The following is a 55,458-nucleotide window of genomic DNA, read 5'->3' as shown; positions in this document are numbered from 1 at the left end:
GCCAACTGGATGATCCCGCTGATGATCGGCGCGCCGGACATGGCCCTGCCGCGGATGAACAACTTCAGCTTCTGGCTGTTGCCGGCAGCGTTCCTGCTGCTGGTATCGACCCTGTTCACCGCCGGCGGCGGGCCGAACTTCGGTTGGACCTTCTATGCACCGCTGTCGACGACCTACGCGCCGGAAAGCGTGACCTTCTTCATTTTCGCCATTCACTTGATGGGGATCAGTTCGATCATGGGGGCGATCAACGTGATCGCGACCATCCTAAACCTGCGCGCCCCCGGCATGACGTTGATGAAAATGCCGCTGTTCGTCTGGACCTGGCTGATCACCGCGTTCCTGTTGATTGCGGTGATGCCGGTACTGGCGGGCTGCGTGACCATGATGCTGATGGACATCCATTTCGGCACCAGCTTCTTCAGCGCCGCCGGTGGCGGTGACCCGGTGCTGTTCCAGCATGTGTTCTGGTTTTTCGGTCACCCCGAGGTGTACATCATGATCCTGCCGGCCTTCGGTGCCGTCAGCTCGATCATTCCGGCTTTTTCGCGCAAGCCATTGTTCGGCTACACCTCGATGGTCTACGCCACGGCGAGTATCGCGTTCCTGTCGTTCATCGTCTGGGCGCACCACATGTTCGTGGTCGGCATTCCGCTGGTGGGCGAGCTGTTCTTCATGTACGCCACACTGCTGATTGCGGTGCCAACGGGCGTGAAGGTGTTCAACTGGGCCAGCACCATGTGGCAAGGCTCGCTGACGTTCGAGACGCCGATGCTGTTTGCCGTGGCGTTCGTGATCCTGTTCTCCATCGGCGGGTTCTCCGGGTTGATGCTGGCCATCGCCCCGGCGGACTTCCAGTACCAGGACACCTACTTCGTGGTTGCGCACTTCCACTACGTACTGGTGCCGGGGGCGATCTTCGGGATCTTCGCCTCGGCCTACTACTGGATGCCGAAATGGACCGGCCACATGTACGACGAAACCCTCGGCAAGCTGCATTTCTGGCTGTCGTTCATTGGCATGAACATGGCCTTCTTCCCGATGCACTTCGTGGGGCTGGCGGGGATGCCGCGACGGATTCCGGACTACAACCTGCAATTCGCCGACTTCAACATGGTGTCGTCGATCGGTGCATTCATGTTCGGCGCCACGCAGATCTTCTTCCTGTTCATCGTGATCAAGACCATTCGCGGCGGTCCGCCAGCACCGGCCAAACCGTGGGACGGGGCTGAAGGCCTGGAGTGGAGCATCCCGTCACCGGCGCCGTATCACACCTTCACCACGCCGCCGGAAGTGAAATGAATACCTTGGCCCCTGTAGGAGCGAGCTCGCTCGCGATGAATGTGAAAGCGACGCGTTTTTCCAGACAGCATGCGTTTTCGTTTACGCCCATCGCGAGCAAGCTCGCTCCTACAAGGGGCACGGTGGAGGCTGGAAACCATGGCTGACTCGATTTCGTTGAGGAAACTGGTCACGCGCCTGCTGACCGTGGTGATTGCGATGTTTGTGTTCGGGTTTGCACTGGTGCCGATCTACGACGTGATGTGCAAGGCCTTTGGCATTAATGGCAAGACCGGCGGGCAGTACGAGGGTGAGCAGACGGTCGACACCTCGCGGCAGGTGCGTGTGCAGTTTCTGTCGACCAACACTGCCGATATGCCCTGGGACTTCTATCCCAAGCACGATGAACTGACAGCCAACCCCGGGGCGGTGAACGAAATGATCTTCATCGCCCACAACCCCACCGATAAGCCGATGAGTGCCCAGGCCGTGCCGAGCATTGCGCCGAGCACCGCGGCAGCGTACTTCCACAAGACCGAATGTTTCTGCTTTACCCAGCAAGTGCTGCAGCCCGGTCAACGGATCGAGATGCCGGTGCGTTTCATCGTTGACCGTGACATGCCCAAGGATGTGAAGCACCTGACGCTGTCTTACACGCTGTTCGATATCACCGCCCGACATCCACCGGTAGCTGTAAACACTGGCGGCTGAGCGTGCCCGATAAGGAGAACAATAAATGGCAACTCATGAACATTATTACGTTCCCGCCCAGAGCAAATGGCCGATCATCGCCACGCTCGGCATGGTCACCACCGTGTACGGCCTGGCCACCTGGTTCAACGATCTGAAAGCGGCGCGCCCGGAATCCCACGGGCCACTGATCTTTTTCGTCGGCGGGTTGCTGCTGGCCTACATGCTGTTCGGCTGGTTCGGCACGGTCATCAAAGAAAGCCGCGGCGGCTTGTACAGCGCGCAGATGGATCGCTCATTCCGTTGGGGCATGAGCTGGTTCATTTTCTCGGAGGTGATGTTCTTCATCGCCTTTTTCGGCGCGCTGTTTTATGTGCGTCACATCTCCGGGCCGGCGCTCGGCGGTGAAGGCGCCAAAGGCATCGCGCATATGCTGTGGCCGAACTTCGAGTTCGTCTGGCCGTTGCTGAACAACCCCGACTCGAAATTGTTTCCGCCGCCCAAGGAAGTCATCAGCCCCTGGGGCCTGCCACTGCTCAACACCGTGTTGCTGGTGAGCTCCAGCGTGACCGTGACCATCGCCCACCATGCCTTGAAAAAGGGCCATCGCGGCGCACTGAAGCTATGGTTGGCGTTCACCGTGTTGCTGGGCTGTGGGTTCCTCACGTTCCAGGCCGAAGAGTACATGCACGCCTACCGCGAGCTGGGCCTGACCCTGGGCTCGGGCATCTACGGTGCGACATTCTTCATGCTCACCGGGTTCCACGGCGCCCACGTGACCATTGGCACCATCATCCTGTTCGTGATGCTGATGCGGATCATGCGCGGGCACTTCGACAGCGAGCACCAGTTCGGCTTCGAAGCGGCGAGCTGGTACTGGCACTTCGTGGATGTGGTGTGGATCGGGCTGTTCGTTTTCGTCTATGTGCTCTAAAGCAGCTTGTAGGAGCGAGCTTGCTCGCGAAGGTGTATCAGTCGAAATCAAAGTGTCTGACACACCTTCGCGAGCAAGCTCGCTCCTACAGCTACCAGGGGACATGGGAGACCAGTTGGCCGCTGAAAAACCCCCAGGCGATCAGACCGAGGGTAAGGGCGGCCAGCGTCACTCGCACACTCAAGGCAATGACGAGGCGGTTTGAGCGGCTGTCGTCCTTGACCAGAAAAAACAGGCCGCTGAACAGGCTGACAACCGTGGCAATCAGCATCAGGACGATGGCTGCTTTGAGCATGGTGAGACTCCGGGGGGACAAGCGATGCATTTGAGTATAGCTATCGCGATGACCAGACTTTCTGGCTATGCCATGAAGTGCTTTCGGCCGGGTATCGTGCCAACGCTTGTGGTGGCGCTGTTGCTGCCGCTGCTGGTGTCCCTGGGGTTCTGGCAGTTGAGCCGGGGCGCGGAGAAAAGCGCGCTGCTGCAAACCTACGCCGAGCGCCGTGTCGCCGAGCCGATGGCCAGCACCGAACTGCAACACACTACAGACCCGGCCTTCCGCCGGGTTCGCCTGCACGGCCAGTTCGATGTCGAACACAGCCTGCTGCTGGACAACAGTCAACGCAACGGCAGGGTTGGTGTCGAGCTGTTGCAACCGTTTCACGATCAGGCCAGCGGGCTCTGGCTGCTGGTCAATCGCGGCTGGCTGCCGTGGCCGGAGCGCCGCACGCCACCCCAATTCAAGACACCCACCGAAGCGGTCAGCCTCGACGCGTGGGTCTACGTCTCCCCCGGTGCGACGTTCCAATTGCACGCAGATCCCACAACGTCGACATGGCCGAAGCTGATTACGGCTGTTGAGCCAAACAAACTCTGGACAGTACTGAACCGCGAAGGCTTTGCCTTTGAGCTACGCGCCGAAACCGGCCCCGCCACCTATCAGGCCGACTGGCCGGTGGTAGCCATGGGCCCGGAAAAACACATCGCTTATGCCGTGCAGTGGTTCGCCATGGCGATCGCCCTGTTCGGTCTTTATCTCTATCTCGGCTGGCACAATGCAAAGGAGAAACACCATGGGAGCGGCCATGAATCCACCCAGCATGTCTGAGGCGAAACCTTCGGTGAACCGGCGCAAGGGCCGCATGCAACTGCTGTTGATTTTGCTCGGGGTGATCGGTCCTATGATCCTCGCCACCGGCATGTACAAGCTGAATTTCTGGGTGCCCGAGGGCCGCAGTTATCACGGCGAACTGATCGGCAACGGCCAGACCCGCGCCGATATCGGCGTGCAGGCCCAGGAAGATCGCTGGCAGATGCTGGTGACGGCGCCCAAGGATTGCGCGGTGGACTGCCAGCAACTGGTGTATCTGGCGCGGCAGATCCAGATCGGCCTCGGCCGCGATGCGTCCCGCGCCAGCCATGCATTGGCCGCCACGCAGACGCTGAACAGCGATTACGAGACTAAACTTCAACGCGAGTACCCGCAGTTGCAACGCTATTCACTGGACTTGCCTGCCTATACAAAAGGCGCTCAGAGCAGTGATGCGCCGAACCTGTGGATCATCGACCCCCACGGCAATCTGGTGCTGCGCTACGACCCGTCGGTGAAGGGCAAGGACCTGCTCAACGACCTGCGTCACCTGCTGAAACTGTCGAATATCGGATAAGGGCATCGTCATGGCCAAACCTGGATTTCGCCTCGCGTTGTTTGCCACCTTGCTGGCACTGATTGTGGTGTTGCTCGGCGCCTACACCCGCCTGACCCACGCCGGCCTCGGCTGCCCGGACTGGCCCGGCTGCTACGGCTTCATCAGCGTGCCGAAAAGCGAAGCCCAGCTGGCCCATGCCGAATTGCATTTTCCGGACACTCCAGTCGAGGCCCACAAGGGCTGGAACGAGATGATCCACCGCTACTTCGCCGGCACGCTGGGGATATTGATCACGGTGTTGGCCGGTCGTGCGTGGTTGCATCGCCGCCATCCGGGGCAACCGGTGAAGTTGCCGTTGTTTCTGTTGGCGGTGGTTTTTGGCCAGGCCGCGTTCGGCATGTGGACGGTAACGCTCAAACTTTGGCCGCAGGTGGTCACCGGGCATTTGCTTGGCGGTTTCGCGACCTTGAGCCTGTTGTTTCTGTTGACCTTGCGCCTGTCCGGCGTATTGCCGGCGCTGACCGTGCCGCGACGTCTGCAGCACTGGGCGACTGCCGGACTGCTGCTGGTGATCGGGCAAATCGCCCTCGGTGGTTGGGTCAGTTCCAATTACGCCGCCGTGGCCTGTATCGACTTTCCTACTTGCCACGGCCAATGGCTGCCACCTGCCGACTTCGCCAATGGCTTTCACCTGACCCAACACATCGGTCCGAACTATCTCGGCGGGCAACTGGACAGCGATGCCCGTACGGCCATTCACCTGACCCATCGCATCGGTGCATTGCTGGTCACCCTGGTGTTGCTCGGTCTGGCCTGGCAATTGAAGGTTGTCGGCATGACGCGCCTGGCAGGTCTGGTGCTGATTGCCCTTGGTGCACAAATCACACTGGGCATCAGCAACGTGCTGTTCCATCTGCCGCTGCCAGTGGCCGTCGCGCATAACGCGGGCGGCGCGGCGCTGTTGCTAACCATGGTGCTGGTCAATTACCACGCCAGAACCAGTCTGGTCCGGGTCAAACAGCCAATGCGCTGGCACTTCAGCCCACGTAAACACTCAGCCGGGCCCATAACAATAAAAGGAGAGATGCCATGGCGATTCTGATCGGCGAACGTCCCAGTCAGGCGATCTGGCGTGACTACCTGGAGCTGACCAAACCCAAAGTCGTGGTGCTGATGCTCATCACTTCACTGGTGGGGATGTTCCTCGCGACCCGTGCCGGCGTGCCGTGGACGGTGCTGATTTTCGGCAACCTGGGCATCGCTTTGTGTGCCGGTGGCGCGGCGGCGGTCAATCATGTGGTGGACCGGCGCATCGATGCGATCATGGCGCGCACCCACAAACGGCCGCTCGCCGAAGGCCGGGTTTCGCCGGCCGCCGCGCTGACGTTCGCGCTGGTATTGGCGCTCCTCGGACAAGCCCTGCTGCTGGCGTTTACCAACCCGCTGACTGCGTGGCTGACCCTCGCCTCGTTGCTCGGCTACGCGGTGATCTACACCGGATTCCTCAAGCGCGCGACCCCGCAGAACATCGTCATCGGTGGTCTGGCCGGCGCCGCCCCGCCGTTGCTCGGCTGGACCGCCGCCACCGGCCACGTCAGCGCCGAACCGCTGCTGCTGGTGCTGATCATCTTCGCCTGGACCCCGCCGCACTTCTGGGCACTGGCGATCCATCGCAAGGAGGAATACGCCAAGGCCGACATCCCGATGCTGCCGGTCACCCATGGCGTGCACTACACCAAGATTCATATCCTGCTGTATACCTTCGCGTTGCTCGCTGTCAGCCTGATGCCTTACGTGATCCACATGAGCGGTATTCTGTACCTGGCGTGTGCGCTCGGGCTGGGTGCGCGATTTCTGCAATGGGCCGTGGTGTTGTACCGTGGCACTCGGCCGCACGCGGCGATCAACACGTTCAAGTACTCTATTTACTACTTGTTCTTGCTGTTTATCGCCCTGCTCGTAGACCACTACTTACTGTTGAACCTATGACTCGAACCCAGAAAACCGTCTTCATTCTCGTTGCCCTGGTCGCACTGATCCTGGGCCTGACCGTCAACAAGGTGCTATCCGGGAAGAATCAGGGCGATCCTACAGCGCTGATCGACGCCGGCATCATTTTGCTGCCGCAGAGCCGTAATCTGCCGGACGTGACGATGACCAATCAGGACGGCCAGCCGGTCGCGATCAATGAATTGAAAGGCAAGTGGAGCCTGCTGTTCTTCGGCTACACCTTCTGCCCGGACATCTGCCCGACCACCCTCGCCCAGCTGCGACAGATCAAGAGCGAGTTGCCGCCAGAAGCGGTGGATAAACTGCAAATCGTGCTGGTCAGCATCGACCCCAATCGCGATACGCCCAAGCAGCTCAAGCAGTACCTGGGTTACTTTGACCCACAGTTCATCGGCCTGACCCCAGTGTCGACCGAAGAGCTGCAAAAGATCGCCAACGCGGTGAGCATTCCGTTCATTCCGGCGGACACCAGCAAGCCGAACTACACCGTTGACCACAGCGGCAACCTCGCGGTGATCGGGCCGGACGGCACCCAGCGCGGGTTTATTCGGGCGCCGTTGAACAATGCGAAGCTGGTGGCGCAGTTGCCGGTGATGCTCAAACGCAACTGAAAACACCACCAAACCCTGTGGGAGCGAGCTTGCTCGCGATGGCGGACTGACATTCAACATCTATGTTGGATGTGACGGCCCCATCGCGAGCAAGCTCGCTCCCACAGGAGGGCTGTGTTTCGGCACAAAAAAGGGGCGCATTCGATGCGCCCCCTTTTCGTTGCAAGCAGTCGGTCAGAACGCCGGCACCACCGCGCCTTTGTACTTCTCGAGAATGAAAGCCTTCACTTCCGGGCTGTGCAGGGCAGCCACCAGTTTCTTCATCGCTTCGCTGTCCTTGTCGTCCGGACGAGCCACCAGAATGTTCACGTAAGGCGAGTCGCTGCCTTCGATGAACAGCGCGTCCTTGGACGGATCGAGCTTGGCTTCCAGCGCGTAGTTGGTGTTGATCAGCGCCAGGTCGACCTGGGTCAGCACGCGCGGGATAGTCGCGGCTTCCAGTTCGCGGATTTTCAGGTCCTTGGTGTTCTCGGTGATGTCCTTGACGGTCGACAGGATGTTGTTCGAATCCTTCAACTTGATCAGGCCGGCCTTGGCCATCAGCAACAGCGCACGGCCGCCGTTGGTCGCATCGTTCGGGATCACCACGTTGGCGCCGCCAGGCAGTTCAGCAATGGTCTTGTACTTGCTGGAGTAAGCACCCAGAGGCTCCAGGTGCACGCCCGCCACCGACACCAGGTGGGTGCCCTTGGCCTTGTTGAACTCATCCAGGTACGGCTGGTGCTGGAAGAAGTTGGCGTCCAGGCGCTTTTCCGCGACCTGCACGTTCGGCTGGATGTAGTCGGTGAATACCTTGACCTTCAGGTCCACGCCCTCTTTGGCCAGGGCCGGCTTCACGAATTCGAGGATCTCGGCGTGCGGAACCGGAGTAGCCGCGACGGTCAGGGTGTCGGCCGCGTGGGCCGAGAATGCGGCAACAGCAGCGAAGGCGACGAGTAGTTTTTTCATTCAGCTAACTCCTTGTGGGTGCCCGCTTGCGGCGCCGGTTTCCGGCGCCTGCCAGCGAATGGCCGGCTCATGTCTTATTTACGGGAGAAATGCACAACCAGTTTGTCGCCGACGGTTTGCAGCACCTGGACCAGTACCAGCAGCAACACCACCGTCACGACCATCACATCGGTCTGGAAACGCTGGTATCCGAAGCGAATCGCCAGGTCACCCAGACCACCGGCACCCACGACACCGGCCATAGCCGTGTAGGACACCAGTGTAATTGCTGTCACCGTAATCGCCGCGAAGATGCCCGGACGAGCCTCCGGCAGCAACGCGTTGGTGATGATCTGTCGGGTGGTCGCGCCCATGGCCTGGGTCGCTTCGATGATGCCGCGATCCACTTCACGCAGGGCGGTTTCCACCAGGCGGGCGAAGAACGGCGTGGCACCCACCACCAGCGGCGGAATCGCACCGGCGACACCCAGGGACGTGCCGGTGATCAACACGGTGAACGGGATCATCACAATCAACAGGATGATGAACGGCAGCGAACGCAGGATGTTCACCACCAGCGACAACAACGCGTAGACGCCTTTGGCTTCCAGCAACTGGCGCGGGCTGCACAGGAACAGCAGCACTCCCAGGGGCAAGCCGAGCAGCACGGTGAACAGCAGCGAACCGCCGAGCATCAGCAGGGTGTCGCCGGTGGCCAGCCAGATTTCGAACCAGTCGATATTGGCGAAGAAACTTGTCAGGGCTTCCATTAGCGCAGCACCTCCATGTGGACGTCGGCTGCGGTGAAGCGGGCAAAGGCCGCTTCCATGTCACCGCCGGTCACGGCCAGGGTCAGTTGCCCGTAAGGGATGTCTTTGATGCGGTCGATACGACCGGCCAGGATGCTGTAGTCCACACCGGTTTCCCGGGCGACAGTGCCCAGCAGAGGCGCGTAGGTCGCTTCGCCCTGGAAGGTTAGGCGCAGGATGCGCCCCGGTACGTGAGCGAAGTCGTCACGCTGCTCGCTTTCGTCGATCTGCTCGTCTTCCTGCACGAAACGCTTGGTGGTCGGGTGCTTCGGATGCAGGAATACCTCGGCCACCGAGCCTTGCTCGACGATCACGCCGGCGTCCATCACGGCTACCTGGTCGCAAACCCGACGGATCACGTCCATCTCGTGGGTGATCAACACAATGGTCAGTTTCAGCTCGCGATTGATCTCGGCCAGCAACTGCAACACCGATGCGGTGGTTTGCGGGTCAAGGGCGCTGGTGGCTTCATCGCACAGCAGGATTTTTGGCTTGGTCGCCAGGGCGCGGGCAATGCCGACACGCTGCTTTTGTCCGCCGGACAATTGCGCCGGGTACTTTTTCGCGTGGTCGGACAAACCGACCCGCGCCAGCAGCTCGGCCACGCGCGAGTCGATCTCGCTGCGCGACAGCTCGCCGGCCAGGGTCAGTGGCAGCGCGACGTTGTCGGCGACAGTCTTGGAGGCCAGCAGGTTGAAGTGCTGGAAAATCATCCCGACCTGCTGACGGAAGCGGCGCAGGCCATTGGCGTCGAGCGCGGTGACTTCTTCACCGTCGACGGTGATCTTGCCGCCACTGGCGTTTTCCAGGCGATTGATCAGACGCAGCAGGGTACTTTTTCCTGCACCGGAATGACCGATCAAGCCGAAAACCTGCCCGTTCTCAATCGTCAGACTGGTCGGATGCAGAGCGGGGATTTCCTTACCGGCGATGCGGTAGGTTTTATGGACGTTTTGAAACTCGATCACGTAGCGAACCTTGTGGGGCGCGTTAGAAAAGGATCAGCGGTTAGCCGGGCGCGCATTTTAGCCTGTCCGTATAGAGGTTCTTAGCATTTATTTCGCATTTGTCCTGTCATTTGGAAATAACGCGATCAAAGGTCAGAAAAAAGGAACGGCTGAAGAGGCTCACTCCAGCGATTGGTCGGCATCGGGTTTGGGAGAGGTATGCGAAGGCCAAGGCGATTTCGGCCTGAGCATTTTTATTGCCAGAAAGGATGCCTTCGCGGGCTTGCCCGCGAAGCTTTTCAGGGTTTCCGAGGGCTAAGAACCATCTGCGCCGGAACACTGCGCAAAATCTGCCGCTCAAGCTTCAGATCAAACTCAGGATCGAGCTTCTTCACCCGTTTGGTCAGCAAGTTAGCCAGCCAAGGGTAATCATTGGTGCGTGGAGCCTGAATGCTCACGTCGCACTGAAAATTCACCACATCAGCGGCAATGGCATCCAGTTGGCGACGCAGTTTGCCCATATCGTTGATATTCAGCACGATCGTGGTGCTTTCAGCCGTCAGGTCGATAACCTTGGCTTTTGGCTTGGCTTCGGCAGCCTTGAGGGCGGCTTCGGCTTTTTCCAGCTCGGCCTTGCGCGCCTGGGCAATCGAGCCGTTGACTCCGCCGGTCAGTGCCGGAGCCTTGGGCATCAACGCGCGGGCACGGCTCAGGGCGGTCGCGGCGGCATCCACATCACCCTTTTGCAGCACGATCTGGCTGCGGCGCAGGTAGGCTTCGGCCAGTTGCCGCTGGTATTGCTCAAGGGAAGCATCGTTGGGCGATTCGGCCTGCAAGGCTGCCAATTGGTCCTCGGCGGTGGCCAGTTCATCGCTGGCGATGTTTTGCTCCAGCTGCACGATGGCCGTGGCCCGTGCATCGGCGGCCTTGGTGGCTTCCGATGGCGTGCTTTGGCAGGCGCCCAGCAGCAAAGAAAATGCGACAAGGAGCAGATAACGGGAGGCGAACGACTTCATTCCTGCGACTCTCTATTTGCGCAAAAAACGAGCAAGTCTACACCCCTCGACGGGGCAGAACAAAACTCAGCAGAAACAGTGCGGCGGCTGCCACCACAATCGATGGGCCAGCGGGGGTGTCCTTGAACCAGGACAGTGCCAGCCCGCCACACACGGCGAGTATGCCCAGCAGGCTCGCGCCCAGTGCCATCTGCTCTGGCGAGCGGGCGTGACGTTGTGCCGCAGCCGCCGGGATGATCAGCAATGAAGTGATCAGCAACACGCCGACGATTTTCATCGCCACGGCAATTACTACGGCGATCAACAGCATCAGGGCCAGGCGCAATCCAGCCACCGGCAGGCCTTCGACCCGGGCCAGTTCTTCATGCACCGTGATCGCCAGCAATGGGCGCCACAACGCAACCAGCAAGACCAGTACCGCAGCACTACCGCCAAGAATCCAGGCCAGATCGGTCGGACTGATCGCCAGCAGGTCGCCGAACAGATAGGCCATCAGGTCGATCCGCACTTCGTGCATGAAGCTTAGTACCACCAGGCCCAGAGAGAGCGTGCTGGGTGCGAGAATTCCCAAAAGTGTGTCGGATGCCAGCGGCTGGCGTTGTTGCAATGTCACCAGCAACACTGCCAACAGCAAGCAGCCGACGGTGACGGCAACGGTCGGGCTGACATCCAGCAGGAAGCCCAGGGCCACACCGAGCAATGCCGCGTGGGACAGGGTGTCGCCAAAATAGGCCATGCGCCGCCAGACCACGAAAGACCCCAGCGGGCCTGCAACGACGGCCAGGGCCAGGCCTGCAAGCAGGGCGTAGAGCAGAAAATCAGCCATGCTTGCAGCTATCTCCGTGAACATGGGGTTTACCCGACGCGGGCGCCTTGACCACCGAGCCATGCAAGTCGTGGGCGTGGTCGTGGTGGTGGTGATAAATCGCCAGGCTTTGTGCGTTTTTTCCGAACAGCTCGACGAAAGCCGGATCGCCGCTGACCTGCTCGGGATGGCCGGAACAGCAGACGTGGCGATTAAGGCAAACCACCTGGTCCGTGGTGCTCATCACCAGATGCAAATCGTGGGAGACCATCAGCACGCCGCAACCGTGACGGTCGCGCAGGCGGGTGATCAGGCTGTACAACTCAGCCTGGCCGGCCACATCGACACCCTGCACCGGCTCGTCGAGCACCAGCAGTTCCGGCTCGCGCAACAAGGCCCGGGCCAGCAACACGCGCTGCATTTCGCCACCGGAAACGCTTTGCACCGGGCTGTCGATCACCTGTTCGGCACCGACTTCCTTGAGTGCCGCCAAGGCCATCGCACGGTCCACGCCCGGCACCAGGCGCAAGAATCGCAGGACCGATAGCGGGAGGGTTGGATCGACGTGAAGTTTTTGCGGCATGTAACCGACCCGCAGTTTCGGCTTGCGCCATACGCTGCCGCTGTCCGGTTTCAACAGGCCGAGCACGGCACGCACCAGTGTGGTCTTGCCGGCGCCGTTGGGGCCGATCAGGGTAACGATCTGCCCCGGTTCGACGCTCAGCTCGATGTTGTCCAGCACCGGTTGCCCGGCGAACGTGACGGCAACCTGCTCAAGACGGATCAGCGCGTTGCTCATCAAGCCCCCTGGCAACCCGAGCAGAGACCGACCACTTCAACGGTCTGGCTTTCGACGATAAACCCGACATCCCTGGCGCTGGCGATGATCGCGTCGCTGATGGATTTTTGTTCGAGCTCGATGGCGGCGTGGCACCCACGGCAGATCAGGAACTGACCCTGGTGAGCATGTTCCGGGTGATTGCAGCCGATGAAGGCGTTGAGCGAGGAGATCCGATGGACCAGGCCGTTTTCCAGCAGGAAATCCAGCGCGCGGTACACCGTCGGCGGCGCAGCACGGCGACCGTCCTGCTCGCTGAGGACCGCGAGAATGTCGTAGGCACCCAGCGGCTTGTGGCTTTGCCACACCAGTTCCAGCACTCGCCGGCGCAACGCGGTCAGGCGCAGGCCTTGACGTGCGCACAGGGCATCGGCCTCGGACAAAGCGCTGTGAACGCAATGTGAGTGGTCGTGGGGACGGCTGGCGATCGGTGTTTTTAGCATGGGCGGCGACGAGTTTTGTGAGAGACGTTATTATGTTACCCGTTCTCGCCTCTTCGAGTGGTCATCGTGTCCCGACTTTTTTCTATCTTTGTCGCATTTACCGCAAGTTTTCTGCTGATCGGTTCGGCGCAGGCCGAGGTCAAGGTCCTTACCAGCATCAAGCCTCTGCAATTGATCGCCGCGGCGGTGCAGGACGGTGTGGCGATTCCCGAGGTCTTGCTGCCACCTGGAGCATCGCCGCATAACTATGCGTTGCGCCCTTCCGACGTGCGCAAGGTGCAATCGGTGGACCTGCTGTACTGGATCGGCCCGGACATGGAAGGTTTCCTGCCACGCGTGCTCAATGGTCGTACGCTGCCCAGCGTCGCCGTGCAAGATTTGGCAGGCATGAAACTGCGCCGCTTCGCCGAAGATAGCCACTCCCACGCCGAAGAAGTCGACGAACACGACCACGATCACCGCCCGGGCAGCCTGGATGCGCACCTGTGGCTGTCGCCGGTTAACGCCCGGGTCATCGCTACGAAAATGGCGGCCGACCTGAGTGCCACCGATCCTGACAATGCTGCGCGCTATCAGAGCAATCTGAAAGCCTTCGACGAGCGCCTTGATGCACTGGATGCGCGCCTGAAGAAACGCCTGGCCGATGTTCAGGGCAAACCTTACTTCGTGTTCCACGAAGCTTTCGACTACTTCGAGGACGCCTACGGCCTCAAGCACGTGGGTGTGTTCAGCGTCGCGGCCGAAGTGCAACCCGGTGCCCAGCATGTCGCGGCGATGCGCGCGCGATTGCAGGAAGTCGGCAAGACCTGCGTGTTCAGCGAACCGCCTCTGCGGCCGCGCCTGGCGGAAACCCTGGTGGCGGGTTTGCCGGTGAAACTGGCTGAACTGGATGCGCTGGGCGGGTATACGCCGGCGACTGCCCTAGGCTATGAGCAGGTGTTGGAGAAGCTGGGGAATGATTTGGCAGGGTGTCTGGAGTCGTTATAAACCCATAAAAAGATCGCAGCCTTCGGCAGCTCCTACCGCGGTCCGTAGGAGCTGTCGAAGGCTGCGATCTTTTGCTTTAAAGGGCGAAAGGCAACGGCGTATTGACCGTCTGCCGCTGCGCCAGGCGCAACTGGAACTCCATCGGATCGTGAATCAACACATCCTGTCCGGCGAACGACTCCGCGGCGATCAAGCGTGACAACCAGAACCGTACGCAAGCCACCCGCAGCATGGTCGGCCACAACTCGGCTTCGGCAGCGGTGAACGGTCGCAAGGCTGCGTAAGCGCCCAGCAAGGCCCGCGCTCGCGGTCCATCGATCACGCCATCGTCGTCCGAGCACCAGTCGTTCAAGGCAATCGCCACGTCGTAGAGCATCGGCCCGGAGCAGGCGTTGTAGAAATCGATCAGCCCGGTCAGGTGCGTGCCTTCGAACATCGCGTTATCGCGGAACAGGTCGGCGTGAATGTTCGCCCGCGGCAGTGCCAGGATTTTTTCTTTCTGCCGGGTGATTTCTTCCAGCGCCCGTTGCAGCAGGTCTTTCTGCTCGGCACCGAGATGCGACAGGAACTGCGTGCCCTCTTCCAGCATCCAGTCCAGGCCGCGATCGGTTTTGCGCTTGATCATATTGGCCTGGGTCGCCAGGTGCAGATGGCCGAGCAACTCACCGACCTGTGTGCAATGTTGCGCGTTGGCTTGCTTGATGTGCTTGCCGGCCAGGCGCGGTTGCAGCAACGCAGGCTTGCCCGCCAGTTCGCGCAAGGCCACGCCGTCTGTGGTGCGCAGGGCGTAAGGTACCGGCAGGTTGGCGCCGTGCAGCACGTCGAGCAGTTCGATGAAGAACGGCATTTCCTGAACCGGACCGCGCTCGATCAGGGTCAGGACAAATTCGCCCTGCTCCAGGCTGATAAAGAAATTGGTGTTTTCGCTACCGGCGGCAATCCCCTGGAAATCAAGCAGGCGGCCGAGGCCATAAGGGGCGAGAAAAGCTTCCAGCTCGGGCCGAGCCAGGGGGGTGAACACAGACATGTTTAAGCTGCCAGTACGGGCGCTGCTCGTGGGCCAGCGCCAATTGAAATTAAGAAACTACTTCCACTCAAAGATCTTCCATGACGGAATCAGCATATCGGGCTGATCCGAGCGAATGAAGTTTGCATCTGTTCCGTCGGCGCGCACCAGAAAATACGGCGGTGCGCCCTTCGGCGTGACCTTGATTGCGTACAGGAAACCGTTCTGACGGTATTCCTGAATGACTTTGTCCCCTTCCGTGCGGATCGTGACTTCCGGATCCGGTGTCGGCGCATCGCCCGCCGCCATGACGGCCAATGGTGCGATTGCAAACAAGCCAGCCAGCAACAGGCGATTTAGTGTGCGCATGATAACCTTGTCCCTTTGTCGTCAACGGTCCCGCTATTCTAGCGCCGGACCCGCCGAAAAGGTTGATCCTGCTCATGAGCCAAGCCCCCCTCGTCCTGGTGGACGGTTCTTCTTACCTGTACCGCGCCTTTCACGCGTTGCCGCCGCTGACCACGTCCAAAGGCCTGCCGACCGGCGCGGTCAAGGGCGTCTTGAACATGCTCAAGAGCCTGCGCAAGCAATATCCGAATAGTCCGTTCGCTGTGGTGTTCGACGCCAAAGGTGGGACTTTTCGCGATGACATGTACGCCGAATACAAGGCCAACCGTCCGAGCATGCCTGACGACATGCGCGTGCAGATCGAGCCGCTGCACCAGAGCGTGATCGCCCTGGGCTTCCCGCTGCTGTGCGTCGAAGGCGTCGAGGCCGATGACGTGATCGGCACCCTGGCCCGCAGTAGCGCGGCGGCGGATCGTCCGGTGATCATCTCCACCGGTGACAAGGACATGGCGCAATTGGTCGACGGTCACATTACCTTGGTCAACACCATGACCGGTAGCAGCATGGATGTGGAGGGCGTGAAGGAGAAATTCGGCGTCGCTCCCGAGCAGATCATCGATTATCTGGCGCTCATGGGCGATTCGTCCGACAACATTCCGGGCGTTCCGGGCATCGGTCCCAAGACCGCGTCTGGCCTGTTGGTGGGTGTGAACGGCGGCCTGACCGAACTCTATGCGCAACTCGACATCGTGCCGACCCTGCCGATTCGCGGCGCCAAGACCCTGCCAGCCAAGCTCGAAGAGCACAAGGAGATGGCCTTCCTCTCCTATCAACTGGCGACCATCAAGGTCGACGTGCCGCTGGACGTTGGGCTCGACGACTTGCAAATGGGTCCTGAAGATCCGGCGAAACTCTACGAGTTGTACACCCTGCTGGAGTTCAAGAGCTGGCTGAACGACCTTGATCGCGACGCCAAACGCCTGGAACTGAGCGCTGCCGCCGAGCCAGCACCGGCCGCCGATCTGTTCAGTGAACCAGAGGCCGAAGCACCGGCCGCCGTTGCTGAAGCCGCCTATGAAACCATCCTCGATCAAACGCGTTTCGATGCCTGGCTGGAAAAACTGAAAAACGCCAAACTGTTTGCCTTCGACACCGAAACCACCGGCATCGATGCGCAGCAGGCACGACTGGTGGGCCTGTCATTCGCGGTTCAGGCCAACGAAGCGGCCTACATCCCGTTGACCCATTCCTACATCGGCGTGCCGCAACAGCTGGACCGCGACACGGTCCTGCGTGCGCTCAAGCCGATTCTGGAGGACCCGAACAAACTCAAGGTCGGCCAGCACGCCAAGTTCGACATGAACATCCTGGCCAACTGCGCCATCGGCGGCGATCAGGACAACGGCATTACCGTGCGCGGCATCGCCTTCGATACCATGCTCGAGTCCTACGTGCTCAACTCCACGGCCACGCGCCATGACATGGACAGCCTGGCGCAGAAGTACCTGGACCACACCACGGTGAGTTTCCAGGACATCGCCGGTAAAGGCGTGAAGCAGCTGACGTTCGATCAGATCGCCCTGGAGCAGGCCGGGCCTTACGCCGCCGAAGATGCGGATATCACCTTGCGTCTGCACCAGACCCTGTTCGAAAAGCTCTCGGCCATTCCGAGCCTGGCCAGCGTGCTGACCGACATCGAAATCCCGTTGGTGCCGGTGCTGGCGCGAATCGAGCGTCAGGGCGCATTCGTCGATGCCGCCTTGCTGGGCGTGCAAAGCATCGAACTGGGCGACAAGATGGTGGCGCTGGAGCGTGAAGCCTTCGAGATTGCCGGCGAGGAGTTCAACCTCGGTTCGCCCAAGCAACTGGGCGTGATCCTTTACGAGAAGCTCGGCCTGCCGGTATTGAAGAAAACCGCCAAGGGCCAGCCCTCCACCGCCGAAGAAGTGCTGGCCAAACTGGCAGAAGACGACTATCGATTGCCGAAAGTGCTCATGGAATACCGCTCCATGAGCAAGCTGAAAAGCACCTACACCGACCGTCTGCCGGAGCAGATCAACCCACGTACCGGGCGGATCCATACCTCGTATCATCAGGCGGTGGCGTCCACCGGGCGGCTGTCCTCCAGCGACCCGAACCTGCAGAACATCCCGGTGCGCACCGCCGAAGGGCGTCGCATTCGCCAGGCCTTCGTGGCCCCGGCAGGTTACAAGCTGCTGGCGGCGGACTATTCGCAGATCGAACTGCGGATCATGGCGCACCTTTCCCGGGACGAAGGGCTGATGAACGCCTTCCGCCACAATCTGGACGTGCACACCGCGACCGCCGCCGAAGTGTTCAAGGTCGAACTGGCCGACGTGACCTCCAACCAGCGCCGCAGCGCCAAGGCGATCAACTTCGGCCTGATCTACGGCATGGGCGCGCAGAAGCTCGGCAAGGACATCGGCGTCGACACCAAGACCGCCAAGGCCTACATCGATACCTATTTCGCCCGATACCCCGGCGTTCGCCAGTACATGGACCGCACGCGTGCCCAGGCCGCCGAGCAAGGTTATGTCGAGACGTTCTTCGGCCGACGCCTGTACCTGCCGGACATCAACTCCAACAAGCCGCAAGAGCGCGCCGCCGCCGAACGCACGGCGATCAACGCGCCGATGCAAGGCACTGCGGCGGACATCATCAAGAAAGCCATGGTCGCGGTAGATAACTGGCTGACCGCGTCTGGCCTCGACGCCAAAGTCATTTTGCAGGTGCACGATGAACTGGTGCTTGAGGTGCGTGAAGACCTGATCGACCAGGTTCGCGATGAAATTCGCGTGCACATGAGCGAGGCCGCGAAACTGGATGTCCCGTTGCTGGTCGAAGTGGGTGTCGGAAATAACTGGGATGAGGCTCACTGAGCCTTCTTGTAGGAGCGAGCTTGCTCCGGGCGGCGTTCCGACGATGGAGTGTCAGGCACATCGATTTCGACTGAAATTCCATCGCGAGCAGGCTCGCTCCTACAGAAAATTGTCGTGTTCTGCTGCGGCATAGTGCCGCGGCAGAAGGGCGTGAACCACTTAGTCCGGAAAATTATCAGAGTTATTCCAAAGCTATTTGAAAAAAATCTGAACTAATCTTGCGAACCACCACTCAGAGTTACTGAATGGCTGGTGAAGCCCTTCGATGCTCCTATGTTGTGTTAAGTGTTGGCAGATATCTGGACCCCGCCCTAGCGGTCTAGAGCTTGAACCCCGGAACTTCTCCCTCCCCATATGAAGCCCGGGGTTTTTTTTGCCTGTAGAAAACTGCCTGGGGCGCCCCAGGCAACCTTCGCTGCTTACTGGGCTTCTACTTCGGCACCCTTGTCCGCCAGTTCCATCCATCCAGCCAGTACGGTGTAGGCATCTTCCAGGCCCATGCGTTTCGGGGCCGAAAACAGCTGAATCGTCACGAGATCACCCCAGCCCTTGCGGATTTCCGCCTGAACCTTGAGCAGCGTGTTCTTGGCCGCGCCATAGGTCAGCTTGTCTGCTTTGGTCAGCAGAATGTGCATCGGCATGCCGGCAGCCACGGCCCAGTCGAGCATCAGCAGGTCGAAATCGGTCATCGGATGGCGGATGTCCATCATCAGGATCAGACCTTTCAAACTCTCGCGACCACCCAGATATGCCTCCAGGTGACGCTGCCAGTGTTGCTTGAGCGGGATCGGTACTTTTGCATAACCGTAGCCCGGCAGGTCGACCAGACGGCGTTCATCGTCTAGCTTGAAGAAGTTCAACAGCTGTGTGCGCCCCGGGGTTTTCGAGGTGCGCGCCAGGCTGGCATGGGTCAGGGTGTTCAAGGCACTCGACTTGCCGGCGTTGGAACGCCCGGCGAAGGCGACTTCGAAGCCCTCGTCATCCGGACATTGGTCGACTTTGGCGGCGCTGAGCATGAAGGTGGACTGTTGGCACAGACCGAGGATGGGATTCTTGAGTTGCATGGGATTTCCGATGTGGGCGGCGCCAGGAATGGGTGCGGCAAGCAGTGTCGCTTCCGTTTCAGTGACGCCAGTATATAATGCCGCAGATTTTGTGTGCGCTTTGTCCCAGCGTAGGATGAAGTTCACGAGAGCGACAAACCTTGATTGCGCACTAGAACGCAGCTCGCTCTCAACCCTGAAAAGGTCGTTTTATGACGAAATGGCTGCTAGCTGCCGGTGTCTTGATGCCGCTTTACAGCGCTCAGGCTACACAGGATCCGGAAGCTGTGTACAACCGTGTTTGTGGTGCCTGTCATTCCGGCCAACTCCCCATGGCGCCGAAAAAAGGCGATCAGGAAGCTTGGACGCCGAGGTTGGCGAAAGGTATGGAGACGCTGGTGCAACACGTGACCCAGGGTTTCAAGGCGATGCCGCCGCGTGGTTTGTGCATGGACTGCAGTGCCGAGGATTACCAAGCCACCATCCTTTGGATGAGCGAGTAAGCCCGGTCCATAACTCTTAACCCTTAGCCGTAGTTGGATTAGCTGATGAAGAAATTGATCGTGAGTCTGCTGTTGACCGTGGGCATCTCCGGCATGGCCCATGCTGCAGGTGAGGCAGTACAACCGGGTGATGCAAAAGCCGGCCAGGCCAAAGCCGCCGTATGTGGCGCCTGCCACGGCCCGGATGGCAACAGCATGGCGCCAAATTTTCCAAAACTGGCGGGTCAGGGTGAACGCTACCTGACCAAGCAATTGCACGACATCAAGTCGGGCAAGCGCACCGTTCTGGAAATGACCGGTCTGCTGACCAACCTGAGCGATCAGGACCTGGCGGACATCGCCGCCTACTTCGCCAGCCAGAAAGGCAGCGTCGGCGCCGCCGATCCGAAAGTCGTCGCTCGCGGTGAAGCCCTGTTCCGTGGTGGTGACCTGGCCAAGGGGATGCCAGCCTGCACCGGGTGCCATTCGCCAAATGGCGCAGGTAACGCGGCTGCCGGTTTCCCGCACCTCGGCGGCCAGCACGCTCAATACATCGGCAAGCAGCTGACCGACTTCCGCAAGGAAGAAGGCGGCCGCAACAACGACGGCGATGCCAAAACCATGCAGACCATTGCCAAGAAGCTGAGCGACGAAGACATCGCTGCGGTGTCCAGCTACATTCAAGGCCTGCACTGAGGCCGGCGGATCGGGTGTTGAACAGGGTGCTTATCGCCTGCAACGTTAACGCTCGATTAATCCGTGACAGCAAGTATAAAAAGGGTGGCCTTGGCCGCCCTTTTTTGTGGCCGCTGCCGTTACACTACAGAACTCAAGCCCGTCAGGATCTGTCTGAAAACAGTCGCGCGAGGCGATAAAATTTGTCCAGGAGTGAAGCATGCGTAATCTGATCATCAGCGCCGTTTTTGCCGCTGCCAGCCTGTTCGGCATGACCGCCCAGGCTGCTGAAGCCCCCGCCGCACCTTATGTGGAACTGAGCAATCCGGTTCCGGTCGCTGTGCCTGGCAAGATCGAAGTGGTAGAGCTGTTCTGGTACGGCTGCCCGCATTGTTACGCCTTCGAGCCGGTGATCAATCCGTGGGTCGAGAAGCTGCCGACGGACGTGAATTTCGTACGCATTCCAGCCATGTTCGGTGGCCCGTGGGATGCTCACGGTCAGATGTTCCTGACCCTTGAAGCCATGGGGGTCGAGCACAACGTTCATGCCGCGGTGTTCAATGCGATTCAGAAAGAACACAAGAAACTGACCGACAAGGATGACATGGCCGACTTCCTCGCTACCCAAGGCGTGGACAAGGACAAGTTCCTCGCGACCTTCGACTCTTTCGCTATCAAAGGTCAGATCGTCAAGGCGCGTGAACTGGCCAAGAAGTATGAAATCACCGGCGTTCCAACCATGATCGTCAACGGCAAGTACCGGTTTGACGTGGGTTCTGCCGGCGGTGCTGAACAGGCCCTGCAACTGGCCGACAAACTGATCGACAAAGAGCGGGCGGCTAACAAGGCTGCCGCCAACTAAGGGCAGTCACTGCCATGCGCCGATGGGGTACTGAACGTGTCGTTGGCCGGCATGATCCGCGGGTCAACGAGCATCATCTGGAGTCCACGGGCCTGCCCGTAGACAGTCGTCTGCGCTTGCTCAGCTTCAATATCCAGGTCGGCATCAGTACCGAGCGTTATCGGCATTACCTGACCCGGGGCTGGCAGCATCTGCTGCCGCACACCGGGCGTGCCGACAATCTGCAGAAAATCGGCAATCTGCTGGGCGATTTCGATCTGGTCGCCTTGCAGGAAGCCGATGGCGGCAGCCTGCGGTCAGGCTACGTCAATCAAGTCGAACACCTGGCCCAGCTCGGCGCCTTCCCCTACTGGTATCAACAACTCAATCGCAACCTTGGTCGCCTGGCCCAGCACAGCAATGGCGTGCTCAGTCGATTGCGTCCGTGGGCCATTGAAGATCATCCGTTGCCGGGGCCAAAAGGTCGCGGAGCCATTCTGGTACGGTTCGGCGAAGGCCCGGAAGCGCTGGTGGTGGTCATGATGCACCTGGCCTTGGGTGCCCGGGCGCGCAGCCTGCAACTGGCCTACATCCGCGATCTGATTGGCGATTACAAACACCAGGTACTGATGGGCGACATGAATACCCATGCCAGTGACCTGCTGCAAAACTCTGCGTTGCGCGATCTCGGCCTGCTTGCGCCACAACTGGAAGCGACGTTTCCCAGCTGGCGCCCGCAGCGCTGCCTGGACCATATCCTGCTGAGCCCGAGCCTGACCCTGGAAARGGTCGAGGTGCTGGCACAGCCCATTTCCGATCACCTGCCGGTCGCGGTAGAGATTCGTCTGCCGGGTTCGCTCACGGCCGATGCATTGCCCGCGTTGAGTCCTGCCCTTCGCGGATCCCATGAATGAGCGACGAAACACAGCGCTGGAAAGAGAAATACCTCAAAAGCATTGAACAACAGGAAAAGCTCGAACGTCGCTGGGACGCGCGGCTCGACTTGCTGCGCCGTGGACTGGTGCGCAGCACCCTGGCGGCGGAAGGCACTGACCGCGCCGTTGACCAGTGCATGAAGGAAATGCGCGAGGTCGTGCGTACCGACGACATGGACGCCGGCCTGGCCGCGCTGATTCCACGCCTGGAAAAAGCCGTGCTCGACTCCGAGCAGCGTCGGGAAACCCGGATCAACCAGACCAGTGCCGCCCTGACTGCGCTGGTCACTCAACTGCAAACATTGCCGCTGCCACGGGATGTGAGCCGGCCACTCAAGAGTTTCGCCAAGCAACTGGAGGCGCGGGTCAGTCAGGCACGTGAAATACCGTTGTTGCTCAGCGAACTGAGTGGCTTGCAAGGCAAGGCCCTGAGCCAGCTGGAGACCCCGACGGAACCCGATCGGCCGGGCTTGCTGCAGCGGTTGTTCGGCGGTCGTGAAGCGCAGGAGACGGCGGCCTCAACGGCTACTTCTCCTGCGCTGGCTGCCCCTGTAGCCGAGAGCCCTGTGGCGATTATCGAGTCGGCCCCGGTCGTGATTGAGCCAGCAATCTGCGAAGTACCCGCTGTTGAGCGAGCTGAGGACGAGTCCGTGCCGACTGAGCCAGCCGTGGCTTTTGCACCTCCGGCTGCGGAGCCTCAACCATCCAGTGCAGCCTCGACAGAAATCGAATCGGCCGAGCAACCAGCTCCGGAAACTATTGCGACACCTCCTGAGCCGCAAGCGAACCCCGACGAGCTGACCGCGCAAGCATCGACGGATAGTGTGCCCGTACCTCCGATTCCGACGGAGGACGTGGTCGCCACCGATCAGGCGCCATCCGAACACGACATTCTCTACGCACTCCCGGACTCCCCCGAGCCCTCCTACAGTTCGGTGGCCAGTCACATCGAAGACACGCTGCTAGGGCTGCTCGACGACCTGACATTGCCCGAACGTTATCGCCCGCAAGCCGAATCCATGCGCGATCGTCTGAAAAACGGTTTGAACTGGTACGAATTGCTGCCGATCCTCGACGACTTCGCCACGTTGATGCTGGCCATTACCGACAGCGGCCAGCATGAGTTCGAAGCCTATCTACAACGATTGAACGAGCGCCTCGAATCGTTCCAGAGCAACTTGCAGGCCGCCACCGCAGGGCACGCCGACAACCGTTCGGCTGCGCGGCAGATGGACACGCAGATCCGCGAACAGGTCGATGGCTTGCAAAGCAGCATGCAGGAAGCCGCGGACCTGGAAGATCTCAAGCACGTCCTGGAAAACCATCTCGAAGGCTTGCTGGGCACCATGGACCAGCACCAGAAACAGCGCGATGAGCGCGAGCAAGAGGTCGCTGTGCGCTTGCATAGCCTGGCCGAGCGGGTCGCCCATATGGAGCAGGAGGCCCAAGGTTACCGTGAGCACCTTGAAGAGCAGCGTCAGAAGGCATTGGTCGACCCGTTGACCGGTCTGCCCAACCGCGCGGCCTGGAGCGAGCGCCTGGACCATGAAGTCACACAATGGCAGCAACATGGCAACACGTTGCTGCTGGCCATGCTGGACCTCGATCATTTCAAGCGTATCAATGATAACTACGGGCACCTGGCCGGTGACAAAGTGCTGAAAATCATCGCCAGCGTGTTGCGCAAGCGTCTGCGCGGGACGGATTTCATTGCGCGGTTTGGCGGCGAAGAGTTTGTGCTGTTAATGCCATCCACGGCGCCGGCGGCGGGGCTGAAGTTGCTGGAAAGCTTGCGTGCCTCGATTGAGGCCTGTCCGTTCCACTTCAAGGGAGAGCCGGTGACCATCACCGTGTCTATCGGAATGACGGCGTTCAGGCAGGGTGAGCATGGCGATCAAGCGCTTAAAAGAGCCGATCAGGCGCTGTATCGCGCAAAAAATGCCGGCCGCAACCGCGTGGAGCCGGGCTGATCGTCAATTGTTCCATTTTGTTTGATTGCCGTCAGCCCGCCAGGCATTACGTTACACTGTTGCATTATTGTCTTATGTGTACTGCCTTCGCCATGAAATATTTTGCTCTGATCGCGTCACTGATTCTGCTGGCCGGCTGCGCCAGCGGTCCCCGTTTCGACACCAGCCACCCTTCGGCCAATTACGACAGTCGTGTGCAGTTCGTGGTGGTGCATTACACCAACGCCTCGCTGGAGCGTTCGTTGCAGTTGCTGACCCACGGTGAAGTCAGCAGCCATTACCTGATCGGCGACGACAAGGGCGCCACCATCTACAAACTGATGGATGAAAATGTGCGGGCCTGGCACGCCGGGGAGAGCGAGTGGAATGGCCGGACCTGGCTGAATTCCAGTTCCATCGGTATCGAAATCGTCAACCCGGGCTTCAAGGACACCCCGACCGGACGCGTGTGGTACCCCTACACCGAAGATCAGGTCCAGTCCTTGATCGTATTGCTAAAGGACATCAGCAAGCGTCAGGGCATAAGGCCTCGCGACATTATTGGTCACAGCGATATTGCACCGTTGCGCAAACTCGACCCGGGGCCGCTGTTCCCCTGGAAGCGTCTTGCTGCCGAAGGCCTGGGCATCTGGCCGAACGAACAGTCGGTGGCGCGCCAGCAAATGCAGTTCGCCGAACAATTGCCGAGCATCAGCTGGTTTCAGGCGCAATTGGCCCGCCTGGGTTATACCTCGCCACAAACCGGCGAGCTCGATGTCGCGACACGGCATGTGATAGCGGCATTCCAGATGCATTTCCGCCCGGCGCGCTTCGATGGCACTCCGGATGCGCAAACTGCAGCGCTACTTTTGGTGTTGAATCAGACAAAATAATGACGCCCGCCCGACGGTCAGGGCTTTTTTCCAATCAGCAGCTATAACTCATTGGTAATCCGTCGGATATTACACAATGCCTGCTGCTCGAGAGACCTTCCATAGTTGGTTCCATCGCCCCTGGTTTTTGGGGCTGCTGTCTGCTGTCTTGAGCGCAACGTTATTGATGGCCGGCAGCCTGTTCGTCGCCATACACCAGGTCGAGCAAAACGAAAGCGAAGAAATGAATGCTCAGGGGGAGCGCTTCCTCGCCCGCCTGGAACAGCTCTTCGGGCAACTGCGTGAAAGCCTTGACGATCTTGAAGCGCAACCGTTGCGCGGCTGCGATGCTGAAATGATCGCGACCTTGCAACAGGTTACGTTCAATTATCGCTTCGTCTACGAAGCCGCCTACATGGACTCCTCGCGAATCTGCTCCAATCGCCCTCGCCAGGAAGGGCTGTCGCTGAGTCGATCGCCAGACATAAAAGGCCCGACTTACAGCTATTGGCTCAACACCACCACCGAACCCGATGAAAACCGCGCCGCGCTGATGCTCGGGCGCGGGAATTTCCGGGTCGCGACCTCTCGCGGTCATTTGACCGATATGGTCGACCTGTCACCGGGCAGCAGCCTGCTGGTAGTCCTGGACCATGGCGCGCGGGCGATTCCGGTGCTGGGTGCTTCTCAGATCTGGCCACCAGCCGAGGCCTGGCCACCGAAAAACCGTGATGCGCTGCAGATCACCCAGACACGCCTGATATACCGCATGCCCACCGACAACCCGGAGTATCAATTGGTATTGATCAGCCCGCGTACCGGCATGCACATCCCGGCGGTCTGGTGGTGGCTGCTGCCGGCGAGCCTCGCGTTGGGTATATGCGTTGGGTTCCTGGTGTTTCTGCTGGTGCGCCAGCGGCAGTCGCTGGACGCCGAACTGACCGGCGCGATTCGCCGTGGCGAGTTGCAGGTGCTGTATCAACCGATCTTCGACCTCGATAGCCGCAACTGTGTCGGGGCCGAAGCGCTGCTACGCTGGCGCAGGCCGGACGGTACTCTGACCAGTCCCGACCTGTTCATCCCGATGGCGGAGAACACCGGGCAGATTCGCCAGATGACGGACTTCGTCCTGCAACGCCTGCTTGAGCAACTCGGCCAGTTGCTGCGTGCCAACCCGCAACTGTACATCTCGGTCAATCTCGCGGCGTGTGATGTGATGGTTCCGCGGATTGGTCAGGTGATGGCGCGGCTGCTGACCCTGCACCGTGTCGCTGCGCAGCAAATTGCCTTTGAGGTCACCGAGCGCGGGCTGGTCGATGTGGTGGTGGCCCGGGAAAACCTGCAAGCCTTGCGGGATGTCGGACACCAGGTGTTGATCGATGACTTCGGCACCGGCTATTGCAGCCTCGCCTATTTGCAAACCCTGCCGGTGGATTGCCTGAAAATCGACAAGGCGTTCATCGACGCATTGGGCCATGACGCCGCCAGCAGCGGTGTGGCCCCGCACATCATTCACATGGCCCAGTCGCTGCACCTGAAGGTGATTGCCGAAGGCATCGAACATGAGGCCCAGGCCGAATTCCTCAGCAGTGAAGGCGTGAAGTTCGGCCAGGGGTGGCTGTTCGCCCGCGCGCTGAGCTCCGTGCAGTTCATTGAATTGATAACCCGGGGCCGACGCCTGGCCGGCGCTGGCCGACGTCTGGATGACGAGGCGTGAAGGTGAGCTAAACGGTCAGCGCCATGTAGAACTGAGTACCTTGCCCCGGCCGGGAGTAGACGCCCATGCGCCCGCCATGCAATTGCACGATTTCCTTGCACAAGGCCAGGCCGAGCCCGGCCCCGCCCTTCTTGCGTCCGACCTGTACGAACGGCTCGAAGATCCGCCCCTGTTGACCGTAGGCGATGCCTTCGCCGTTGTCCTCGACACTGATGATGACCCGGTCGCCGTGGCGCCTGGCCTGCAGGCGTATCCGCCCGCCGGAGCCGGTGTGACGCAAGGCGTTGTCGAGCAAGTTGTCGAGTACCCGGTCCAGTTGTGGCTGGTCGGCCTGTAACCGCGGCAAAGGCCCCTGCACTTCCACCAGCAGACTGATTTCTTTCTCCTCGGCCGATGTGGCAAAGCGCGATTGAGCCTGTTCCAGCAATGCCTCGATGGCACACGGCGCCAGGGTGAGTTTCTGCAAACCGTTCTGGTAACGGGAGAAATTCAGCAGGTCATTGATCAACTGCATCAGCCGCTGCATCTCTTCATTCACGGTATCGAGCAGATCGGCTTCCCGGGAATCCGGGGCAAAGTGAGCGCGCTCGCGGAACAATCCGAAAGCCATGTGCATGCCGGTGACCGGTGTGCGCAACTCATGGGAGGCGCGCAATACAAATTCGCTGCGTACCCGTTCGAAGGCACGCTGTTCCGTGACGTCATGCAGCACCATCACGGCACCGAGAATATGTCCCTGGGTATGGCTTACCGGGGTCAGGCTATAGGTCAGTAGTCGTGACTCGCCATCGACTTCGATGCTCAAGTCTTCCGGCGCCCGCTCCAGCGTGCTGCCGCGCAGCACCAGTTGTAGTTGCTCATCGAGTTCGGGGCGCTCCAGCGCCGTGCCCAACCCTAGACCCAGACGATCGGATTCCCAGCCCAACTGACGCTGGGCCACAGGGTTAAGGTGTTCCAGATGACCCTGACGGTCAATCATCAGCAGTCCGTCGTCAATGCTGTCGAGCACGGCCTGCAAACGCTGTTGACCGGCCAGCAGTTCATCGACGTTAGTGGCCTGATGCTCACGCAGCGCTTGGGCCATGATCCCGAAACGCCGGGACAGCTGGTTCAGCTCCACCGCCGAAGAGATCGGCAGGGTGACATCGTAATTGCCCTGGCCGATATTGTCCGCCGCCTTGACCAAAGCCTCGATGGGCTCCCCGAAGCGCCGGGCGATGGCCTGCGCGGTCACGAAGCCGACGATCAGCACCGCCAGCCCCACCAGGCCAAGCAAACCGGCAATCAGCAGCGCCTGCTCCCGGGCCTGACGATCGGTATCGTTGATGTTATCCAGTGCGCGCTTGTGCTCGGCGATCAGGCCATTGCGTAGCGCGTTGAATTTTTCCATCAGGTTGCCGTGGCTGCCGAGCACATTCGACGGGGCCGGGGACGTTTCATAAGCCTGGATAAAGCGCTCATAGTCGGCCTTGGCTTTTCTGAAGCCGTACTCGCCTCCGGACTGCGCTGGCTCCTGGGCGATACCTTCCTCCAGCAGTTCGAAGTAATGCTGTTTCGAGGCGGCGAAAGCGGCGGATTCAGGTTTCTCGCTGAGCATGATGATCAGTTGATCATCCAGGGTCTGACGCAGCTTGAGCCCCAGGTCCAGAGTGACGAAGTTGTTGCGGGTGGGCACTTCCTGGCTGCCGGCCATCTGCATCACGCTGACCAGCCCGAGCAAGAGCCCGAGCAACGCGATGGTCATCAGTGCGGAGATGCTCAGGAACAGCCGGGTCCGCAATTTCATCGCCAGTTTCATCCGCTGCTGCTCACAAGTTGTACTGTTTGCGTTTGCGGTACAGCGTCGAGGCGTCGATGCCCAGGGTTTTCGCCGCTTGATCCAGGGTGTCGGCGGTGGTGAGGATCGCGCTGATGTGGGCCTTTTCCAGCTCCTCCAGGCTCAGTGCCGCACCGATGCGCGGTGCATTGTTGACCGGAGTTTCGGCCATACCCAGATGACTGATCTCGACCCGCTCCTGCGGACAGATGATGCTCGCCCGCTCGATCACGTTGCGTAGCTCACGGATGTTGCCCGGCCAGCGATAGCTCAGCAGCGCTTCCCGGGCTTCGTCGCTGAAGGCGCGCGCGGGACGGGCGTACTCCTTGACGAAGCGCGCCAGGAAACGGTCGGCCAGGTTGAGAATATCTTCGTGGCGTTCGCGTAGCGGTGGCAGGTGCAAGGTAATGACATTCAGGCGATAGAGCAGGTCTTCACGGAAACGACCGTCGCGGGCCATGTCCTCAAGATTGAGGTTGGTGGCCGCAAGGATGCGCACATCGGCACGACGGGTCACCGGATCACCGACGCGCTCATATTCTTTGTCTTGAATAAAACGCAGCAACTTCGGCTGCAATGTCAGGGGAAAGTCGCCGATCTCGTCGAGAAACAGCGTGCCGCCGTCCGCCTGGTTGACTCGCCCCAGGGTACTTTCGCTGGCACCGGTGAAGGCGCCACGGCTGTGGCCGAAAAGTTCGCTTTCCATGAGTTCAGCGTTCAGCGACGGGCAGTTGATCGTGACGCAGGATTTCTTCGCGCGTTTGCTCCAGCCGTGAATGGCTTGGGACAGCTCGCCCTTGCCGGTACCGGATTCACCAAGAATCAGGATATTGGCATCGGTCGTGGCAACCTGGCGGGCGGTTTCGAGTACCACTTTCATGGCCGGGCTGTGGGAGTCCAGGCCATCCTTGGATTTGCGCACTTCACCTTCCAGGGCCTCCAGTCGCGCCGACAGTTGCCGCACTTCCAGTTGCTTGGCGGTGGCCAGCCGCAATTGATCGGGGCTGCACGGTTTGACCAGATAGTCGGCGGCACCGGCCTGAATCGCATCCACTGCGGTGTCGACGGCTGAGTGCGCAGTGACGATCACCACCCGCATCCAGGGCGCCTGAATACGCATCTGGGCCAGCACATCGAGGCCGTTGTCTTCACCCAGACGCAAATCGAGGAAGCACAGGTCGAAGACCTGCCGCTGCAACAAGGCATCTGCCTGCGCGGCGCTGGTAGCGGTGGCCACGCTGTAGCCTTCGTCTTCGAGGCAATAACGGAAAGTACGCAGGATGGCGGACTCATCATCCACCAGCAGAATGCGGCCTTGATGCTCAGTGGCTGATTCCATTTTCCTGCGCTCCTTAATAAATATCTTTATTTAGTCTCAGAGAAATCGGGCAAGTTGCATGATTGATTCTGAGCCATTCCTGTCATGGCAGGGTAGCTTTCATCCCATGTATCGGTTAGCCACCTGATTTTGCGGGTCTTTGAATAGATGTCCGGTTTCCGACAGCGGCCAGCGTAAAATTCTGACATCCGCGCCCTCCTCCCAATTCAAAAAATTTACGCATTCCTTCAAACGAATCATGCAATACGCACGACCGCGCAAGTGGCATCGTGCAGGATGCGTGCGAAGTGATTTCTTTTATGATCATAAGATATTGAAATTAAAAGAAATTAAATCGAGTCAAGGCTGGCATGCGGGCTGCAATTGTCTGGTTAACCAGGGCATTCAAAAACAAACGCCCGCTATCGAATACCGACCCGAGAGGCAGGAGCTCCAAGATGAACCGTCAGCGTGCCGCCCACCTGCACCTCTCGCCTGTGCAAATCGCGCAAGGACTGTTTGCTGTTCTGGCGCTGTTGATCACCCTGATCGGCGGCCAGCAGTTTCAGCGCTGGGAGCAGGGCCAGCAGCCTGAAACGCCACGTCTGTCGATTCAGCATCCGACCCAAACCCATTTCAGCGCGGTCAGCAGCGGTCAGGCCGATAGCACCCCGATGCGCATGATGGATGTCGACCAGGCCGGGCCTGTGGGTGAGATACGTCATCAGGAGCGTTGGGTGTTCTAGGCAAACTTCCGCGCATCCGATGCGCCGGGAAACGCAGCACCTCTAAACAGAGCGTAAGGAGAATCATCATGTTGAGCTGGGCAATCACATTCCTGATCATCGCCATCATCGCCGCTGTATTGGGCTTCGGTGGTATCGCGGGCACCGCCACGGGTATCGCCAAGATTCTGTTTGTCGTGTTCCTGGTGATGTTCATTGCCTCCTTCTTCTTTGGTCGTCGCGGTCGAGGCTGACATGAGAGGTTTGTTCAAGGCACTGGCAGCCGCCCTGTCGATGGAGCAAACGAAGAAAGATCCGAACGGGTATTGAAGTACGCACATGAGGGAGGCCACAGCGCCTCTTTCCACCTGCGTCGCCTGAGGAAGGCTGGCGCATGACCAAGGGGTCGGGACGTTCTGCCTGTTTCAGGGGTGGAGTGACCTACGGGTACAGCGAGTGCCTGCGCAAGGGCTGGGTCAGGAAAAGCTACTGCGCAAGTTCGCCGGACCGCCATGGTTCGACGGGCTTGCGAAGGGCTTGATCACGCAACACATTGAAATAGAGCGCTCGTCTCGGTTTCCTCACCGTTATCGCGTCCTTGTCCTGGTTACGTCGGAAAATACTTTTCCCGGTGTTTCACCAGCGACCGTATATCGAGAAAAACCACGTTTTTTTTGCCGCGATTTTTCGCTTCGTCCTGCGGGATTTTGCTGAAAAATCAATCCTCGGCCACCGCTCAAAAAACATTCAATCTGCTCTGTGATGACCGGTTCACGGCACTTATACCTGCCGAAATGTCGCATTCGAACCGGTTGGGACGCGTGTTTTACTAAAAAAACCTCATGCCGATTCGGCATAGGGTAGGCGTTTACGGCATTAGACGGCGCTCCCTTGCATCGGAATAGTTGCGCCTTTTTCGCCTGCCGGAGAGCCGTAAACACGCGTTCCGGGGCACCTTATACGGGGGCAGATGCACTAGACTTTTTCGCCATAAGCGTTCCAGTTCGCGCATCTCCCTGAGTCAAACAACAAGTAAGGGTAAAGATATGAAGAAGGCAAAGCTTAGCCTCGCCTGGCAGATCCTCATCGGTCTGGTATTGGGGATTGCAATCGGTGCGCTGCTCAACCATTTCAGTGCCGAAAAAGCCTGGTGGATCAGCAACGTCCTGCAACCGGCAGGCGATATCTTTATCCGTCTGATCAAGATGATCGTAATCCCGATCGTCATCTCCTCCCTGATTGTCGGCATTGCCGGCGTCGGTGACGCCAAGAAGCTGGGGCGTATCGGCTTCAAGACCATCATTTACTTCGAGATCGTCACCACCATCGCCATCGTGGTCGGTCTGCTGCTGGCCAACCTGTTCCATCCGGGGGCCGGCATCGACATGAGCACCCTGGGCACCGTGGACATTTCCAAGTACCAGGCGACGGCGGCCGAGGTTCGGCATGAACACGCGTTCGTCGAAACCATCCTCAACCTGATCCCGTCGAACATCTTTGCGGCCATGGTTCGCGGCGAAATGCTGCCGATCATCTTCTTCTCTGTATTGTTCGGTCTCGGTTTGTCGAGCCTGCAGGCGGACCTGCGCGAACCACTGGTGAAGATGTTCCAGGGCGTATCGGAAAGCATGTTCAAGGTCACTCACATGATCATGAACTACGCCCCGATCGGCGTGTTCGCACTGATCGCGGTAACCGTGGCCAACTTCGGCTTCGCGTCGCTGATACCGCTGGCCAAACTGGTGATCCTGGTTTACGTCGCCATCGCCTTCTTCGCTTTCGTGGTCCTGGGCCTGATCGCTCGCCTGTTCGGCTTCTCGGTGATCAAGCTGATGCGCATCTTCAAGGATGAGCTGGTACTGGCCTACTCCACCGCCAGCTCCGAAACCGTGCTGCCGCGCGTGATCGAGAAGATGGAAGCCTACGGCGCGCCGAAAGCCATTTGCAGCTTCGTGGTGCCGACCGGTTACTCGTTCAACCTCGACGGTTCGACCCTGTACCAAAGCATCGCGGCGATCTTCATTGCCCAGCTGTATGGCATCGACCTGTCGATCAGCCAGCAACTGTTGCTGGTACTGACGCTGATGGTCACCTCCAAAGGCATCGCCGGCGTACCGGGCGTGTCCTTCGTGGTGCTGCTGGCTACCCTGGGCAGCGTCGGTATTCCTCTGGAAGGCCTGGCGTTCATCGCCGGTGTCGACCGCGTCATGGACATGGCCCGTACCGCACTGAACGTGATCGGCAACGCCCTGGCTGTTCTGGTTATCGCTCGTTGGGAAGGGATGTACGACGACGCCAAGGGCCAGCGCTACTGGAACTCCCTGCCGCACTGGCGCAGCAAGGAAAAACTGCCGGCAGGTGAAATTTCCAGCAACTGACACAAATCTCCTGTAGGAGCTGGCTTGCCAGCGAAGACGGCTTCGAGCCTTGCATCGCCAGCTATGGCGCCTTCGCCGGCAAGCCGGCTCCTACATTGGTTATGTGGTGCGTATGTACAAACCCCGGAGAAATCCGGGGTTTGTCGTTTCTGGCCACCCCGCTATCATTCGCGGATCTTTTGGGGGATTTGACTGATGCTCAATGGCCTTTGGCTTGGCTTCTTCATCGTGGCAGCCGTATCGGCGCTGGCGCAGTGGCTGATCGGCGGTAATGCCGGGATTTTCGCGGCAATGGTGGAAAGCATTTTTGCCATGGCCAAGCTGTCGGTCGAAGTCATGGTGCTGCTGTTTGGCACCCTCACCCTCTGGCTGGGTTTTCTACGCATTGCCGAGAAAGCCGGGATCGTCGAATGGTTGGCCAAGGCTCTGGGGCCACTGTTTTTGCGCCTGATGCCTGAAGTCCCGCCTGGTCATCCGGCCATCGGCCTGATCACCCTGAACTTCGCCGCCAATGGCCTGGGCCTGGACAACGCCGCCACACCGATCGGCCTCAAGGCCATGAAGGCGCTGCAAGAACTCAATCCCAGCGCCACTGTCGCCAGCAACGCCCAGATCCTGTTCCTGGTGCTCAACGCCTCCTCGCTGACCCTGCTACCGGTGACGATCTTCATGTATCGCGCCCAGCAAGGCGCGCCTGACCCGACGCTGGTGTTTCTGCCGATCCTGCTGGCGACCAGTTGCTCGACCATTGTCGGCTTCCTGTCGGTGGCGTTCATGCAGCGCCTGCGCATCTGGGACCCGGTGGTGCTGGCCTACCTGATCCCCGGCGCCCTCGCCCTCGGTGGTTTCATGGCGTTGCTGGCGACCCTTTCAGCGACCGCACTGGCCGGCCTGTCGTCGATCCTCGGCAACGTGACGCTGTTTGGCCTGATCATGCTGTTTTTACTGATCGGCTCGCTGCGCAAAGTGAAGGTCTACGAGGCCTTCGTTGAAGGAGCCAAAGAGGGTTTCGACGTCGCCAAGAACTTGCTGCCCTATCTGGTGGCGATGCTCTGCGCAGTGGGCGTACTGCGTGCGTCCGGGGCGCTGGACTTCGGTCTGGATGGCATTCGCCATCTGGTGGAATGGGCCGGTTGGGACACACGATTCGTCGATGCGCTGCCGACGGCGATGGTCAAACCCTTCTCGGGTAGCGCCGCCCGGGCGATGCTGATCGAAACCATGAAGACCTCGGGCGTCGACAGCTTCCCGGCGCTGGTGGCGGCGACGGTCCAGGGCAGCACCGAAACGACGTTCTATGTGCTGGCGGTGTACTTCGGCGCCGTGGGCATCCAGCGCGCACGACATGCAGTCGGTTGTGCATTGCTGGCGGAGCTTGCCGGGGTGCTGGGCGCGATCGGGGTTTGCTACTGGTTCTTTGGTTGATCGGCCTCGCCAGCCAATGCTTTCAGCGCGGCCTTACGCTCGTCCGCCGGCAAGGCGCCGAGCTTTTCCACGGCAGCGTAAAACTTGAGCCAGTCGCCATCCTCCTGATGGAACAGCGTGGCAAATGCCGGAATCCATTGGTCGTACAAACCAAATGGCAATAGCCGGGCATTATTCATGGGGGCATAGATCCAGGTATCGTAGCGTTTGTCTGCGGCCCACTGATTGTCGCGCAATTGCCGGTATTCGCTGCGCAAGCGCTCGAACTCGGCAGCCTTTTGCTGGCGCATTTGTTCGGTTGGCAACGGCAAGGTGTAGAGTTTTTCCAGTCGGGTGCGGGTCTTGAGCACCAACGCAGTGAACTGGTTGCGCTGACGCGCCTGCGCATTGTTATCCGGTGGCAGGAGGCGGTAGGCGCGCCATTGGCGAGTACCTTCCTGCTCGACGAAGGTGGCGAAGGATTCGTTGAACTCCGTGTCGTCCTTCACATAGAAACGCTGATGGGCCAGCTCGTGAAAGATCAGCGTGGCCAGTCGCTCATCCCCCCAGCCCATCATCGAACTGATGATCGGGTCGTTGAACCAGCCGAGTGTCGAATAGGCTTCGACACCACCAATCGACACGTCCATGCCCTGCAAGCGTTGCAAAGCTGCTTCGCCGCGGGCTGCACTCTGGCTGTAGTAACCGCGATAAGCCACGCAACCGGCGATGGGGAAGCAGTGGTTTACCGGTTTTAGGGAAAATTCCGGCGTGGCGAAGACATTCCAGACGACGAAGGGACGCCCAATGTCCGCGTACAAGCGGTAACTCGGGTTATCCGGCAGGTGCAATTGCTGGCTGGCGAACGTTCGGGCCTTTTGCGATTGCTCCAGGTGTGTACGCAGCTTTTGATCGCGCGCCGGGTCGGCAATCACACTGGAAACCGGCTCCCTGGCCCGCAGCAACTGCAGTTGGCCGCTGGCCAGTTGGCTGTAATAGCTGGCGCTGGTGCAACCGTTGAGCAACAAAAACAACACACCCGGAAACAAAACGCGAAAAACGCGATCAAGTAACCCAAGGCTAGGAAGCGGCCTGATCACAATAATTCTTCCTTGGAGAGTCTTTCCACAAGACTATCCCGCCTGACTGGAGCTCCGCTATGCGCATGTTGATGCTGACAGGAGGCCTGCTGATGCTGGCCGGCTGTGCTTTTTTCGGACTACCCCGCCCTGATCCTGCGCAAGCCTGGATCGACCTGGAGTCGAAGCAAGAAGATACGAAGCTGCAAGCGCTGGAGGTCGATGACAAGGCCACCGACGATAAACGCTATTTCCAGGTCCAGCCCGGTAGCCATGAGTTGACGGTCCGCTACCAATTCTCGGTCCAGCCTACCAACATCGGCCCTGATGCCGAACCGTTGTGGCGCGATTGCCAGTTGAACGTGAAATTCAACGACTTCAACGCGGGCGAGCGTTATCGGCTACAGACGGGGAACATCGGCTTTCGGCCTTGGGCGAAACTCTACGATCAACAGCGAAAAGTGATTGGCCAAGGCACGCCTGCGGGCTGCCAACACTCCTGATCGGCGTTATGCTGAATGCATAACCCCTTGGGACATTCATCATGTACAGGTTGATGCTGTTGCTGGTTGCCAGCATTGTCGCTGGCTGTCAGAGCCCGATGCCGACGGCTAATCCAAAGATGGCCTGGGTCGACTTTTCCACGCCCTTCCCTAACGATAAATTGCTGATGGCCGAGCGTCTGGATAAACAGCGCTTGGCCGACGGGCGTTATTTTGAGGTTATGCCCGGCAGCCATGAACTGATCGTCCGCTTCGACTTCGAAGTACCTGGTGGCGGGGGCTTGAACATGATGGGCGGCCCTTCTGAACGCATATGTTACTTGACCATCAACTTCGATCATTTCGAAGCCGGCCAACGTTATGTGCTTGAAGGCCGCTCGATTGCCTTCATCCCTGAAGCCAGGCTATACAACGCCAAGCGGGAGATCGTTGCAGAAGATCGAGAGTCTTACTGCCTGATGTGAGTGGTCAGCGGTTGTTCTTCTGGTAGATGATTTTCTTGGTACCGTTTTCGCACGAGCCAACGACCATGTTCTGGTCGTGGACCTCGTCGTTGGTGACGATTTCAAGCGTGTAGGCGGTGACGCCACTGGCCTGGATCTTGGCTTCGATCTCGGCCTTGAGTTCTTCGCAGGGTTTCGGCGCTGCGAGGGCCGAAGCGGCCAGTGCGCAACAGATAACCGCCAAGGCAAAACGTTTCATGGTTTGAAGCTCCTTTGAGGCAGCACGCACAGTCGTGGGTTTTCGCTGCTGTCGTTTATTCGACCACAGTTTTAGCGGGCAAATCTGTCGCGACGCAAAAAAGATCGCAGACGCGAGCACTTTTTGCCGAATGATCCCGGCAGGTTGCTCAAGGCAGCGATCTCTTGTTCTCAACGAAAATCTAGCCGACCAATGTTGCCTCCAATCTGATCTTCGCATTCCGCACGTTGGACACCGGGCAGACCTGTCCGATCAATCCGCTTTTTTCGATGGATTTTTTACCGGGCTATTGAAACTCGGGTATATGCCCACATTGCATGAACACGCTTTTGGATTCGGCAGGTTTGCGTTCGCAAGAACAAACCTGCACCCTCATTTGGAGAAGCAGGTTTATGAAACGACTGTCCGATATCAAGTTCTCGACCCTCGATCTGGTGCCGGTGCGCGAGAACGGCAGCGCGGCCCAGTCGCTGCGCAATTCGCTGGACCTGGCGCAGCACGTCGAGAAATTCGGTTACAACCGCTTCTGGGTGGCTGAGCACCACAATATGGACGGCATTGCCAGTTCCGCGACCTCGGTACTGCTCGGTTATCTGGCCGGTGGCACGTCGACCATTCGAGTCGGTTCGGGTGGGGTGATGTTGCCCAACCACGCACCGTTGGTGATTGCCGAGCAGTTCGGCACCCTGGAAAGTCTTTATCCGGGCCGCATTGACCTGGGCCTGGGGCGCGCGCCCGGTTCCGACCAGATGACCGCACGTGCGCTGCGCCGTGAACGCTCTGGCAGCGCCGACGATTTCCCGGAAGATGTGGCGGAGCTGGTGCGCTATCTCGGGCCGCGTACTCCGGACCAACGCATCATCGCCATGCCGGGCACCGGGACCAATGTGCCAGTCTGGTTGTTGGGGTCGAGCCTGTTCAGTGCACAACTGGCCGGTGAGCGTGGTTTGCCCTACGCCTTCGCATCGCATTTCGCACCGCGCTACATGCATGAAGCGATTCGGGTCTACCGCAATCACTTCAAGCCGTCAGCCGTTTTGGACAAACCTTACGTGATGCTCGGCGTGCCTTTAGTGGCAGCCGATACCGACGAGCAGGCCGATTACCTGGCGACTTCGGTGTTCCAGCGGATTCTCGCCCTGATGCGTGGCCAAAGCCTGGTACAGCGTCCGCCGGTGAAGACCATGGACGGCCTGTGGCTGCCCCATGAGAAAGAGGCCGTGCACGATTTCCTTGGCCTGGCCATGATCGGCAGCCCCCAGAAAATCCGCGCCAAACTCGAGGTCCTGATCGAACAGACCCAGGCTGACGAGTTGATTTTCACCTGTGACCTGTACGAACATTCGGATCGCGTGCATTCCTACGAGTTGCTGGCGCAGGTCATGCGAGGCTGATACTCAATCGACAGGCATAAAAAAGCCGGCGCCAGGGCGTCGGCTTTTTCATTCAGGCGGGAATCGACCTACTTTTTATAGACGATCACTTTGGCGCCTTCTTCGCATTTGCCAACTACTTTCCCGCCGGCAGCGGCACCTTTATCGACAATCTCCAGCGAATATCCGGAAACGCCCTTGGCATCAAGTTTCGCGGCGATTTCGGCTTTCAGCTCTTCGCATGGCTTGCCGCCCGCCAATGCGGTCCCTGCAAGGCTCAACAAGCCTACCGCCAACATAAACTTCTTCATCAGTTGCATTCCCTGGTCGGATCATAGGGGTAACCAGCCGTCAGCCGGACGCGCTCATGGAGCGCTTTGCCATTCCCTATGGCATTCGGCTGGCGTGCAAGTTCAGAAGACTAGCCCAAAGTCAGCTGCTGGCAATCCGGAACCCGACTTTCAAGGTCACCTGAAAGTGCGCAGCCTTACCGTCCCTGATGTGCCCACGGGTCTCGGTCACTTCAAACCATTCCATGTACTTGATGCTCTTGCTGGCTTCGGTCAGGGCGTTGTTGATCGCATCTTCGATACTGCTGGTGGACGAGCCAACCAGCTCGACTTTCTTGTAGGTGTGATGGTCAGACATGGCGTTCTCCTCGGCGTGTGAATTACAGCCTAGCAGTGATTTTTCCTATTTTTTCTGTTGGTCGCTCTGTGGATGAAGTTCAGGTTTTCTGCACTTTCTCGAACCCCTGAAGTCCCAACCAACACATGCCACTCATCACCAATGCAGGAGAGCCACCATGGCCAACACCTCGTTACGCAAAGCCTCATTGCAAAGCATGGAAGCCGAGATCGAGAGTCTGCTCAAGTCTTTGGAAAGCCTGAAGGGCGACGCCTCGGACGAGTCGCGTAAAACCCTCAATACCCTGAAAAGCAACGCCGAAAATGCCTTGAAGCACTCGCGCCATCTGCTTGCCGATGCTTATGAGGAGGTCAAGGTCAAAACCCGCGAAACCGGGATTGCCACCCGGGACTACGCCCAGGAACACCCCTGGACGACAGCCGGTGTCGCCGTCGGCGCATTGGGCCTGCTGGCCGCTTATCTGTTGTGCAAGCGTGATTAATCCGCTCGACGCAGCTCGTTCTTGAGCCACTGCGCCAGTTGCCGGGCGCGCCCGTCCGCGGCGCGCTTGGGTAGCCACAACGCCAGTTGCGCCGGGGTTTCACTGAAGCCCCAAGGTGCAACCAGGCGGCCGGCCTTCAAGTCCTCCGTCACCAAAGGTTCGGGGGCAATCGCCACGCCCAGACCCGCGACGGCGGCTTCCAGCAAGTAATACAAATGTTCAAATCCCTGGCCGTACTTCAGCGCCCTGGCGTCGAGGCCCCGTGGTTGCGCCCAGTTCGGCCAGGCTTGCGGGCGTGAAGTGGTGTGCAGCAAGGGTTCGTTCAGCAGTGCGGTTTCCGGCGCTTGCTTGAGCCGTTCATAGCCGACGAACCGAGGGCTCATCACCGGACCGATACGTTCGCTGGCCAGCTCAAAAACCTGCATGTCCGCCGGCCAGGGTGGCTCGGCAAATACCAGCAAAGCATCCAGCCCCGGTCTTCGCGGATCCAGATCGCCTTCTCCGGCCGACAGGTGCAGGCGCAAGTCCGGCAGGTCGGCATTGAGCCGCCCCAGTCGCGGGATAAACCAGCGCGCCAGCAGGCTTCCCGAGCAACCGAGCACGAATGGCGCATCGGCTGTGCTTTGTGTGAGTTCGGCGCAAACGCTGCGCAGGCGCTCGAAGGCTTCGCTGCTGGCGTCACGCAGGCGTAACCCGGCATCTGTGAGTTTCAGGCCGCGTCCGTCCTTGATGAACAGGCTAACGCCGAGGTGTTCTTCAAGCACCTTGAGTTGCCGGCTGACGGCCCCATGGGTGACGTGCAACTGCTCGGCCGCCTGACTGACGCTGTTCAAGCGGGCAGTGGCTTCGAAGGCGCGAAGCGCGTTCAGCGGAGGAAGGTCATGGCTCATGGGATCTGTGAGTTTTCCTGACATGTTGTGGCGATCTTATCGGTTTTCAGGCCGGGGCGTCAGGGGTAGAGTGAAGCCCACTATCTCTTTATGCATCACTTCACGCATTCAACTGGAGCGCCAAATGACCCAGACTAATCTGCGCAACGGCCCTGATGCCAACGGCCTGTTTGGCGCGTTCGGCGGCCGCTACGTTGCCGAAACCCTGATGCCGTTGATCCTCGACCTGGCCCGTGAATATGAGCTGGCCAAGGAAGACCCTGCATTCAAGGAGGAACTGGCCTACTTCCAGCGCGACTACGTCGGGCGTCCAAGCCCACTGTACTTCGCCGAGCGTCTGACCGAGTTCTGTGGCGGCGCGAAGATCTACCTCAAGCGCGAAGAGCTGAACCACACCGGCGCGCACAAGATCAACAACTGCATCGGCCAGATCCTGCTGGCGCGGCGTATGGGCAAGAAGCGCATCATCGCTGAGACCGGCGCCGGCATGCATGGTGTGGCCACTGCCACCGTCGCCGCGCGCTTCGGTCTGGATTGCGTGATCTACATGGGCACCACTGACATCGAACGTCAGCAGGCCAACGTGTTTCGCATGAAGCTTTTGGGTGCCGAAGTGATCCCGGTGGTGGCCGGCACCGGCACGCTGAAAGATGCGATGAACGAAGCCCTGCGTGACTGGGTGACCAACGTCGACAGCACCTTCTACCTGATCGGCACCGTGGCCGGTCCGCACCCTTACCCGGCGATGGTCCGCGACTTCCAGGCCGTGATCGGCAAGGAAACCCGTGAGCAACTGCAAGCCCAGGAAGGCCGTCTGCCAGATAGCCTGGTGGCGTGCATTGGCGGTGGCTCCAACGCCATGGGCCTGTTCCACCCGTTCCTCGACGACAAGAGCGTCGAGATCATCGGCGTTGAAGCTGCCGGTTACGGCATCGAGACCGGCAAGCATGCGGCCAGCCTGAATGGCGGCGTGCCGGGCGTCCTGCACGGCAACCGCACCTTCCTGCTGCAGGACGACGATGGCCAGATCATCGACGCCCACTCGATCTCTGCCGGCCTCGACTACCCGGGCATCGGTCCGGAACACGCCTGGTTGCACGACATTGGCCGCGTTCAGTACACCTCGGTGACCGATGACGAAGCCCTCGCCGCGTTCCACCAGTGCTGCCGCCTGGAAGGGATCATCCCTGCCCTGGAAAGCGCCCATGCCCTGGCTGAAGTGTTCAAGCGCGCACCGAGCCTGCCAAAGGATCACCTGATGGTGGTCAACCTGTCCGGCCGTGGCGATAAAGACATGCAGACCGTGATGCACCATATGGAACACTCTCAGCAACAGCAGTCCAAGCAGGAGAAACACTGATGAGCCGCCTGCAAACGCGTTTTGCCGAACTCAAGGAACAAAACCGTGCCGCCCTGGTGACCTTCGTGACCGCCGGCGACCCGGGCTACGACACGTCCCTGGCAATCCTCAAAGGCTTGCCAGCGGCGGGCGCCGACGTGATCGAGCTGGGCATGCCCTTCACCGACCCGATGGCTGACGGCCCGGCCATCCAGCTCGCCAACATCCGTGCGTTGGGTGCCAAGCAGAATCTGGCGAAAACCCTGCAAATGGTTCGCGAGTTCCGCCAGGACAACAACGAAACGCCGCTGGTGCTGATGGGGTACTTCAACCCGATCCACATGTACGGCGTACCGCGCTTCATTGCCGAAGCCAAAGAGGCCGGGGTTGATGGCCTGATCGTGGTCGATCTGCCGCCTGAACATAACAGTGAGCTGTGCGACCCGGCGCAGGCCGCGGGCCTGGATTTTATCCGCCTGACCACGCCAACCACCGACGATGTGCGCCTGCCGACCGTTCTTAATGGTAGCTCCGGCTTCGTCTACTACGTCTCGGTGGCCGGTGTGACCGGCGCCGGTGCCGCCACGCTGGAACACGTCGAGGAAGCGGTCGCCCGTCTGCGTCGCCATACCGACTTGCCGATCAGCATCGGTTTCGGTATCCGGACTCCGGAACAGGCGGCGTCCATCGCGCGTCTGGCCGACGGTGTTGTGGTGGGTTCAGCGTTGATCGATCACATCGCCAATGCCACCTCCCCGGAACAAGCCGTGGATGGCGTGCTGAGCCTGTGCTCTGCGTTGGCCGATGGCGTGCGTAAAGCCCGCGTCAGCTGAAGGCAAAGTTCCTGATACAGAGGAATTAGAGCCTCGCGGCACAGACTAAACAGCAAAAAGGGCTTCAGGACTGTGTTCTGAAGCCCTTTTTGCTGTGTGTGGCTAAACGCTGTAAACCTTTTGGGAGCAAGCACCCACAAGGTTGCGGTCTCAAGGCAGCTCTATCCCGCCCGACGCCTTGTGCAGTTTGCGCAGGTGCTCACCAATCTGCTTCACGTTGGCCTCGTTGGCGGCCATCTCGGCGGCACGGCTCGGCTCAAGCAATGCCCTCACTTCCTTGTCCAGATCCCCGGACAGGGCCAGGAGCTGCTTCTGGCGCTGGCTGCTTTCCGCTTCCAGATGCTCCCACTCGCTTGGTTGCGGCAAACCATAACCGTTAGTGCCCAGCAGCTCCGCCGGCCGGCTGAGGAAACCACTGTTGGCGAGAATGTCCTTCAGCGTCTCGTTGGCCTTGTCCATGCCGCCATTCTTCAGCTCTCGGGCGCCCAGATAACGCTGCTTCACTTCATCCTGGGCCAGCAGCAATTGCTGACGGAAACTGGCCTGTTCCAATAGCAGCAACGCCGCGCTGGTGCGCAAATCGGCCTGCTCGAACCATTGCCGACGCTCCGCGGCTTTCAATTCGAGCCAGTCTTCGACGGTTTCCTGTTTGATCGGCAAGTGCTTTTTCAGGATCTCGAACATGGCCTGATAGCGCTCGCGGAAGGAGTCGAAACGATAACCCAGGCGCAAGGCTTCCCGCGGGTCGTCCAGCACGCTGGTGTCCGCCAGCCCGCGGCCTTTCAGCACTTCCAGCAAACCATTGGGCATGATGTTGTCGAGTCCCACCAATTGTGGGTTATTGGTACCGCCACGCAGTAATTTCAGCTCTTCCACCGCGCAGTTGTTCGACAGGAAGAAGTAGTTGCCGTCATAGCTCCAGTGCATCTCGGCGGCACGTCCCACCACGTCTTCAATCTCGTTGCGCGACAGGTTCAGGGGTACGGAGGCCAGGCTGCGCAGTTCGGTCTTGGTGTATTCGTCAATGACCTGGGACAGCGGCAGGATAAACAGCCGCGACGGGTATTTACCGACCAGGCCATCCCAGCTCGACAGCTGTACGTCGCCGACGAAGGCGCGGTACGACAGCACCAGATGCTGGTCCAGGTCCAGTCGACAATCCGGTCCGCGTGGTCGGCCCGGCGCGCAGATCACCAGGCGTAACATGCTGTGGCCCCAGCGGCTGAACAGGTTCTGGTTAGCTTCGGCCAGCAGATAGTCAATGGCATACACCCGCTCCGGATCGACCTGGCCCAAAGGTGTCTTGGCGAAGTCGTTGCCGGCATTGAGGAAAGCGAAGGTTTTATTACAGGCGTTTTTGGTAGCGGGCGCCCAACCGAAATGTTCCTTGTAGTAGCGGTACAGTGCGGGTCGGCGGCAGGCGTAGCTCGGGTCGAGGAGGAAATACTCCATGTTGACCGCGACGAATTCCTTTGGACTGCTGGTCTCGTAGATGTCCGGGCTGCGGGCAATCTGGCGGTTGTGCTGTTCGCGTTCACCGCGACGGCCTACGTATTGCTGCCAACCGGCGAGATCGAGCAGGCGTGGATCATCACTGAGGGTAAAACGCCGATCCGACTGGCCCCGGCATTGGTCGGGAATGCCAACCAACCCTGAGCTGTTGTTGCGCTGGGTGCAGCGTTGAATCAGCTTGCGCTCGGCATCCGGCCACAGGCGTGAGCGATCGTAGATGTGAGTCAGCTCGTGCAACACCGTGGCCAGCATTTCCCGGCGCACGGTGCCATGGGGGCGATGGGTTTTCCTCGTCGCGGCGCTGCCATCGGTGAGGCCGGCCAGCAGGTTGCGGTTCAGATCGAGCTCGGACACCAGTGATGCCTGACCGTAGGCGTTGCGTGGCATGTCATCGGTCCAGCCGACGTCGATGCGTCGATCGAGTTGCTCGATAAAGCGTGGCGGCAGCGCCTGCATGGCTTCATCGAGCAACGCCTGGCTGGCTTGCTGTTGCGCGGGCGTCAGGCCTTCGGTCTTGAGCTGTAACTGAAGGCCTGCGTGGGCCGTGTTGCCGAGCAGCAACAGGGCCCCGGCCAGCAGCCAGGCGCATGGACGCTTCACAGTGCGAGGATGGCTTCGGCGAGGTCCTGGTCACTGGCGTCACGGGCTTCCGGCACGCGGGTGCGCAGCAAATCGAAGGCGGATTCCAGGTGAGCGCCACGAATGTCGCCATTGCTGGCAACGAAACTGGCGGCGTCGTCCTGGGCTTCGCGCACGATTTTCGAATCGCGAATGGACGTGGTGGTGTCGGAGGTGAAATCGAGGGTGCGCTGGGTGGCGCGGATCAGCATGTTACTGGTGGCAACCAGAGTATGTGCCTGGGACACATCGGCCAACAGCAGCAGGCCTAAGGTGGCAGCAATCAGCGGGTTACGCATGGAACGACTCCAGAAAAACAGGGATAACTATTGGACGAGAATTGCTTGTGCCAGTTCAAGGTCGCTGGCATGAAGTTTTGCCTGGGATCGGCGCAGATACCGCAGGGCCGACTCCAGTCGTGCGCCTCTCAGTTGGCCATCACTGGCAATGAATGCCGCAGCGTCATCCTGGGCGGCGAGCAGCAGTTTATGGTCGAAGGGGGCGCTGGTCACCAAACTTGTGGCGTAACCGCTGGCGACGATGCCTTGGGTGGACAGATTGAAGGCGTCATAAGCGTGGGCCGATCCGCAGTAACCAAGGGTAAGAAAGACTGGAGCGATCAAGAGACTTGAAGGAAAACGCATGAGACTCGACAGGTGAAAATGAGTCACAAGGCTAGCGCAAGGCCCGATCTAGAGCCAGCGTCGAAACATTGGGGCGCGCCGGGCGTGCCCCATGTCTGTGCAGTCGTTTAGATCGTCAGGATCGCTTGCGCCAGTTGGGCGTCGGTTGCGTTCAGCTGTGGCGCCTGGCGGTGAATGTGGTCGATGGCGCTTTCCAGTTTCACGCCGCGGATGGAACCTTCACTGGCGACGAAGCTGGCAGCGTCGTCACGGGCCGCGAGGACGATCTTGTCATCCTTGAACGAAGACGAGACGACATCGGTAGTCGCATCGGACGTGGCTTTGAGTGCATTGACGACAGCATCCGTGGTCACGATGAAGCTGCTGGCTTGGGCACTGGCAGCTACGGCAAACAGGGCTGCAGCGCTGAGCAGACGGAGACGGGACATGGGTAACTCCTTTGTGTAAACCAATTGAAAAATGGCGCAGTGTCTGCAAAGTCAGACGCCAGGCGCTTGGCGCTCGCCACGTTCTGGTTTGATATTAGGCCTGAGTGTGTCAGTTCGAACAGCCCGTCATGCAAACAGGAAGTCAGCGCCAGAACGGTTTATCCAATTCATTGATGCGGTCGGCGTGGCTGATACCAAGATCTGATAGCTGACAATCATCGAGTTGAGCCAGTAAACGTCGTGTTCTCGCCCTTTCGAGACTAGCGAACAGTCCTGTTAACAGATCTCTGACCCAGTTCAGGCAAGGTCTCGATTGAATTTCGGGCGTGGAAACATCCTGTAAAGAATTCATGGCGCGGTCCCTGTCCTGATAAGTGGAGAGCTTCATGCTGACACCCGCCGAATATCCATTACAGACACACTACGGCAATATTGTACTCATTCAGTTAGTGCTTTTTGCAAACTGTACTGGTGTTGAGGATTCCCTACTGTCAGACCGGATTTGACAGGCCAAAACGACAAAACCCGTCGTGGTTTCCCACGACGGGTCTTGTTTTTTCAATTCGGGTTGCTGGCGGTGGACCTTCAGGTCAGAGCCAGCGACGCTAACTTAGCGCCAGAACGGCTTGCTCAGCTCTTCGTAGCGTTGTGCTTCGCTAATCCCGGCGTCAGCCAGCAGACGCGAGTCCAGGCGAGCCAGTTGATGGCGGCTGGTGATGCGGCGCTGCCACAGCATCAGGTTGGCGATAACGCGCAGAGGCATGGAAGCCTGGGTTTTTGCAGCAGTGTCTTGAAAGAACAGATCGGAACTGAGTGTACGTTCCATGGTGGTCATCCTTCCGCTTATGGCGGGATTAGGTAGTGGTTTAACTGGTGCCCATGATCCTCTCGTTTGCCTAGTCCCTGTAGATACAGTTTATCTGTATTGTGAGGGCTCAGTTAACTGTTTATAGGGGGTGTACTGGTCGAAATAGAGGCAACTGTACCTGTCCGCACTATTAAGGTGCGAAATTGCTGTTTTTGTCCGATTGGGTAGGAATTTTCCCTAGGAAATGACCGGTACAGCAGTACAGTTTTTTTCATATTGCGAAGAGGCAAGAGCAAGCTGACGAAACTGTGTTTGCGCCAGCTGCTATCTGTACCAATTACTTCTTCAGCATTTGCCCGGTTTCTTCCAGGTTTATGTGCCAGCTCAAGGCGTCACGCAGAATGTGCGGGGTGTGCCCGCCGATGGCGCATGCGGCGGTGAAGTAATCATTCAGCGCCTGGCGGTAATCCGGGTGCACGCACTTGTCGATGATGACCCGGGCACGCTCCCGCGGTGCCAGGCCTCGCAGGTCTGCCAGACCGACTTCGGTCACGAGGATGTCGACGTCATGTTCGGTATGGTCAACGTGGCTCACCATCGGCACCACACTGGAGATCGCACCACCCTTGGCGATCGACTTGGTCACGAACACGGACAGGTGCGCGTTGCGCGCGAAGTCGCCCGAGCCACCGATGCCGTTCATCATCCGTGTACCGCAGACATGGGTGGAGTTGACGTTGCCATATATGTCGAACTCCAGGGCGGTGTTGATGCCGATGATGCCGAGACGGCGCACGACTTCAGGGTGGTTGGAGATCTCCTGCGGACGCAGGACCAGTTTGTCCTTGTAGCGCTCCAGATTGCCGAACACGTCGGCATTGCGCCGGCTCGACAGGGTGATCGAACTGCCCGAAGCAAAACTCAGCTTGCCCGCATCGATCAGGTCGAAGGTCGAATCCTGCAGCACCTCGGAATACATCGTCAGGTCTTCGAACGGCGAGTCGATCAGGCCACACATCACCGAGTTGGCGATGGTGCCGATACCGGCCTGTAGCGGGCCGAGCTTGTTGGTCATGCGTCCGGCTGCCACTTCCTGTTTGAAGAAGTCGATCAGGTGGTCGGCAATGGCTTGGGTCTCGGCGTCCGGCGCCAGCACAGTGGAGGGCGAGTCAGCCTGGTTGGTGACCACGATGGCAACGATTTTTTCCGCTGGAATCGGGATGGCAGTGCTGCCGATGCGGTCGTCGACTTTGACCAATGGAATCGGGGTGCGGGTCGGACGATAGGTCGGGATATAGATGTCGTGCAGGCCTTCGAGGTTGGGGTTGTGTGCCATGTTGATCTCGACAATCACGTGCTTGGCGAAAATCGCGAAGCTGGCCGAGTTGCCGACCGAGGTGGTTGGCACGATATGCCCTTGCTCGGTGATCGCCACGGCTTCAATCACGGCAATGTCCGGCAGTTTCAATTGCTGGTTGCGCAATTGCTCCACGGTTTCCGACAAGTGCTGGTCGATGAACATGACTTCGCCGGCATTGATCGCCTTACGCAGGGTGCTGTCGACCTGAAACGGCATGCGTCGCGATAGCACGCCAGCTTCGGTCAACTGCTTGTCGAGGTCGTTGCCCAGGCTCGCGCCGGTCATCAGGCTGATCTTCAGCGGCGTGACCTTGGCGCGCTCGGCCAGCGCCTGGGGGACGGCCTTGGCTTCGCCGGCGCGAGTAAAGCCACTCATGCCGACGGTCATGCCGTCCTCAATCAGAGCGGCAGCGTCGGCAGCGCTCATCACTTTGTCCAACAACGAAGGCAGGCGAATACGGTCACGGTACATGGATTGTTATCTCGGGCAACAGGTAGCAGGACGTGCAGTCTAGTGAATTGCGCCAGCTTCTGTCCCGCTACCAAGGTCGCAATCGAGGCGTCTATTCCGGGCCTTTCAAGCAAAACACCGTTACCGGATCGGTAACAAAAGAATAGTTTGTCCGACGATTTGCGCAAACAAAAACGCCCCGACGAGTCGGGGCGTTCTGTGTGCCGTAGAAGGTTAGTCGACGGCTTTGACCATGTCTTCGATGACCTTTTTCGCGTCGCCGAACACCATCATGGTTTTATCCAGGTAGAACAGTTCGTTGTCCAGACCGGCGTAGCCGCTGGCCATCGAGCGCTTGTTGACGATGATGGTCTTGGCCTTGAACGCCTCGAGGATCGGCATGCCGGCAATCGGCGATTTCGGATCGTTCTTCGCCGCCGGGTTGACCACGTCGTTGGCRCCSAGCACCAGCACCACGTCGGCCTGGCCGAACTCGGAGTTGATGTCGTCCATCTCGAACACCTGGTCGTAAGGCACTTCGGCCTCGGCCAGCAACACGTTCATGTGCCCGGGCATACGACCGGCCACCGGGTGGATCGCGTACTTCACGGTCACGCCGCGATGGGTCAGCTTCTCGGTCAGTTCCTTCAGCGCATGCTGYGCCCGCGCRACCGCCAGGCCGTAGCCCGGCACGATGATCACGGTGTCGGCGTTGGTCAGCAGGAAGGTCGCGTCGTCRGCCGARCCGGATTTCACCGGACGGGCTTCTTTCGAACCCGCCGGGCCGGCCGCCTCCGTCGTATTGCCGAAACCGCCGAGCAGCACGTTAAAGAAGGAGCGGTTCATCGCCTTGCACATGATGTACGAGAGGATCGCACCGCTCGAGCCTACCAGCGAACCGGCGATGATCAGCATCGAGTTGTTCAGCGAGAAGCCGATGCCCGCCGCTGCCCAGCCGGAGTAGCTGTTGAGCATCGACACGACCACGGGCATGTCCGCGCCGCCGATCGGGATGATGATCAGCACGCCGAGCACGAAGGCCAGCGCCAGCATCACGGCGAAGGCGGTGTAGTCGCCGGTGAGCATGAAGGTCACGCCCAGGGCCAGTGTGGTCAGGCCCAGCAGCAGGTTCAGCTTGTGCTGGCCGCTGAACTGTACCGGTGCACCCTGGAACAGGCGGAACTTGTACTTGCCGGCCAGCTTGCCGAAGGCAATGACCGAACCGGAGAAGGTGATTGCACCGATGGCGGCACCGAGGAACAGTTCCAGGCGGTTACCGGCCGGGATCGCGTCACCCAGTTGCGCAACGATACCCAGCGACTGCGGCTCGACCACGGCGGCCACGGCGATGAACACCGCCGCCAGGCCGATCATGCTGTGCATGAAGGCGACCAGTTCGGGCATCTTGGTCATTTCGACGCGTTTGGCCATGATCGAACCGGCCGTGCCGCCGATCAGCAGGCCGACGATCACGTAGACGATACCGTCATGCGCGAGCTCGGCGCCGAGCTTGTAGATCAGGCCGACTGTGGTGAGGATCGCCAGGCCCATGCCGAGCATGCCGAACAGGTTGCCACGCCGCGATGTGGTGGGGTGCGAGAGGCCCTTGAGTGCCTGGATGAAGCAGACCGAGGCAATCAAATACAGGGACGTAACCAGGTTCATGCTCATGCTTGCTGCACCTCAGCCTTGACTGCGGCGGCCTTGGCAGCCGGAGCTTTGGCCGCTTTYTTCTTGAACATTTCCAGCATGCGCCGGGTCACCAGGAAGCCACCAAACACGTTGACCGCGGCCAGGGCCACGGCCAGGGTGCCCATGGTCTTGCCCAGCGGGGTCACGGTGAGGGCGGCGGCGAGCATGGCGCCGACGATCACGATGGCCGAGATGGCGTTGGTCACCGCCATCAGCGGCGTGTGCAGTGCCGGTGTGACGTTCCAGACCACGTGGTAGCCGACATAGATCGCCAGCACGAAGATGATCAGGTTGTAGATACCGTGAGAGATCAGCATGTCTTCCATTGTTTTTATCCTCAGCCGTTCTTGCGCACGATCTGGCCGTCGCGGCACATCAGGCACGCGGCGACGATATCGTCTTCAAGGTTGATCACCAGTTGTCCTTCTTTATCGAACAACAGTTTCATGAAGTCCAGCAGGTTGCGKGCGTACAGCGCCGAAGCATCGGCCGCCACGGCGCTGGCCAGGTTGGTTGGGCCAACGATGGTCACGCCATTTTCGACGACCACCTGATCGGCCACRGTCAGCGGGCAGTTACCGCCCTGGGCGGCCGCGAGGTCGATGACCACCGAGCCCGGTTTCATCTGTGCCACAGTTTCCGCGCTTAGCAGTGTCGGTGCCTTGCGGCCGGGAATCAGCGCGGTGGTGATGACGATGTCAGCCTGCTTGGCGCGTTCGTGTACGGCCGCGGCCTGGCGCTGCATCCAGCTGGCCGGCATCGGGCGGGCGTAGCCGCCGACACCGACGGCGCATTCACGCTCTTCATCGGTCTCGTAAGGCACGTCGACGAACTTGGCGCCGAGGGATTCGATCTGCTCTTTCACCGCAGGACGCACGTCAGACGCTTCGATCACCGCACCCAGGCGTTTCGCGGTAGCGATGGCCTGCAAACCCGCTACACCAGCGCCGAGAATCAGCACGCGCGCTGCTTTCACAGTGCCCGCAGCGGTCATCAGCATTGGCATGAACCGCGGATAATGATGAGCGGCCAGCAACACCGCCTTATAGCCGGCGATGTTGGCTTGCGAGGACAGCACATCCAGGCTCTGTGCGCGGGAGGTACGCGGCGCGGCCTCCAGGGCGAAGGCGGTAATMCCGCACTCAGCCATCTTGGCGATGGTTTCGTTGCTGAACGGGTTGAGCATCCCCACCACRACGGTGCCGCTTTTAATCAGCGCCAGCTCGCTGTCGCTGGGCGCGACCACCTTCAAAATCAGCTCTGCACCAAACGCGTCATTGGCGCTGCCAATGGTTGCGCCTGCCGCTTCATAGGCACTGTCGACTACGCTGGCATTRACGCCGGCGCCGCTTTGTACAGTGACCTTATGACCCTGGCTGATCAGCTTYTTGATGGTTTCCGGGGTTGCAGCAACCCGTGTTTCACCGGTCTGGGTTTCGAGAGGAACACCAATGTGCACGTCAAATCTCCTGCGTGATCTTATTGAGTAAACCCATGCACTACGGATGGTGCGGCTGGGGCGGCCGATCAGCACGATCCCGCCAAATCAGGGCGGGGCGCGGCATTTTGCAGGCGAACTTTGTGCCCTTCAAGGGATTATGACGGGTGACGGAAAATTAACTACAAGTCACCCCGTGACCGAATGTCGCAACCAACCGGGTCAATCCCTTGCAGGCCGTGCCTTGTAAGGATTCTGGCCGAAATTGAAGAATTTACACATCGGCCGTATGAATGATGCGGCATCGCTTCGAAATAGTGGCGCAAAGCCGCGTGGTCAGGCGCTTGTGGAACGTTTGTACGACTTCTCGATACAGTTTGCTTGTATGCGACAAATACGTATATCTGTAGGGCTGTATATTTGCTGACTACGGGGTCAAATAACGCTACGGGGCCTTTATCCTTCTAGGCTGTAGCTGTGCGCCTGATTTACCAGCCAGTCACGAAATGCCCTCAAAGACGCGGATTCGACCTTTCGCTCAGGAATCATCAGGTAGTAAGCCTTGATGCTGGACAATGCTTGCGGGTTGGCGATCACCAAGCGTTTCTCCTTCAGCTCCCTTTGAATCAAAAACGGCGGAATCAGGGCAATGCCCATGTCGTGCATGGCCGCTTGGGCGAGCATGGAGAATAGCTCATAGCGTGGGCCTGTCATGTCTCGCGGGACATTCAGGTGTTGGGAATCGAACCATTGGCGCCAGGCATAGGGGCGGGTGGTTTGTTGCAGGAGAGGCAAGTCGGCGATTTCGCCGGGCGTCAGACTGGTTTTGTTTCCGAGCAGGTTGGGGCTGCAAACGGGCATCGGATTTTCACCCATCAGCCTGTGGGATTCTGTACCCGACCAATCCGCGTCACCGAAGTAGATGGCGGCATCAAAATCAGTGTCGGCGAACAGGAACGGGCGCGTGCGGTTGGTCAGGTTGACCGTTACTTCCGGGTGTTTTTGCTGAAAGTCCTTGAGTCGCGGCAGCAACCATTGGGTGCCGAAGGTTGGCACTACGGCCAACTCGATCACGTTGGTGCCCTGCTGGCCCATCACGGACAAGGTGTCGCGCTCAACCGCATCGAGTTGAGTGGCCACTCGACGGCTGTAGGAGAGACCAGCTTCCGTCAGCTTGACCCCGCGCCGCGAGCGTCGGAACAGTTCCACGCTGAGGAACTCTTCAAGGCTGGCGATCTGTCGGCAAATTGCCCCTTGGGTCAGCGAAAGTTCCTGGGCGGCCTTGGTGAAGCTCTCGTGGCGTGCCGCGGCCTCGAAGCTGATCAGGGCGGTGGTGCTGGGTATCTTTCTGCGCATGTACGTCAACCTCACTAATACATCGCATAAAAGCTATTTCGCGACGTTTCGGAGTGAGAAATTAGCACAACAGTATGCAAAATCCTCGTTTGCCGTGGCGCCGATCCGGGCCTAGGATCAGTCCACGTTATTTGACCCGATTCGAGAGGACACACTCATGGGCGGTAAAGCTAGCTTCAACTGGATCGATCCCCTGCTGCTGGATCAACAGCTCACTGAAGAAGAACGCATGATTCGCGACACGGCTGCGCAGTTCGCTCAGCAGAGCCTTGCGCCGCGCATTCTTGAAGCTTTCCGCCATGAGAAGACCGACCCGGCGATCTTCCGCGAAATGGGCGAGATCGGTCTGTTGGGCGCAACCATCCCCGAGCAGTACGGTGGCAGCGGCCTGAACTATGTCAGCTATGGCCTGATCGCCCGTGAAGTCGAGCGTATCGACTCCGGCTATCGCTCTATGATGAGCGTGCAGTCCTCGCTGGTGATGGTGCCAATCAATGAATTCGGTACCGAAGCGCAGAAGCAGAAGTACCTGCCGAAACTGGCGTCGGGCGAGTGGATCGGTTGCTTCGGCCTGACCGAGCCTAACCACGGCTCCGACCCGGGTGCGATGATCAGTCGTGCGCGCAAAGTCGAAGGCGGCTACAGCCTCACCGGCAGCAAGATGTGGATCACCAACAGCCCGATCGCCGATGTGTTCGTGGTCTGGGCCAAGGACGATGCCGGTGATATTCGCGGCTTCGTTCTGGAGAAAGGCTGGAAAGGCCTGAGCGCTCCGGCGATTCACGGCAAGGTGGGCCTGCGGGCATCGATCACCGGCGAAATCGTGATGGATAACGTGTTTGTGCCGGAAGAGAACATTTTCCCGGATGTCCGTGGCCTGAAAGGTCCTTTCACTTGCCTCAACTCGGCACGTTACGGCATCTCGTGGGGTGCGCTGGGTGCAGCCGAGTTCTGCTGGCACACCGCTCGCCAGTACACCCTGGATCGTCAACAGTTCGGTCGCCCGCTGGCCGCCACTCAGTTGATCCAGAAGAAGCTGGCCGACATGCAGACTGAAATCACCATGGCGCTGCAAGGCTGCCTGCGTCTGGGTCGTATGAAGGACGAAGGGACTGCTGCAGTCGAAATTACCTCGATGATGAAGCGCAACTCTTGCGGCAAGTCCCTGGACATCGCGCGCATGGCTCGCGATATGTTGGGCGGCAACGGCATCTCCGATGAATTCGGTGTTGCGCGTCACCTGGTCAACCTGGAAGTGGTGAACACCTATGAAGGTACTCACGACGTCCATGCACTGATCCTCGGTCGTGCGCAAACCGGCCTCCAGGCGTTCTATTAAGGAGAACGTCCATGGGCGCGCTATCGCATCTACGGGTACTGGATTTATCGCGGGTGCTGGCCGGGCCTTGGGCCGGGCAGATCCTGGCCGACCTTGGCGCCGAAGTGATCAAGGTCGAGCGTCCGGGTAACGGCGATGACACGCGCGCCTGGGGGCCACCGTTCCTTAAAGACGCTTATGGCGAGAACACCAGTGAGGCCGCCTATTACTTGTCGGCCAATCGCAACAAGCAATCGGTCACTATCGACTTCACACGCCCTGAAGGGCAGAAGCTGGTGCGAGAGCTGGCGGCCAAGTCGGACATCCTGATCGAGAACTTCAAGGTCGGCGGTCTGGCGGCTTATGGCCTGGACTATGAGTCGCTGAAGGCGATCAATCCGGATCTGATCTATTGCTCGATCACCGGGTTCGGCCAGACCGGTCCTTACGCCAGGCGAGCGGGTTATGACTTCATGATCCAGGGGCTGGGCGGTCTCATGAGCCTGACGGGGCGACCTGAAGGCGAAGAAGGCGCGGGGCCGGTGAAGGTTGGCGTGGCGCTGACGGACATCCTGACCGGGCTGTATTCGACTGTCGCGATCCTGGCAGCGCTTGCGCATCGGGATCACGACGGCGGTGGTCAGCATATCGATATGGCACTACTGGACGTACAGGTGGCTTGTCTGGCCAACCAGGCGATGAACTACCTGACGACAGGCAATGCGCCTAAACGCTTGGGCAATGCTCATCCGAACATCGTGCCCTATCAGGATTTTCCTACGGCGGATGGCGATTTCATCCTTACCGTCGGTAACGATGGACAGTTCCGCAAGTTCGCGGAAGTGGCCGGGCAGCCGCAGTGGGCGGACGATCCGCGTTTTGCTACCAACAAGCTGCGGGTGGCAAACAGGGCAGTACTGATTCCGCTGATCCGCCAGGCGACGGTGTTCAAGACGACTGCTGAATGGGTGGCGCAGTTGGAGCAGGCTGGCGTGCCATGCGGGCCTATCAATGACGTGGCGCAGATGTTTGCCGATCCTCAGGTCAAGGCGCGTGGGTTGGCTATCGAGCTGCCTCATGCGCTGGCCGGGATGGTGCCTCAGGTGGCGAGTCCGATTCGACTGTCGGAAACGCCGGTGGAGTACCGTTTTGCACCTCCTCTGCTGGGTGAGCACACGCTGGAAGTTTTGCAGCGGGTGTTGGGCCTGGATGCCGGGGCGGTGTCCGCATTCAAGGATTCGGGCGTTCTCTGATTGGTTTCTTCTATATAGAGGAGTGTTTCGGCTCCTTTGTATAGGCTCCCTTTGGGGCGTTTTGCTGCATTCTGCAGGTTATTGATAGAAAACCTGAATCAGTGCTTGACGGCAGATTTCAGATCTCTATAATTCGCCCCACTTCCGGCGCAGTCGAAACGAAAAACTCTTTGGTAAACAATGAGTTATGCAGTTTTCGGCAGCAGGTTGCTTCAGGTCATCGAAGCCAAAAGGGAGTTGAAAAAGAGGTGTTGACAGCAGCGTGTAACGCTGTAGAATTCGCCTCCCGCTGAAGAGAGATCTGAAGCGCAAGTGGTTGAAGTTGAAAAGGAAACTTGGAAAACTTCTGAAAATAATCACTTGACAGCAAATGAGGC

The 55,458-nt window shown here is 59.5% G+C and carries 58 protein-coding genes (1 of these 58 only partly in view); 29 read left to right on the top strand and 29 right to left on the bottom strand.

Features of this window, described 5'->3' with window-relative positions:
• The 3 genes from ctaD to AC1DXW_RS03330 all read left to right on the top strand — a co-directional run.
• On the top strand, positions 1–1,302 hold the 3' portion of the coding sequence (gene ctaD, locus AC1DXW_RS03340) for a cytochrome c oxidase subunit I (RefSeq protein WP_477753438.1). 297 nt of this gene lie to the left of the window's left edge; 1,302 of the gene's 1,599 nt are visible here — the last part of the coding sequence; the start codon falls outside the window, past its left edge; its stop codon occupies positions 1,300–1,302.
• A 138-nt stretch (positions 1,303–1,440) separates the two neighbouring features.
• A complete protein-coding gene (locus tag AC1DXW_RS03335; protein ID WP_477753437.1) occupies positions 1,441–1,992 on the top strand; it encodes a cytochrome c oxidase assembly protein in 552 nt (183 codons plus the stop codon).
• A 25-nt stretch (positions 1,993–2,017) separates the two neighbouring features.
• A complete protein-coding gene (locus tag AC1DXW_RS03330; RefSeq protein WP_477753436.1) occupies positions 2,018–2,905 on the top strand; it encodes a cytochrome c oxidase subunit 3 in 888 nt (295 codons plus the stop codon).
• A 91-nt stretch (positions 2,906–2,996) separates the two neighbouring features.
• Here AC1DXW_RS03330 and AC1DXW_RS03325 read toward each other — a convergent pair whose 3' ends face one another.
• Entirely contained in the window at positions 2,997–3,200 is a 204-nt protein-coding gene (locus tag AC1DXW_RS03325; protein ID WP_223455081.1) for a twin transmembrane helix small protein, read from the bottom strand.
• Between the two features lie 72 nt (positions 3,201–3,272).
• On the opposite strand from AC1DXW_RS03325, the gene AC1DXW_RS03320 reads away from it, so the two are divergent.
• The 5 genes from AC1DXW_RS03320 to AC1DXW_RS03300 are packed head-to-tail and all read left to right on the top strand — an operon-like array spanning position 3,273 to position 7,175.
• Complete coding sequence (locus AC1DXW_RS03320) at positions 3,273–4,013, top strand: SURF1 family protein (RefSeq protein WP_477753456.1); 741 nt, start codon at positions 3,273–3,275, stop codon at positions 4,011–4,013.
• Entirely contained in the window at positions 3,979–4,572 is a 594-nt protein-coding gene (locus AC1DXW_RS03315) for a hypothetical protein (protein ID WP_477753435.1), read from the top strand. Before AC1DXW_RS03320 ends, AC1DXW_RS03315 begins: the two co-directional genes overlap by 35 nt.
• A gap of 10 nt (positions 4,573–4,582) precedes the next feature.
• Entirely contained in the window at positions 4,583–5,656 is a 1,074-nt protein-coding gene (locus AC1DXW_RS03310; RefSeq protein WP_477753434.1) for a COX15/CtaA family protein, read from the top strand.
• A complete protein-coding gene (cyoE, locus tag AC1DXW_RS03305; protein ID WP_477753433.1) occupies positions 5,644–6,543 on the top strand; it encodes a heme o synthase in 900 nt (299 codons plus the stop codon). Before AC1DXW_RS03310 ends, cyoE begins: the two co-directional genes overlap by 13 nt.
• Positions 6,540–7,175 (top strand): SCO family protein, encoded by a 636-nt coding sequence (locus tag AC1DXW_RS03300; RefSeq protein ID WP_477753432.1) that lies wholly within the window; start codon positions 6,540–6,542, stop codon positions 7,173–7,175. The genes cyoE and AC1DXW_RS03300 overlap by 4 nt, the downstream gene beginning before the upstream one ends.
• A gap of 174 nt (positions 7,176–7,349) precedes the next feature.
• Here the strand turns inward: AC1DXW_RS03300 and AC1DXW_RS03295 are convergent, their stop codons facing one another.
• The 7 genes from AC1DXW_RS03295 to zur all read right to left on the bottom strand — a co-directional run bounded on the left by AC1DXW_RS03295 (position 7,350) and on the right by zur (position 12,960).
• A complete protein-coding gene (locus AC1DXW_RS03295; RefSeq protein ID WP_477759763.1) occupies positions 7,350–8,123 on the bottom strand; it encodes a MetQ/NlpA family ABC transporter substrate-binding protein in 774 nt (257 codons plus the stop codon).
• Between the two features lie 74 nt (positions 8,124–8,197).
• Positions 8,198–8,872 carry a methionine ABC transporter permease gene (locus tag AC1DXW_RS03290; RefSeq protein ID WP_477753430.1) on the bottom strand — a complete coding sequence of 225 codons (675 nt, stop codon included), beginning with the start codon at positions 8,870–8,872 and terminating at the stop codon, positions 8,198–8,200.
• Complete coding sequence (locus AC1DXW_RS03285) at positions 8,872–9,879, bottom strand: methionine ABC transporter ATP-binding protein (RefSeq protein WP_477753429.1); 1,008 nt, start codon at positions 9,877–9,879, stop codon at positions 8,872–8,874. Before AC1DXW_RS03285 ends, AC1DXW_RS03290 begins: the two co-directional genes overlap by 1 nt.
• Before the next feature lie 278 nt (positions 9,880–10,157).
• The gene (locus AC1DXW_RS03280) at positions 10,158–10,874 is read right to left on the bottom strand and encodes a PA5502 family lipoprotein (RefSeq protein WP_477753428.1); all 717 of its coding nucleotides are present in this window, start codon (positions 10,872–10,874) and stop codon (positions 10,158–10,160) included.
• A 37-nt stretch (positions 10,875–10,911) separates the two neighbouring features.
• Complete coding sequence (gene znuB, locus AC1DXW_RS03275; RefSeq protein WP_477753427.1) at positions 10,912–11,700, bottom strand: zinc ABC transporter permease subunit ZnuB; 789 nt, start codon at positions 11,698–11,700, stop codon at positions 10,912–10,914.
• Positions 11,693–12,478 (bottom strand): zinc ABC transporter ATP-binding protein ZnuC, encoded by a 786-nt coding sequence (znuC, locus tag AC1DXW_RS03270; RefSeq protein WP_116262474.1) that lies wholly within the window; start codon positions 12,476–12,478, stop codon positions 11,693–11,695. Before znuC ends, znuB begins: the two co-directional genes overlap by 8 nt.
• Positions 12,478–12,960: a zinc uptake transcriptional repressor Zur gene (gene zur / locus AC1DXW_RS03265; RefSeq protein WP_477753426.1), complete on the bottom strand. Its 483-nt coding sequence runs from the start codon at positions 12,958–12,960 to the stop codon at positions 12,478–12,480. Before zur ends, znuC begins: the two co-directional genes overlap by 1 nt.
• Before the next feature lie 66 nt (positions 12,961–13,026).
• Here zur and znuA point away from each other — a divergent pair, with 66 nt between their 5' ends.
• Entirely contained in the window at positions 13,027–13,947 is a 921-nt protein-coding gene (gene znuA / locus AC1DXW_RS03260) for a zinc ABC transporter substrate-binding protein ZnuA (protein ID WP_477753425.1), read from the top strand.
• A 76-nt stretch (positions 13,948–14,023) separates the two neighbouring features.
• Here the strand turns inward: znuA and AC1DXW_RS03255 are convergent, their stop codons facing one another.
• Complete coding sequence (locus tag AC1DXW_RS03255; protein ID WP_477759762.1) at positions 14,024–14,974, bottom strand: homoserine kinase; 951 nt, start codon at positions 14,972–14,974, stop codon at positions 14,024–14,026.
• Positions 14,975–15,031: 57 nt separating this feature from the next.
• Positions 15,032–15,322: a DUF2782 domain-containing protein gene (locus tag AC1DXW_RS03250; RefSeq protein ID WP_477754125.1), complete on the bottom strand. Its 291-nt coding sequence runs from the start codon at positions 15,320–15,322 to the stop codon at positions 15,032–15,034.
• A 74-nt stretch (positions 15,323–15,396) separates the two neighbouring features.
• On the opposite strand from AC1DXW_RS03250, the gene polA reads away from it, so the two are divergent.
• Positions 15,397–18,201: a DNA polymerase I gene (polA, locus tag AC1DXW_RS03245; RefSeq protein WP_477759761.1), complete on the top strand. Its 2,805-nt coding sequence runs from the start codon at positions 15,397–15,399 to the stop codon at positions 18,199–18,201.
• Between the two features lie 419 nt (positions 18,202–18,620).
• On the opposite strand, the gene yihA is transcribed toward polA, so the two are convergent.
• On the bottom strand, positions 18,621–19,265 hold the full coding sequence (gene yihA / locus AC1DXW_RS03240) for a ribosome biogenesis GTP-binding protein YihA/YsxC (protein ID WP_008002192.1): 645 nt from the start codon (positions 19,263–19,265) through the stop codon (positions 18,621–18,623).
• A 191-nt stretch (positions 19,266–19,456) separates the two neighbouring features.
• Between yihA and AC1DXW_RS03235 the strand changes: the two genes are divergently transcribed.
• From AC1DXW_RS03235 to AC1DXW_RS03205, 7 genes are all read left to right on the top strand, one after another.
• Positions 19,457–19,747 carry a c-type cytochrome gene (locus tag AC1DXW_RS03235; RefSeq protein WP_223455051.1) on the top strand — a complete coding sequence of 97 codons (291 nt, stop codon included), beginning with the start codon at positions 19,457–19,459 and terminating at the stop codon, positions 19,745–19,747.
• A gap of 45 nt (positions 19,748–19,792) precedes the next feature.
• Positions 19,793–20,422 (top strand): c-type cytochrome, encoded by a 630-nt coding sequence (locus AC1DXW_RS03230; protein ID WP_477754123.1) that lies wholly within the window; start codon positions 19,793–19,795, stop codon positions 20,420–20,422.
• A 199-nt stretch (positions 20,423–20,621) separates the two neighbouring features.
• The gene (locus AC1DXW_RS03225) at positions 20,622–21,263 is read left to right on the top strand and encodes a thiol:disulfide interchange protein DsbA/DsbL (RefSeq protein ID WP_108218734.1); all 642 of its coding nucleotides are present in this window, start codon (positions 20,622–20,624) and stop codon (positions 21,261–21,263) included.
• Positions 21,264–21,277: 14 nt separating this feature from the next.
• Positions 21,278–22,156 carry an endonuclease/exonuclease/phosphatase family protein gene (locus tag AC1DXW_RS03220; RefSeq protein WP_477759760.1) on the top strand — a complete coding sequence of 293 codons (879 nt, stop codon included), beginning with the start codon at positions 21,278–21,280 and terminating at the stop codon, positions 22,154–22,156.
• Positions 22,153–24,147, top strand: a complete 1,995-nt coding sequence (locus AC1DXW_RS03215) for a GGDEF domain-containing protein (RefSeq protein WP_477759759.1) — start codon at positions 22,153–22,155, stop codon at positions 24,145–24,147. The genes AC1DXW_RS03220 and AC1DXW_RS03215 overlap by 4 nt, the downstream gene beginning before the upstream one ends.
• Positions 24,148–24,239: 92 nt before the next feature.
• Positions 24,240–25,019, top strand: coding sequence for an N-acetylmuramoyl-L-alanine amidase (locus AC1DXW_RS03210; RefSeq protein ID WP_477754121.1), 780 nt, complete (start codon positions 24,240–24,242; stop codon positions 25,017–25,019).
• Positions 25,020–25,095: 76 nt separating this feature from the next.
• A complete protein-coding gene (locus AC1DXW_RS03205; protein WP_477754120.1) occupies positions 25,096–26,715 on the top strand; it encodes an EAL domain-containing protein in 1,620 nt (539 codons plus the stop codon).
• Positions 26,716–26,722: 7 nt separating this feature from the next.
• Here AC1DXW_RS03205 and AC1DXW_RS03200 read toward each other — a convergent pair whose 3' ends face one another.
• Both AC1DXW_RS03200 and algB read right to left on the bottom strand, forming a co-directional pair.
• Entirely contained in the window at positions 26,723–28,513 is a 1,791-nt protein-coding gene (locus tag AC1DXW_RS03200; protein ID WP_477754119.1) for an ATP-binding protein, read from the bottom strand.
• Between the two features lie 10 nt (positions 28,514–28,523).
• A complete protein-coding gene (gene algB, locus AC1DXW_RS03195) occupies positions 28,524–29,870 on the bottom strand; it encodes a sigma-54-dependent response regulator transcription factor AlgB (RefSeq protein ID WP_477759758.1) in 1,347 nt (448 codons plus the stop codon).
• A gap of 437 nt (positions 29,871–30,307) precedes the next feature.
• Between algB and AC1DXW_RS03190 the strand changes: the two genes are divergently transcribed.
• From AC1DXW_RS03190 to AC1DXW_RS03175, 4 genes are all read left to right on the top strand, one after another.
• Entirely contained in the window at positions 30,308–30,595 is a 288-nt protein-coding gene (locus AC1DXW_RS03190) for a hypothetical protein (protein ID WP_477754117.1), read from the top strand.
• A gap of 68 nt (positions 30,596–30,663) precedes the next feature.
• Positions 30,664–30,828, top strand: a complete 165-nt coding sequence (locus AC1DXW_RS03185) for a DUF1328 domain-containing protein (RefSeq protein WP_003177151.1) — start codon at positions 30,664–30,666, stop codon at positions 30,826–30,828.
• A gap of 792 nt (positions 30,829–31,620) precedes the next feature.
• Complete coding sequence (gltP, locus tag AC1DXW_RS03180; RefSeq protein WP_477759757.1) at positions 31,621–32,952, top strand: glutamate/aspartate:proton symporter GltP; 1,332 nt, start codon at positions 31,621–31,623, stop codon at positions 32,950–32,952.
• Positions 32,953–33,147: 195 nt separating this feature from the next.
• Positions 33,148–34,377, top strand: coding sequence for a nucleoside recognition domain-containing protein (locus AC1DXW_RS03175; RefSeq protein ID WP_477754115.1), 1,230 nt, complete (start codon positions 33,148–33,150; stop codon positions 34,375–34,377).
• Here the strand turns inward: AC1DXW_RS03175 and AC1DXW_RS03170 are convergent.
• Positions 34,359–35,456 (bottom strand): aminopeptidase, encoded by a 1,098-nt coding sequence (locus AC1DXW_RS03170; protein ID WP_477754114.1) that lies wholly within the window; start codon positions 35,454–35,456, stop codon positions 34,359–34,361. The two genes, AC1DXW_RS03175 and AC1DXW_RS03170, sit on opposite strands and share 19 nt — an antisense overlap.
• A gap of 59 nt (positions 35,457–35,515) precedes the next feature.
• On the opposite strand from AC1DXW_RS03170, the gene AC1DXW_RS03165 reads away from it, so the two are divergent.
• Both AC1DXW_RS03165 and AC1DXW_RS03160 read left to right on the top strand, forming a co-directional pair.
• Positions 35,516–35,938: a PA0061/PA0062 family lipoprotein gene (locus AC1DXW_RS03165; RefSeq protein WP_477754113.1), complete on the top strand. Its 423-nt coding sequence runs from the start codon at positions 35,516–35,518 to the stop codon at positions 35,936–35,938.
• 41 nt (positions 35,939–35,979) lie between these two features.
• On the top strand, positions 35,980–36,402 hold the full coding sequence (locus AC1DXW_RS03160; protein WP_477754112.1) for a PA0061/PA0062 family lipoprotein: 423 nt from the start codon (positions 35,980–35,982) through the stop codon (positions 36,400–36,402).
• Between the two features lie 4 nt (positions 36,403–36,406).
• Here AC1DXW_RS03160 and AC1DXW_RS03155 read toward each other — a convergent pair whose 3' ends face one another.
• Positions 36,407–36,640 (bottom strand): DUF1161 domain-containing protein, encoded by a 234-nt coding sequence (locus AC1DXW_RS03155; protein ID WP_477754111.1) that lies wholly within the window; start codon positions 36,638–36,640, stop codon positions 36,407–36,409.
• A gap of 392 nt (positions 36,641–37,032) precedes the next feature.
• On the opposite strand from AC1DXW_RS03155, the gene AC1DXW_RS03150 reads away from it, so the two are divergent.
• On the top strand, positions 37,033–38,034 hold the full coding sequence (locus AC1DXW_RS03150) for an LLM class flavin-dependent oxidoreductase (RefSeq protein WP_008002158.1): 1,002 nt from the start codon (positions 37,033–37,035) through the stop codon (positions 38,032–38,034).
• A gap of 68 nt (positions 38,035–38,102) precedes the next feature.
• On the opposite strand, the gene AC1DXW_RS03145 is transcribed toward AC1DXW_RS03150, so the two are convergent.
• Both AC1DXW_RS03145 and AC1DXW_RS03140 read right to left on the bottom strand, forming a co-directional pair.
• On the bottom strand, positions 38,103–38,324 hold the full coding sequence (locus AC1DXW_RS03145; RefSeq protein ID WP_477754127.1) for a DUF1161 domain-containing protein: 222 nt from the start codon (positions 38,322–38,324) through the stop codon (positions 38,103–38,105).
• 121 nt (positions 38,325–38,445) lie between these two features.
• On the bottom strand, positions 38,446–38,661 hold the full coding sequence (locus AC1DXW_RS03140) for a dodecin (RefSeq protein WP_015092929.1): 216 nt from the start codon (positions 38,659–38,661) through the stop codon (positions 38,446–38,448).
• 157 nt (positions 38,662–38,818) lie between these two features.
• Here AC1DXW_RS03140 and AC1DXW_RS03135 point away from each other — a divergent pair, with 157 nt between their 5' ends.
• Positions 38,819–39,142 carry an ElaB/YgaM/YqjD family protein gene (locus tag AC1DXW_RS03135; protein WP_150728191.1) on the top strand — a complete coding sequence of 108 codons (324 nt, stop codon included), beginning with the start codon at positions 38,819–38,821 and terminating at the stop codon, positions 39,140–39,142.
• Here the strand turns inward: AC1DXW_RS03135 and AC1DXW_RS03130 are convergent.
• Positions 39,139–40,032 carry a LysR family transcriptional regulator gene (locus tag AC1DXW_RS03130; protein WP_477759756.1) on the bottom strand — a complete coding sequence of 298 codons (894 nt, stop codon included), beginning with the start codon at positions 40,030–40,032 and terminating at the stop codon, positions 39,139–39,141. The genes AC1DXW_RS03135 and AC1DXW_RS03130 overlap by 4 nt on opposite strands.
• A 124-nt stretch (positions 40,033–40,156) precedes the next feature.
• Here AC1DXW_RS03130 and trpB point away from each other — a divergent pair, with 124 nt between their 5' ends.
• Positions 40,157–41,392, top strand: a complete 1,236-nt coding sequence (gene trpB, locus AC1DXW_RS03125) for a tryptophan synthase subunit beta (RefSeq protein WP_477759755.1) — start codon at positions 40,157–40,159, stop codon at positions 41,390–41,392.
• On the top strand, positions 41,392–42,204 hold the full coding sequence (gene trpA / locus AC1DXW_RS03120; protein WP_477756637.1) for a tryptophan synthase subunit alpha: 813 nt from the start codon (positions 41,392–41,394) through the stop codon (positions 42,202–42,204). Before trpB ends, trpA begins: the two co-directional genes overlap by 1 nt.
• A gap of 150 nt (positions 42,205–42,354) precedes the next feature.
• Here trpA and AC1DXW_RS03115 read toward each other — a convergent pair whose 3' ends face one another.
• From AC1DXW_RS03115 to AC1DXW_RS03065, 11 genes are all read right to left on the bottom strand, one after another.
• Complete coding sequence (locus AC1DXW_RS03115) at positions 42,355–44,316, bottom strand: DUF7844 domain-containing protein (protein WP_477759754.1); 1,962 nt, start codon at positions 44,314–44,316, stop codon at positions 42,355–42,357.
• Complete coding sequence (locus tag AC1DXW_RS03110; protein WP_108231768.1) at positions 44,313–44,633, bottom strand: DUF2388 domain-containing protein; 321 nt, start codon at positions 44,631–44,633, stop codon at positions 44,313–44,315. Before AC1DXW_RS03110 ends, AC1DXW_RS03115 begins: the two co-directional genes overlap by 4 nt.
• 27 nt (positions 44,634–44,660) lie before the next feature.
• Entirely contained in the window at positions 44,661–44,978 is a 318-nt protein-coding gene (locus AC1DXW_RS03105) for a DUF2388 domain-containing protein (RefSeq protein ID WP_477756309.1), read from the bottom strand.
• 107 nt (positions 44,979–45,085) lie between these two features.
• Positions 45,086–45,406 carry a DUF2388 domain-containing protein gene (locus tag AC1DXW_RS03100; RefSeq protein WP_477756308.1) on the bottom strand — a complete coding sequence of 107 codons (321 nt, stop codon included), beginning with the start codon at positions 45,404–45,406 and terminating at the stop codon, positions 45,086–45,088.
• Between the two features lie 142 nt (positions 45,407–45,548).
• The gene (locus AC1DXW_RS03095; protein ID WP_477756312.1) at positions 45,549–45,758 is read right to left on the bottom strand and encodes a DUF1127 domain-containing protein; all 210 of its coding nucleotides are present in this window, start codon (positions 45,756–45,758) and stop codon (positions 45,549–45,551) included.
• Positions 45,759–46,016: 258 nt separating this feature from the next.
• Positions 46,017–46,232: a DUF1127 domain-containing protein gene (locus AC1DXW_RS03090; protein ID WP_477759753.1), complete on the bottom strand. Its 216-nt coding sequence runs from the start codon at positions 46,230–46,232 to the stop codon at positions 46,017–46,019.
• 319 nt (positions 46,233–46,551) lie between these two features.
• Positions 46,552–48,045, bottom strand: coding sequence for an acetyl-CoA hydrolase/transferase family protein (locus AC1DXW_RS03085; protein WP_008018492.1), 1,494 nt, complete (start codon positions 48,043–48,045; stop codon positions 46,552–46,554).
• A 213-nt stretch (positions 48,046–48,258) separates the two neighbouring features.
• Positions 48,259–49,695 carry an NAD(P)(+) transhydrogenase (Re/Si-specific) subunit beta gene (locus AC1DXW_RS03080; RefSeq protein WP_477759752.1) on the bottom strand — a complete coding sequence of 479 codons (1,437 nt, stop codon included), beginning with the start codon at positions 49,693–49,695 and terminating at the stop codon, positions 48,259–48,261.
• Positions 49,692–50,042, bottom strand: coding sequence for an NAD(P) transhydrogenase subunit alpha part 2 (locus tag AC1DXW_RS03075; RefSeq protein WP_046042645.1), 351 nt, complete (start codon positions 50,040–50,042; stop codon positions 49,692–49,694). The genes AC1DXW_RS03080 and AC1DXW_RS03075 overlap by 4 nt, the downstream gene beginning before the upstream one ends.
• 11 nt (positions 50,043–50,053) lie before the next feature.
• Entirely contained in the window at positions 50,054–51,175 is a 1,122-nt protein-coding gene (locus AC1DXW_RS03070; protein WP_477755500.1) for a Re/Si-specific NAD(P)(+) transhydrogenase subunit alpha, read from the bottom strand.
• Between the two features lie 435 nt (positions 51,176–51,610).
• Entirely contained in the window at positions 51,611–52,510 is a 900-nt protein-coding gene (locus AC1DXW_RS03065; RefSeq protein WP_150753713.1) for a LysR family transcriptional regulator, read from the bottom strand.
• Positions 52,511–52,667: 157 nt separating this feature from the next.
• On the opposite strand from AC1DXW_RS03065, the gene AC1DXW_RS03060 reads away from it, so the two are divergent.
• Both AC1DXW_RS03060 and AC1DXW_RS03055 read left to right on the top strand, forming a co-directional pair.
• Positions 52,668–53,849, top strand: a complete 1,182-nt coding sequence (locus AC1DXW_RS03060) for an acyl-CoA dehydrogenase (protein ID WP_046043971.1) — start codon at positions 52,668–52,670, stop codon at positions 53,847–53,849.
• Positions 53,850–53,860: 11 nt separating this feature from the next.
• Entirely contained in the window at positions 53,861–55,081 is a 1,221-nt protein-coding gene (locus AC1DXW_RS03055; protein ID WP_477759751.1) for a CaiB/BaiF CoA transferase family protein, read from the top strand.
• The last annotated feature ends 377 nt before the right edge of the window (positions 55,082–55,458 follow it).

Source organism: Pseudomonas sp. P4_C4 (assembly GCF_056402055.1).
This window is presented reverse-complemented; position numbering and strand designations above follow the sequence as displayed.

Coding starts and splice junctions, on each gene's coding strand:
- AC1DXW_RS03090 (WP_477759753.1), bottom strand. CDS start 46,232: ATGGAACGTACACTCAGTTCCGATCTGTTCTTTCAAGACACTGCTGCA.
- AC1DXW_RS03315 (WP_477753435.1), top strand. CDS start 3,979: ATGGGAGCGGCCATGAATCCACCCAGCATGTCTGAGGCGAAACCTTCG.
- AC1DXW_RS03150 (WP_008002158.1), top strand. CDS start 37,033: ATGAAACGACTGTCCGATATCAAGTTCTCGACCCTCGATCTGGTGCCG.
- AC1DXW_RS03185 (WP_003177151.1), top strand. CDS start 30,664: ATGTTGAGCTGGGCAATCACATTCCTGATCATCGCCATCATCGCCGCT.
- trpA (WP_477756637.1), top strand. CDS start 41,392: ATGAGCCGCCTGCAAACGCGTTTTGCCGAACTCAAGGAACAAAACCGT.
- AC1DXW_RS03135 (WP_150728191.1), top strand. CDS start 38,819: ATGGCCAACACCTCGTTACGCAAAGCCTCATTGCAAAGCATGGAAGCC.
- AC1DXW_RS03320 (WP_477753456.1), top strand. CDS start 3,273: ATGAAGTGCTTTCGGCCGGGTATCGTGCCAACGCTTGTGGTGGCGCTG.
- cyoE (WP_477753433.1), top strand. CDS start 5,644: ATGGCGATTCTGATCGGCGAACGTCCCAGTCAGGCGATCTGGCGTGAC.
- AC1DXW_RS03280 (WP_477753428.1), bottom strand. CDS start 10,874: ATGAAGTCGTTCGCCTCCCGTTATCTGCTCCTTGTCGCATTTTCTTTG.
- AC1DXW_RS03325 (WP_223455081.1), bottom strand. CDS start 3,200: ATGCTCAAAGCAGCCATCGTCCTGATGCTGATTGCCACGGTTGTCAGC.
- AC1DXW_RS03300 (WP_477753432.1), top strand. CDS start 6,540: ATGACTCGAACCCAGAAAACCGTCTTCATTCTCGTTGCCCTGGTCGCA.
- AC1DXW_RS03175 (WP_477754115.1), top strand. CDS start 33,148: ATGCTCAATGGCCTTTGGCTTGGCTTCTTCATCGTGGCAGCCGTATCG.
- zur (WP_477753426.1), bottom strand. CDS start 12,960: ATGCTAAAAACACCGATCGCCAGCCGTCCCCACGACCACTCACATTGC.
- AC1DXW_RS03105 (WP_477756309.1), bottom strand. CDS start 44,978: ATGCGTTTTCCTTCAAGTCTCTTGATCGCTCCAGTCTTTCTTACCCTT.
- AC1DXW_RS03255 (WP_477759762.1), bottom strand. CDS start 14,974: ATGTCTGTGTTCACCCCCCTGGCTCGGCCCGAGCTGGAAGCTTTTCTC.
- AC1DXW_RS03225 (WP_108218734.1), top strand. CDS start 20,622: ATGCGTAATCTGATCATCAGCGCCGTTTTTGCCGCTGCCAGCCTGTTC.
- AC1DXW_RS03100 (WP_477756308.1), bottom strand. CDS start 45,406: ATGTCCCGTCTCCGTCTGCTCAGCGCTGCAGCCCTGTTTGCCGTAGCT.
- yihA (WP_008002192.1), bottom strand. CDS start 19,265: ATGCAACTCAAGAATCCCATCCTCGGTCTGTGCCAACAGTCCACCTTC.
- znuB (WP_477753427.1), bottom strand. CDS start 11,700: ATGGCTGATTTTCTGCTCTACGCCCTGCTTGCAGGCCTGGCCCTGGCC.
- AC1DXW_RS03290 (WP_477753430.1), bottom strand. CDS start 8,872: ATGGAAGCCCTGACAAGTTTCTTCGCCAATATCGACTGGTTCGAAATC.
- AC1DXW_RS03130 (WP_477759756.1), bottom strand. CDS start 40,032: ATGAGCCATGACCTTCCTCCGCTGAACGCGCTTCGCGCCTTCGAAGCC.
- AC1DXW_RS03295 (WP_477759763.1), bottom strand. CDS start 8,123: ATGAAAAAACTACTCGTCGCCTTCGCTGCTGTTGCCGCATTCTCGGCC.
- gltP (WP_477759757.1), top strand. CDS start 31,621: ATGAAGAAGGCAAAGCTTAGCCTCGCCTGGCAGATCCTCATCGGTCTG.
- AC1DXW_RS03205 (WP_477754120.1), top strand. CDS start 25,096: ATGCCTGCTGCTCGAGAGACCTTCCATAGTTGGTTCCATCGCCCCTGG.
- AC1DXW_RS03335 (WP_477753437.1), top strand. CDS start 1,441: ATGGCTGACTCGATTTCGTTGAGGAAACTGGTCACGCGCCTGCTGACC.
- AC1DXW_RS03230 (WP_477754123.1), top strand. CDS start 19,793: ATGAAGAAATTGATCGTGAGTCTGCTGTTGACCGTGGGCATCTCCGGC.
- AC1DXW_RS03085 (WP_008018492.1), bottom strand. CDS start 48,045: ATGTACCGTGACCGTATTCGCCTGCCTTCGTTGTTGGACAAAGTGATG.
- algB (WP_477759758.1), bottom strand. CDS start 29,870: ATGGAATCAGCCACTGAGCATCAAGGCCGCATTCTGCTGGTGGATGAT.
- polA (WP_477759761.1), top strand. CDS start 15,397: ATGAGCCAAGCCCCCCTCGTCCTGGTGGACGGTTCTTCTTACCTGTAC.
- AC1DXW_RS03140 (WP_015092929.1), bottom strand. CDS start 38,661: ATGTCTGACCATCACACCTACAAGAAAGTCGAGCTGGTTGGCTCGTCC.
- AC1DXW_RS03110 (WP_108231768.1), bottom strand. CDS start 44,633: ATGCGTAACCCGCTGATTGCTGCCACCTTAGGCCTGCTGCTGTTGGCC.
- AC1DXW_RS03145 (WP_477754127.1), bottom strand. CDS start 38,324: ATGAAGAAGTTTATGTTGGCGGTAGGCTTGTTGAGCCTTGCAGGGACC.
- AC1DXW_RS03330 (WP_477753436.1), top strand. CDS start 2,018: ATGGCAACTCATGAACATTATTACGTTCCCGCCCAGAGCAAATGGCCG.
- AC1DXW_RS03215 (WP_477759759.1), top strand. CDS start 22,153: ATGAGCGACGAAACACAGCGCTGGAAAGAGAAATACCTCAAAAGCATT.
- AC1DXW_RS03060 (WP_046043971.1), top strand. CDS start 52,668: ATGGGCGGTAAAGCTAGCTTCAACTGGATCGATCCCCTGCTGCTGGAT.
- AC1DXW_RS03160 (WP_477754112.1), top strand. CDS start 35,980: ATGTACAGGTTGATGCTGTTGCTGGTTGCCAGCATTGTCGCTGGCTGT.
- AC1DXW_RS03165 (WP_477754113.1), top strand. CDS start 35,516: ATGCGCATGTTGATGCTGACAGGAGGCCTGCTGATGCTGGCCGGCTGT.
- trpB (WP_477759755.1), top strand. CDS start 40,157: ATGACCCAGACTAATCTGCGCAACGGCCCTGATGCCAACGGCCTGTTT.
- AC1DXW_RS03065 (WP_150753713.1), bottom strand. CDS start 52,510: ATGCGCAGAAAGATACCCAGCACCACCGCCCTGATCAGCTTCGAGGCC.
- AC1DXW_RS03155 (WP_477754111.1), bottom strand. CDS start 36,640: ATGAAACGTTTTGCCTTGGCGGTTATCTGTTGCGCACTGGCCGCTTCG.
- AC1DXW_RS03190 (WP_477754117.1), top strand. CDS start 30,308: ATGAACCGTCAGCGTGCCGCCCACCTGCACCTCTCGCCTGTGCAAATC.
- znuC (WP_116262474.1), bottom strand. CDS start 12,478: ATGAGCAACGCGCTGATCCGTCTTGAGCAGGTTGCCGTCACGTTCGCC.
- AC1DXW_RS03235 (WP_223455051.1), top strand. CDS start 19,457: ATGACGAAATGGCTGCTAGCTGCCGGTGTCTTGATGCCGCTTTACAGC.
- AC1DXW_RS03055 (WP_477759751.1), top strand. CDS start 53,861: ATGGGCGCGCTATCGCATCTACGGGTACTGGATTTATCGCGGGTGCTG.
- AC1DXW_RS03310 (WP_477753434.1), top strand. CDS start 4,583: ATGGCCAAACCTGGATTTCGCCTCGCGTTGTTTGCCACCTTGCTGGCA.
- AC1DXW_RS03200 (WP_477754119.1), bottom strand. CDS start 28,513: ATGAAACTGGCGATGAAATTGCGGACCCGGCTGTTCCTGAGCATCTCC.
- AC1DXW_RS03250 (WP_477754125.1), bottom strand. CDS start 15,322: ATGCGCACACTAAATCGCCTGTTGCTGGCTGGCTTGTTTGCAATCGCA.
- AC1DXW_RS03210 (WP_477754121.1), top strand. CDS start 24,240: ATGAAATATTTTGCTCTGATCGCGTCACTGATTCTGCTGGCCGGCTGC.
- AC1DXW_RS03095 (WP_477756312.1), bottom strand. CDS start 45,758: ATGAATTCTTTACAGGATGTTTCCACGCCCGAAATTCAATCGAGACCT.